Here is a 57,108-nt window from a genome sequence, read left to right on the forward strand (position 1 = left end):
GGCGTCGGGTGCGGCGGTTGCGGGTGAGTCATGCTTTTCATTCCGGGTTGATGGAGCCGATGCTCGACGACTTCCGACACGTCCTGGAACAAGTCGAGTTCGGAGCGCCGACCATTCCGCTCGTGTCCAACCTCACCGGCGCCGTCATCCCGGCGCACGAGGTGGGCACGGCCGAGTACTGGACCCGCCACGCGCGCGAAACGGTGCGGTTCATGGACGGCGTGCGGCATCTGCGCGACGCCGGTGTCACCGCCTTCCTCGAAGTGGGCCCCGACGGTGTGCTCACCGCCATGGCACAGGACTGCCTGGAACAGGGACAGGACGCAGACACGGGCGCTCGGGCCGGGGCCGCGGCGATCGACGGAGCGGGGGCCCCGGGAGCGGAGACCGAGGGCGGCCGGGACACCCGCAGCCGCGCCGCCGGCCGCGCCCCGCTGGTGGTCGCCGCCGCCCCGCGCAACCGGGCCGAACCCGCCGCCGTGCTCACCGCCGCGGCGGCGCTGTTCACCCGCGGTGTGCCCGTGGACTGGCGCCGCACGCTCGGCGACACCTCGGGCCGCCGGATCGTCGAGCTGCCCACCTACGCCTTCCAGCGCTCCCGGTACTGGCTCGACGACCCGGGCGGCCACATCAGCGCGACCGCCCTCGGCCTCGAACCCGCCGACCACCCGCTGTTCGGCGCCGCCACCACCCTCCCCGACGACGGCGGCACCGACGCTACGGGACTGCTCCTCACCGGCCGCCTCTCCCTCACCACCCACCCCTGGCTCGCGGAGCACACCGTCCACGACACCGCCCTGTTCCCCGGCACCGCGTTCGTCGAACTCGCGCTGCGCGCCGGGCGGACCGTCGGCTGCGACACCCTCGACGAACTCGTGGTCGGCGAACCGCTGGCGCTGCCCGAGACCGGTGGCGTACGCATGCAGGTGTCCCTCGGCGCGCCCGACCCGGCGGGGCGGCGGACGCTCACCGTACACACCCGCGGTGCGGACGAGGACGGGCCGTGGACCCGGCACGCGACCGCGATCCTGAGCACCGCCGGTACACCCCACGACGCCCCGGGCGTGCCCCCGAAAAACGCCACCGACGAGGACGTGACCGACGAGAACGCGTCCGGAGAGGGTGCCACCAGAGAGGACGCCGCCGCCTGGCCGCCCCCGGGTGCGGAACCTGTCGACATCGACGACCCCTACGCGGACCTGGCGGAACGCGGCTTCCGCTACGGACCCCTGTTCCAGGGGCTGCGGGCGGTGTGGCGGCGTGGCGGCGACCTCTTCGCCGAGGTCGCGCTGCCCGAGGAACGGCGCCGTGACGCCGCCGAGTTCGGACTGCACCCCGCCCTCCTCGACGCCGCACTGCACGCCGCGGCACACGGCGGTCCCACCGGGCTCCCGTTCGCCTGGAACGGGGTGCGGCTGCACACCCACGGGGCCGGGACACTGCGCGTACGGCTGACGCCCACCGGGGACAACACCGTCGCGCTCGCCGCCACCGACGACCTGGGACGGCCCGTGGTCACCGTCGAGTCACTGACCGTACGGCCCCTGGAACCAGGCCAGTTGGCGCGCACCGCGCCCCTGCCCCTGCACCGGGTGGACTGGGTCACCGCGCCCGTGACGCCTCCCGAGGGCGGGGCCCTGGCCGTCCTCGGGGACGACCCCTTCGGCCTCGGTCTGAAACCCCTCACCGACCTGGCCGCGGACCAGGACACCCTCCCGGCCGTCCTGGTCCTCCCGGTGGCCGAAGGCGACGCGCCCGACCCCGCCACCGCCGCGCACCGCGCCGTACTGCGTACGCTCGGGCTGCTCAGGGCCTGGCTCGCCGACCCCCGCTGGGAGTCCGCGCGGCTGCTCGTCCTGGTCGGCGGCGGGCTCGCCGCCGCCGCGGTGTCCGGGCTCGTACGGTCCGCGCAGAACGAGCACCCCGCCCGCATCACGCTCGTCGAGGCCGAAGGCACCCCGCCCACCGAGGAAGCGCTGCGGCTCACCCTCGCCAGCGGCGAACCCCGTGTCGCCCTGCGCGACGGCCGCCTCACCGTGCCACGGCTCGTCAGGACCGCCCCGCCCCGGCGCGACACCGACGACACCGCCACCGGGCGCCTCTCCGGCTCGGTGCTCGTCACCGGGGCCACCGGCGCGCTCGGCGGGATCGTGGCGCGGCACCTCGCGGAGCGCGGCGCCGCGCACCTGGTGCTGGCCGGCCGCCGGGGCGCGGCGGCCGAGGGCGCCACGGAACTTGAGACCGCGCTCGTGGCCCGCGGCGCCCGGGTCACCTGGGCGGCCTGCGACGCCGCCGACCGCGATCGCCTCGACGAGCTGATCCAGGGCATCGAACCGCCGCTGACCGGGGTCGTGCACGCGGCCGGGGCCCTCGCCGACGGCACCCTCGCCTCCCTGACCCCCGATCAGGTGGCCAGCGTCCTGCGGCCGAAGGTGGACGCCGCCTGGCATCTGCACGAGCTGACACGGGAGTTGGACCTCGCCTTCTTCGCGCTGTACTCGTCGGCCGCCGGGGTGTTCGGCAATCCGGGGCAGGGCAACTACGCGGCGGCCAACGCGTTCCTCGACGCGCTCGCCGAGCACCGGCGCGCCCTCGGGCTGCCCGCCGTCTCCCTCGCCTGGGGGCTGTGGGAGGGCGGCGGCATGGCGGACCGGGCCGACAGGGGGCGGCTCGCGCGCGGCGGACTGCTGCCGCTCGGCGCCGCGGACGGCATGGCCCTCTTCGACGCCGCGCTCACCGCGGACGAACCCCTGCTCGTCCCCGCCCGGTTCGCCCCGGCCGCCCTCGGGGACGCCGCCCACGTACCGCCGCTGCTGCGGTCCCTGGCACCCGCGCGAGCACGCAGGGCCGCGCCCGCGTCCGACGGGCGGCCAACACTGCGCGCCGCACTGCGGCTGCCCGCCCCGCGGCGCGACGACGCGGTGCTCGACCTCGTCAGGGCCGAGGTGGCGGCCGTGCTCGGGCACACCGGCACGGCCGGGGTGGACGCCGAACGGCCGCTGAGCGAACTCGGCCTCGACTCGCTCGCCGCGGTCGAACTCCGCAACAGGCTCGCCGAGTCGAGCGGACGCCGACTGCCGCCGACACTCGCCCTCGACCACCCCACCCCCGCCGCCATCGCCGCCCACCTCGCACAGGACACCGCACACCGGCCGGACGCCACGGAGCCCGCGGCGCAGCCGCTGACCGACCTGTACCGGCGGGTCTGCGCGGCGGGACACACCGTCGAGGCCACCCGCATGATCATCACCGCGTCGCTGGCCCGCCCGGCCTTCGCACCCGGCGCCGTCGGCCAACACGCCCTGCCGCCCGTCCCGTTGACCCCGCGCAGGAGCACCGGGGACGACGGGCCCGCACCGCTGACCGTGGTGTGCCTGCCGACCGTCAGCCCCGTGTCGGGACCGCACGAGTACGCACGGCTCGCCGGGGCGCTCGGCGACGACCTGCCCGTGCTGTCCCTGCGGCACCCCGGGTTCCGCGACCGCGAACTCGTCCCCGACACCCTCGCCACCCTCGTCGCGGCCCACGCCCACACGGTGCTCGACACGGTGGGACGGGCGCCGTTCGCGCTGCTGGGACACTCCATGGGCGGACTCGTGGCGCACGCCGTCGCCGAGGAACTACAGCGGCGCGGCGCCACCCCCGCGGGCCTCGTGATGATCGACACCTACCATCTGCGGCCCGACGGGCTCGACCGCGACTGGCTCATGGCGCTGCCCGCGCACGGCACCCGCCAGGACGAGGCGGGCGCGGGCGTGCCCACGGCACCGGCCGGTGACACCGGGCTGACCGCCATGGGCGCCTACATGCGGCTCTTCGACGGCTGGGAGCCCACCACCACCGCGGCGCCCACCCTGCTGCTGCGCGCCGACCGGCCGACGCCCGCGATGCGTGCGGCCGAGACCGGCGACGGCTGGCGCGTCGCCTGGCCGCTGCCCCACGAGGAGACCGAGGCCCCGGGCGACCACTTCGGCCTTCTCGACGCCCACGCGGCCACCACCGCGGCCGCCGTGCGCGACTGGCTGCGACGACCCCGCTGACCCCCAGTGGTCGGATCGTGGACGGCCGATGGAGTGCTCTCCTGTTCCACAGGACCACCCCGTGCCTAGCATCGACCACCGTTGGTGTCCAAGGCCCGCCGGGGCACACGGCCGGGCGCGAACGGGAGACACGCGGCACATGACGATGGTCGAACGGAACCTGCAACTGGCGTCCTTCAGAGACCTGCTGGACCGCTGCCACCGGGGCGACGGCGGCGCGGCACTGCTCACGGGCCCCGTCGCGTGCGGCAGGACGGAACTGCTGCACGCCTGTACGAGGACGGCCACCGAGGAGGGCGCCCGCCACCTCGGCGCCACCGGCTCACCCGACGAACGGGCGCTGCCGCTCGGCGCGGTCAGCCAACTCCTGCGCACCACGGCCCTGCCGCCCGCCGCCCGCAGGCACGCGGCCGACCTCCTCGACCGGGCGACCAGGGCCGCCGAGGCCGGTGCGGACCGCCCGGAGACCACCCGGCTGCTGTTCGAACTCTGCCTGGTCCTCACCGACCTGGCGCAGGACGGGCCGCTGCTGGTCACCGTCGACGACGCGCAGTACCTGGACGACCTGTCGGCGCGCTGGCTCGGCTTCCTCGTACGGCGGCTCGTCTCGACGCCCATCCTGCTTCTCGTCACCGTCGCCGACGACCATCTCCGCCCGGAACACACCGAGTTGGTACGCGGTCCCGGCAGCCGCAGGATCACCGTCCCCGCGCTCACCCCCGCGGGAACCGCCGCCCTCCTGCCCGGCGCCGACCCCACGGCGGCGGCCGGACTGCACGCCGCGAGCGGCGGCAACCCGCTGCTCGCCCGCGCACTCCTCGACAGCCACGGCGGCGTCACCACACGGCACGACACCTACCGGCGCGCCCTCGCCCAGTGCCTGCGGCGCTGCCACCCACGCCTCGTACGGGCGGTACGCGCGGCGGCCGTCCTCGGCGCACACGCCACCGGCTCCGGAACGGCCAGGCTCGCCGGGCTGAGCGGCGCCGAAACCGACGAGGCCCTGCACGCCGCCCAGAGCGCGGGGCTCACCCTCGGCCCCCGGCTGCGGCTGCCCGCGGGACGCGCCGCCGTACTCGCCGACCTCACCCCCGGGGAACGGCACACCCTGCACTACGAGGCCGCAAGACTGCTCCATGAGCGGGGCGCCGCGGCCACCGAGACCGCCGACCAGCTCCTCACCGCGGGAGCGCCCCAGGAGCCCTGGGCCGTGCAGGTGCTCCTCGAAGCCGCCGACGCCGCACTCGCAGGAGGCGACGTGCACGCCGCCGTCCTCCGCCTCGAACTCGCCCACACCGTGGAGACCGACGAACACCACCGCGCCACCGTCCTCGCCCGGCTCGCCGCTGCTGAGTGGCTGATCAGCCCCGCGGCCACCGACCGGCACCTCACCCCGCTCGTCACCGCGAGCCGCACAGGACACCTCGGCCCTCGCCACCGCATCATGCTGCTGCGCCAACTGCTCTGGCTCGACCGCCACGACGAGGCCGCCGACGTACTCGCGCACATCCGCGCCGCCGACCAGGAACCGGGCACGGTCGCCACCACCGCCGTCCACGCCACCGAACTCTGGCTCGCCTGCACCCACCCCACCCTCGCCCGCCGCGGCAGGCCCGCCGTACGGGCCGGGGACGTCGTGGTCGCCCTGCGCGCCGACCCCTGGCTGCCGCCCGCGTCCATCCTCGCCTCGATCCTGCTGCGGGCCCGCGACGCCGAGGCGGCGGGGCGCGCCGAGCAGATGCTGCGCGACGTACGGCTCGGCACCGGCACCCCCTGGGCCGCCGAGTCCCCGCTGCTCGCGCTCGTCTACGCGGACCGCACCGACAGCGCGGCCGCCTGGTGCGACCGGCTGCTCACCGACGTCGGCGGACTCGGCTTCCCCGCCTGGCAGGCCGTCTTCTCCGGGATACGCGCGGAGATAGCGATACGCAGGGGCGCCTTCCCCGCCGCCCTCGACGCCGCCCGCAGCGCCCTGGCCCACATCTCCGCGAAGGGCTGGGGCGTCGCCGTCGGAATGCCGCTGAGCGCGCTCGTCCTCGCCGCGACCCGCACCGGCGACCTCGACACCGCGGCCGCCCACCTCGACCACCCGGTCCCCGAAGGGATGGCGCTCAGCCGCTACCAGGTGCCCTATCTGCACGCGCGCGGCCAGTACTACCTGGCCGCGGGCAACCGGCACGCCGCCCTCGCCGACTTCCTGGCCTGCGGGGAGCTGACCCGCGCCTGGGGCATCGACGTCCCAGGACTCGTGCCCTGGCGGATCAGCGCCGCCGAGGCATGGCTGAGCCTCGGCAACCGCGACGAGGCCAGGAACCTCCTCAGCGACCAGCTCGCCCGCCTCGGCCCCGCCAACCGCAGGGCCCGCGCCATGGCCCTGCGCGCGCTCGCCGCCTGCGCCCCGCCGGAACGCCGCCCCCGGCTCCTCACCAGCGCCGTCGAGGCCGCGGAGGACAGCGGCGACCGGTACGAACTGGCGCGCGCCCTCGGCGACCTCGGGCTCGCGCTGCGCCACGTGAAGGAGGGCGCGCGCTCCCGGATGACGCTGCGCAGGGCCTGGCAGGTGGCGCGGGCCTGCCGCATCGACCTGCCGGGCGCGGCCCCGCTCGACGCAGGTGGGCCTGCCGGTGCCACCCTGCCCGGCGTGCTGGCCAGGGTCGGGCTGCTCAGCGAGGCGGAGCACCGGGTCGCCGCGCTCGCCGCCGTCGGCTACACCAACCGTGAGATCGCCGCACGGCTCTTCGTCACCGCGAGCACCGTGGAGCAGCACCTCACCCGGGTCTACCGCAAGCTCCAGGTCAAGCGCCGCAGCGACCTGCCCGCCGACCTCCACTCCGACTTCGGCCGCGCAGGCTGAGCCGCCACGGCCACGCCAAGAGCCGAGCCGCCGCGGACACAGGAAGAAGGGGGCCGGTGCGGGCACCGGCCCCCTCATCTCCCTTTCCACGGGCGCGTGTTCGGCCTCAGCCGAGCAGCACCACCGGGTCCGAGGCCGACCAGAACTCCGCGATACGGCCGTCGCCGTCGATCCGCAGGATGTCGTGGGAGACCCGGCTGAACCGCGCCCCCGCGGGGCCGAAGGGGGTGTCCTTGCCGAGGACGCCGTGGGTGCGCCAGCGTCCCGCGACCAGGCCGTCAGCGGCGATCGGGCCCGCCTCCATCGTGAACTGCGCTTGTGTGAACACGGTGTTGAGCGCGGCGACCCAGGCGCGTACCGAGGGGCCGTCGTTGACGGCGCTCAGATCGCGGTCGGTCGCGACGTGCACGGTGAAGCCGTCGGCGACGATCTCCTCGGCGAGTTCCAGGCGGCCCGCCCACAAGTCGGTCCAGGCGCGCCACAGTTCGATACCGGTCTTCTCGTCACTCACCAGGTCACCTTCAACTCGACGGGCCCGCGCGAGAGTCCACCGCGCTTCCACTCGACGTCCGCGGCGGGCACCGCGAGCGCGAGCCCGGGGAAGCGCCGTACCAGAGTGCCGACGGCCACTTGCAGCATCGTCCGCGCGATCTGCGCGCCGATGCACAGGTGGACGCCGTACCCGAAGGCCACGTGCTGGTTCTGCGCGCGGTGGAAGTCGAGTGCGCCGGGGTCCGCGAAGACCGACTCGTCGCGGTTGGCCGAGCCCAGGTGCACCAGGACGCTCTCGCCCTCCCGGATCAGCACCCCGCCCAACTCGACGTCCTCCAGGGCGATACGGGGGAACCCCGCCACCGTGCCGAGCGGCACGAAGCGCAACAGCTCCTCCACCGCGCCCGGTACCAGATCCGGGTCGTCGCGCAGCGCCGCCATATGCTCCGGGTGGGTCAGCAACACATAGAGGGAGCAGGCCAGTTGGTGGGCGCTCGTGCCCTCGCCGCCCGCGATCAGCGAGAACCCGAACGCGATGATCTCCTCGGGGCTGAGCTGGTACTCGTCGGCGTGGGCGCGCACCAGGGTGCCGAAGACGTCGTCGGTGGGGTTGGCGTCGCGGTGCGCGATCAGCTCGGCGAAGTACTCCCGGATACGGGTCGACGCCGCGTCGATCTCCGCAGGCGACCTGCTCTGCGTCGCCATCGCCGTCTCCAGGTTGGTGCGCAGGAACGCGCAGTCCTCGACGGTGATGCCGAGCAGCCCCGACACGACGGTGGCGGGCAGCGGCGTCGCCAGGCCGTCGACCAGGTCGGCCCCCGGCCCCTCGGCGGCGATCGCGTCCAGCAGCCCGTCGACGGTCTCCTGGATGTGCGGCCTCGACTGCTGGGCGCTGCGGCGGGTGAACGCCCGTATGGCCAGCGACTTCAGCCGGGTGTGGTCCGGGGGGTCCATGCCCATCAGCGAGTTGTCCTCGTTGCGGGCCGGCATCACCCGGGGGTAGTCGCGGTTCCTGGTCGCGGCCCTGCTGAAGCGCTGGTCGGACAGGACGGTGCGGACCTCGGCGTGCCGGGTCACCAGCCAGCCGTCACCGCCGTAGGGCAGCCGCACCCGGCTGACCGGTTCGAGCCTGCGCAGTTCGGCGAGCTGGGGGTCGAGGTCCAGCGCGTGCGCCTGACTGAAGGGGAAGGTTCTCGGCTCCTGCTGGGTGGTCATGTGCCTCTCCATGGTGTGCCGTTGCTTTCGGCCTGGCGGGGTGGACGGGGCGGTGGTCGCGGGCGTGCCCCGCTCGGGGGCCGGTCAGTTCGTACGGGCCGGGTGGCCGGCCGGGGCGGTGAGGCGCTCGCGCAGGTCGGCGACGAGCGCGGGCACGTCAGCCGGGCCCTCCGCCGTGCCGAAGACGTAGAAGTCGGGCCGGGCGAGCAGCGCCGTCGCCCCGTGCTCGGCCAGGTACGGCAGGTACACCCCCGCGGTGTCCAGCACACCGGGTCCGCCGCCCGCGTCCGGCGGGCGCAGCCAGACGGTACGGGCGCGGAGCGACGCGAGGAAGCGCAGGTCGGCGGCGGACAGCAGTTCCTCGGGCGGGGTGTCGGAGAGGAGGACGAAGCCGGTTCCCACCACCTCGTCGAACATGCCCCGCGTCCCCTCGTGCTCCACCACCGCCTGCGGTACGAGGCTTCCCGCGAGGCCCGCCGGCCGCCCGTCGGGGCCGGTGCGCAGCACCCCGTCGGCCAGCGGGAGCGCCAGCACCTGCGGGCCCTGGCTGTCCGGGTCGGCCGCGAGCGCCACCATGAACGCGTCGCGCTCGGCCACCTTGACCGGGTCAAGCTCGCACACGAGCTGCCCGAGGCCCACCGCAAGCTCGGTCATCAGCTTCACGTGCGGGCGGCGCTCCACCGCGTACGTGTCGAGCAGCGCGTCGTCGACGAGGCCGCGCAGCAACAGGTCGAGTTTCCAGGCCAGGTTGGAGGCGTCACGCACCCCCGCGCACATGCCCTGGCCCGCGAACGGCGGCATCAGGTGCGCCGCGTCGCCCGCGAGCAGCAGCCGGCCGGAGCGCCAGCCGTCGACCCACTGCGCGCCGAAGGTGTAGACGGCGTGCCGGTACAGGGTGGCGTTCCCCGGGGTGACGTCGTGCGGGGCGAGCAGCGCCCACGCCGTGTCCTCGCGGGCAAGCTCCCGCGCCGACTCGCCGGGCAGCCGCATGAACTCCCAGCGCCGGTGCCCGGGACCCGCCGCCACCAGCGTCGTGGGCCGACCCGGGTCGCAGATCTGCATGTTGTTGGGGCTGAACTCGCGCCTGTCGTGCAACTCGACGTCGCACAGCAGCCAGTCGTAGCGGAAGCCCAGGTCGGTCACCGTGGAGCCGAGACACGACCGCACGAAGCTGTTCGCGCCGTCACAGCCGACGACGTAACGGGCCGTGAGGGCGCCCTCGCCGCTACCGACGACGTCGCCGTCGCCGCTGCCGTCACCGCCATGGCCGTCGCTGTCGCCGCCGGTCGTCCGCAGCCGGGCCTCCACATGGCCGGGGCGCTCCACAAGGCCGACCACCTCGTGGCCCATGACCCGGCGCATCGTGGGCAGTTCGGCCGCGCGCCCGTCGAGGGCCGCCTCCAGCGCGGGCTGGTGGAACGCCGTGGTCTTGGGCCAGCCGGACGGACCCGGCTCGTCCGGCAGGTCGATCCGCATCAGCGTCCGGCCCTCGGCGTTACGGAACTCGTAGTCGATCGACGCCTCCCCGAACTCGGCCATCCGGTGGCCGATCCCGGCCGCCGCGAGCACCCTGGCCACCTCGCCGTCGAACCCGACGGCCCGGGGGAACGGGTAGCGCCGCGGGTGGCGCTCCACCGCGGTCACCCGCCAGCCCCGCTGCGCCAGCAGGATCGACAGCACCTGGCCCACCGGCCCGTACCCGACGACCAGGACGTCCGCGTCGTACTCCGCCGCGGCGGCGCCGTGCCCCGTCACCGGAACGCCGCGACGTGCGTCCCGGCCCACCGGCGGAAGCCGCGGGCCGGGGTGCCGGTGATCTCCTCGACGGCGGGCGTCACCTGGGCGAGCGACGGGTCGGTGTTCTTCTGCATCTCGACCATGGCGTCGGCGAACGGCTCCGGATAGCCCGCCCGCCGCAGCGCGCCGCGCGCCACGTCCTCGGGCAGCTCCTCGAACGCGACCGGCTCGCCCAGCGCGTCGCCGAGCACCGCTGCCTGCTCCCGCGCGGTCAGCACCCCGGGGCCCGACAGCACGGGCGCGGCGCCCAGATACGCGTCGGAGACGAGGGCGCGGGCGGCGACGGCGGCGATGTCGGCGGGGTCGATCGGCGCGCTGCGGAAGTCACCGCCGAACGCCCGCACCACCCGGTCGGAGCGCACGCCCCCGGCCCACTGGAGCGCGTTGGAGGCGAAGGCGCCGGGCCGCAGGAACGTCCAGCCGCGGCCCGACTCCCTGACGGCGTCCTCCGCAAGCCTGTTGACCTGCCCCACCAGACCGCCCTCGGGGCTCGCCGCGCGGACCGACGACAGCAGCACCACATGCTCGACCTTCGACCGGGCCACGACCTCCGTCACCTTCCCGAAGTCCACACCGGGCAGGAACAGCAGCAGGAAGACCTTCCGTACACCGTCGAGCGCGGCGGCCAGCGAGTCGGGAGCGCCCAGATCGCCCGGGACCACGTCCACTCCGGGCGGGAAGAGCGCGCTTCGGGGGTCGCGGGCCAGCGCGCGGACCCGCTGCCCGCTGCCCACCAGTTCGGCGACCACCTCGCGCCCGACGTTTCCCGTGCCGCCAGTGACCAGAATCATGTGACGATCGCTCCTCGTGGAGAGGACTTCCCGGCAGTGACAGGCCAAGTATCGAAATGCTGTTCCACGGGAGCAATGGCGAATTACCGTCGAGTGGAGGGGCGGTGGAAACAAGTCAGCCGTACGTATTCGGCCCGCGGGCATGCGGTACGAGCCCGGATCGGGCCCGCTCGGGCACGGCGGCGGGCGCCCGCAACGGCGTGTGAAACGTTATCGGGAACGCGGCCGATGGGTTGCCGGAAAGGTAAACTCCCCCCAGGAAACGCCGCGTTAACGAACCGGCTCGAATGGAATGAACTCGGCCCCTTTATGCGGGGTGAAGGAAAGCGGAAGCAGTCGCTCCTGTCAAGCTCTGACGTGTTTCTGATTCTTTCCTCACACTCGATTAGAGCAAACACCGGGTCGGGTAGACTCCCGACTGTCCAGGCAGTGTCACGCGCCACGTCGGAAGAGTCCCGCCGGAGGCCGTCACATGGTCAACGGTCCATGTGACCCCGTATGTCCGGCCCGTACCGTCGCTCACGCCCCACAAGGTCGACGGCATTTCAAGCCGCCACGGAAATCACCATAAAGTCGTCACGTCACATCCACCGGAGCGCACCCAAGTCAACCCCGCCATGAAGAATGTGTTAATTGGATTCTCATCCCTGGTGTGGGGCGGCACTTCCGGGCAGCCACCCCCCAGGAGCCGTCCGTCTCCCGAGCGCCGAAGAATCATGGTTTGCGGGGCCGCCCTTCTCCCGTCCCGCAGCCGACCAGGGCGGCCCGGCGCGGCCGCGGAGCAGCAACTGGTGTGAAGTACCGCGCGTATCTGCCGACGGCGTCAGAACCCGCGGCGGCGACCGTCCGTCCCCCCACCCGACGGCCGGGCGGCCGCGAGGACTTCGGTCCGCACAGGGAAAAAGAGTCATGGAGCCGCTTCCGCGAGCCCGCACTGGGGAGAAGATGCAGTTCTCACTGCTTGGTCCGTTAGAGGTGACAGCGCAGGGAAAACCGGTGGCCCTGAAGGGGACCGTCCAGCGGGCCACCCTCGGCTACCTGCTCCTGCACAGCAACACCGTCGTCGCGACCAGCGAACTGGTGGACGCCCTCTGGCCGCGCGACGCCCCGGCCACCGCGCGCAAGATGCTCCAGAACGCCGTCTCCTACCTCCGCGGCACCCTCAGACCCCACCAGGAGACCGACCGCCCGCTGCTGCTCACTCACCCCCCGGGCTACGTCCTGCGCACCGAGACTGAGAACGTCGACCTGCTCCGCTTCCGCGATCTGGTCGACCGCGGCCGCGCCGAACTCGCCGCAGGCCGCTGGGAACGCGCCTCGGGACAACTGCGCGAAGCGCTCTCGCTGTGGCGCGGACCCGTCCTGGCCGACCTCGTCGAACGCGGCCTCGACTGGCAGCCCGCGAAGTCCGTGCACGACCTGCGGCTCGCCGCACGCGAACACCTCGGCGAGGCCGAACTCGCCTGCGGACGCCACGCCGAGGCCCTCGCCGACCTGGAGGCGCTCGCCCGCGCCAACCCGACGAGCGAACGCATATGCGAGCTGCTGATGCTCGCCCTGTACCGCTGCGGACGGCAGACCGACGCGCTCACCGTGTACCGCAGGACCAGACGCTTCCTGGTGGACAGACTCGGCCTCGAACCAGGCCCGGGGCTGCGCGAGGTGGAACGCGCCATCCTCAGCCACTCCCCGAAGCTCGGCGCCCCCTGGAGCAGGCTCTTCGAGGAACAACTCGTGGACACGGGACGGCGCCCGACGGCCGCACGGACACGGCGGGAACCGCCGCACACCCCCGCCCTGCCCGCCGCGGACGAACCCACGGGACCCGCCATGGCCCCACCGCCACCGCCCCCACCGCCCAGGAGCGCCACCCCGGCGGCGGCCAGGCCGCGGATCGAGCGGAAACAGGTCACCGCCGTGCTCGTCTCCTCAAGGACCCGGGCGAGCCTCGACGACCCGGAGGAGGCCGACCGGCTCCTGTCCGACATCGCCTCGACCATACGGGAGGCGGTCGAACGGCACGGCGGAATAGTCTCCGGCCGCTTCGGCGGCATGACGTTCGCGCTCTTCGGCGCCCACAGGACCCGCGAGGACGACGCCGACCGCGCCGTGCGCGCCGCCGAGGACATCGACGCCCGCCTCGGTCCGGAACTGGTCCTGCGGATCGCCGTGGCCACCGGGGACACCCTCGTACGCTACCGCCCGGGCTTCGGCGCCGACTCCGTCCCCGAGGCCACCGGCGGCCTGCTGGAGACCTGCGAACGCCTCCTGGAGAACGTCCCGCAGGGCGGCCTCCAGATCAGCAGGCGCACCCGCCAGACCCAGGAGGTACTGGACCACTACCGCGCCGTCCGCAAGGAGTGCTCCCTGCTGCCCTTCGTCGGACGCGACGGCGAACTCGCCCTGCTGCGCGAGCTGTTCCAGCAGACACGGCAGCGCGCAAGACCCCACGTGGTGACACTCCTCGGCGAGTCCGGCGTCGGCAAGAGCCGCCTCGTCGCCGAACTCGACCACGACCTGCGCCACACCCCCGAGCCGGCCCGCACCGCCCACGTCCGCTGCTGCTCCTACGGCTACGCCTCGGGGCTCGCCGACATGGTCCGCGCCTGCACCGGCGTCGACGGCGTCAAGTCGCCCGGCGCTGCCCTGGAGACCCTGACCGTCGCCGTACACCGCATCGCGGGCACCGGGAACACCGCCACCTGGCTGCTGTCCCACCTCGTACCGCTGCTCACCCAGCGCGGAAGGGTACGGCCCGACACCTCGCCCAGGGCCTGGTTCGCCGCCGCCCGCCACTTCCTTGAGGAGACGGCCGCCCAGCGCCCGCTGCTGCTCGTGGTCGACGACCTGCAATGGGCCGACGAACTCACCCTCGACTTCGTCGAGTACCTCGCCACCTCCACCCGCCCCGTACCGCTCTACCTGGTCGCCGTCGCCCGCCCCGAACTCCTCGAACGGCGCCCCTCGTGGACCGGAGGCGCCGAGGGCATGTCGATCATCACCCTCGGCCCGCTCGCCGCCCCCGCCGTCAGCCGCCTCATGGCCGCGGTCCTGCCGGAGACCGACCCGGCAGGGCTGCTGTCCGCGGTGATGGCACTCACCGGCGGCAACCCCCTCTTCGTCATGGAGTACGCGCGCGAGCTGCGCGGCGCCCCCGACACCGCACGCGGGGCCGGACTCACCTCCACCCCCTGGCTGCTGCGCAACGTGATGGCCTCGACCCTCGACGCGCTCCCGCAGCGCGTCAAAGGCGTGCTCCAGGACGCCGCCGTCCACGGCCACACCGTGGTGCCCTCCGCGGTCGCCGCGGCCCGCGGACGCGACCTCGGCGAGGTGACCACCGCCCTCGAATACCTGGAACGCCGCGAGTTCCTGCGCCGCGACAGCACGGGCGTCGGCGGGGAGGCCAGATTCGTCTTCCGCTACGACCTCGTACGCGACGTCGCCCGCTCCCAAGTGCCCAGGCGCATACCGGTGACCGACGGGTGAGGCACGCCGGAGTACGGGCCCCGTACCGCCGGTCCCTCAGGACGCCTGACCGGGGACCCGTGGCCCGCCCGGGTGCAGCCCCTCGACGAGCACCGTCAGCAGCCGCGTGGCCTCCTCGGCGTCACAGCCCGTCTGCGCCGCCACCAGCGACACCGCGTTGATCACGCGCAGCAGCAGCATCTCGTCGATGTCGCCGCGCACGGCACCGGCCTCCTGCGCCCGCGACAACAGCGTCGCCGCGGCGCCGCGGATCGTGCCGCGGCACCACGAGCTGATCTCGGCGCCGTCGTCCTTGAGCATCAGCGCCAACAGGCCCGTCAGGCCCTGGTAATGGCTCATGCTGGTCAGCAGCGTGCTCATCCAGCGCATCAGCGCGCCGTACGGGTCCTCGGACGCCGACACCTCCAGGGCCTGCCCGCACAGCCGCTCGATGTGGTCCCGGTAGACCTGTTCGAGCAGGGCCTCCCGGGTGGGGAAGTGGCGGTACAGCGTCGCGTTCGCGACACCGGCGCGCTTCGCGATGTCGTCGAGCGAGGCGTCGGCGCCGTACCGGCCGAACGCCTTGTCCGCCTCGACGAGGATGCGCGCGTAGTTGCGCCGGGCGTCCGCCCGCCGCGGGCGCTGCCGCGCCGTGGAGCCGCCGCTCGTGGACGTCACACGCGCCTCCCTGGTGGTGTCGCGGCGATGGCCGCTCGTATGCCGCTGCCCCCGATCATAGGCGCCCCCGGACACGGCGCTGACCTGCGCGGACAATTCCTTCTTGAGCAAAGCGGGGACGGTCCCCTATTGTTTCGGTGTCAGGCGGGGACTGTCCCCGTTTCGTGTGACGCCCCGCTGCCGGACGCCCACCGCCCCGGCGGCGCCTCCGGCAGGCCCACCACCGCCAGCGAGCCGAATTCCCACGGAGTCCCATGACCGAGAACACGGTCCCCGGCCAGAACGTCGAGAAACCGGTGCGGAGCGCCGCGGACTCCGCGACCCACCACCCTGCCGTCACCCTGGCCATCATCGGCGTCTGCTACCTGATGATCACGCTGGACTCGACGGTGGTCACCATCGCGCTGCCCGACCTCCAGAGCGACCTCGGCTTCTCGTCCACGAGCCTGTCCTGGGTCATCAACGCCTACACGATGGCCTTCGGCGGCCTGCTGCTCTTCGGCGGACGCCTCGGCGACATGATGGGCCGCCGCCGCGCCCTGATGGCCGGCACCGCCGTCTTCACCCTCGCCTCCCTGCTCGGCGGCCTCGCGGGCACGGCGACCCTGCTCGTGGCCGCGCGCGCCCTCCAGGGCGTCGGCGCCGCCCTGATCGCGCCGAGCACACTGGCGCTGATCGCCAGCAGCTTCGAGGAGGGCCCCGCGCGGCACCGCGCCCTCAGCGTCTACTCCGCCACGGCGGGCGCGGGCGGCTCGCTCGGCCTCATCCTCGGCGGCCTGCTCACCGACGTCTCCTGGCGGCTCACCCTGTTCGTCAACGTCCCCCTCGGCGTCCTCGCCGTGCTGGCCGCGCCGCGGTTCCTGCGCGAGCCCGAGCGCCACAGGGCCCGCCTCGACATCGTCGGCACGGTCACCGCGACCGCGGGCATGGTCGGCCTGGTCTACGCCTTCATCCGGGTGCCCACCGCGGGCTGGGGCGACAGCCTGACGATCGGCTCGTTCCTCGCCGCGGGCGTGCTGCTCGCCGGCTTCCTGTGGACCGAGACCAGGGCCGGGGCGCCGATCATGCCGCTGTGGCTCTTCACCGACCGCAGCAGGTCGGGCGCGTACCTGAACATCCTGCTGCTCACCGGCTTCATGCTGGGCACCTTCTTCTTCCTCACCCAGTTCGTGCAGGACGTGCTCGGCTTCGGCTCGCTCGAAGCGGGCCTCGCGTTCCTGCCGATGACGCTCGGCACCTTCGCCACCGCGTCCCAGGCGCCGAAGCTGCTGCGCAAGTTCGGCGCCAAGCGGCTGATGGCGGCGGGCGCGGTGCTCGTCGGCTGCGCCTCCCTCTGGTTCACCCGCCTTGGCGGCGACAGCGGCTACGCCTCGGGGGTCCTCGGGCCGCTGATCCTCACCGGCATCGGCATCGGGCTCAGCTACATGCCGATGAGCGCCACCGTGCTGGCCGCCGTCCCCCCGAAGGACTCGGGCTCCGCCTCCGGAGTGCTCCAGACGATGATGCAGCTCGGCGCGGCCCTCGGACTCGCCATCCTGGTCACCGTCTTCGGCACCGCGAGCGGCAACGCCCACGGCCCCGCCGGCGCCTCGCCCGAGACGCAGGCGCGGCACGCCTTCACCGAGGGCATCCAGAGCGCCTTCGCGGCGGGCGGCCTCTTCGTGGTGTGCTCGCTGCTGGTCATCCTGTTCCTGATCAGGAGCAGGCCCAAGACCCCCGAGAACGCCGGGTGAGACCGCACGGCCGCCCCCGCCTCCCCGCTGTCACGCCTGGTTACTATGCCTACCTCATACCGGAGGCCGGTTTCCCCGGGCCGCGACGCGTTGGAGCAGACCTTGGAACGTGCGGGACGCGAGGGACGTACGCAGCGTACGGGCCGTGAGGGGTGTGCGGGCCGTATGTGCCGGGCGTGGGAGCGGCGAGGGGGCTCCGGGGGATGCTGAGGGAGGTCACCGCCACCCGCTATGTCGAGCCGCTCCGTGAGGGCGGCTCGCTGCCCGGCCTCGTCGAGGCCGACGACCTCGGGCTCTACGTCACCAAGTTCACCGGCGCGGGACAGGGCCGCAAGACACTCGTGGCCGAGGTGATCTGCGCCGCGCTCGCCCGGGGCCTCGGGCTGCGGGTGCCGCGGCTGGTCACCGTGGACGTCGACCCCGTACTCGGCCTCGGGGAGCCGGACGAGGAGGTGCAGGACCTGCTGCGGCGCAGCGGCGGCACCAACCTCGGCGTGGCCCACCTCTCGGGCGCCCTCGGCTTCGACCCGCTCGCGTACACCGTGGACCAGGCGGAGGCGGGCCGCGTGGTCTGGTTCGACGCCGTCACCGGCAACGTGGACCGCTCCTGGCGCAACCCCAACATGCTGGTCTGGCAGGGGCGGCTGTGGCTCATCGACCACGGCGCCACCATGATCTGGCACCACAACTGGCGCGGCGCCGAAGCCGCTGCCGCCCGCCCCCACGACGCCTCCGACCACGCACTCGCCGCGTTCGCGCCCGCCGTCGCCGAGGCCGCGGCCGAACTGGCGCCCCTGGTCACCCCCGACCTGCTCGCGCGGGCCGCCGCCGAGGTGCCCGACGCCTGGCTCGCCGGGGAACCCGGCTTCGCAAACCCCGACGAGGTACGGACCGCGTACACCCGCGCACTCCTGGCCCGCGCGGGCACCCCCGTCGACCGGCTCGTCACCGGCCTGCCGGAGGCCGAGCCGCCGGGCCCCGCGGGCTGGGCGGCGACCGGACGGGAGGCCGGGGCATGAGCGCGCGAGGGACACGCGACGTGTTCGAGTACGCGCTGCTGCGGGTGGTCCCGAGGATCGAGCGCGGCGAACGGATCAACGCGGGCGTCGTCCTGTACTGCCGGGCCCACGACTACGTGGCCGCCCGCACCCACCTCGACGCGGCACGGCTGACCGCCCTCGACCCGGACGCCGACGTCACCGGCGTGCGGGCCGCGCTCGCCGCCGCGGAACGGGTCTGCGCGGGCGGCGCCGCGGCCGGGCAGGCGGGCCGGGACGACCCCGGCCGCCGCTTCCGCTGGCTGATCGCCCCCCGCTCCACCGTCGTCCAGCCGGGCCCCGTGCACACCGGACTCACCGCGGACCCCGCGGCCGACCTGGAACGGCTGCTCGAACTGCTGGTGCGGTGAGGTACGGCACATTCCGGAGCCCCGCGCGGAGCGAAAAGGACCGGGACCGGCGGCGGGCCGTTGACACCGGGTGCCCGGACTTCTAGCGTCACGTCTGCCGAAGGTACTAAGCGGTCGCTCACTGTCCGGGCGGGCCGCTCGGCACAGTCAGAGGCCGGTGTCACGGCGTGTCGAGGCAAGGAGAAACGCAATGCCCACCACTGATCAGCGGGTCGCGATCGTCACGGGGGCCGCGCGCGGCATCGGCGCCGCGACCGCCGTACGGCTGGCCGCCCAGGGCCGCGCCGTCGCGGTGCTCGACCTCGACGAGGACGCCTGCGCCGACACTGTGGGACGGATCAGGGAGGCGGGCGGCACGGCCACCGCCGTGGGCTGCGACGTCTCCGACGAGGCCGCGGCCCAGGCCGCCGTCGCCCGCGTCGCGGACGAACTCGGCGCGCCCGTCATCCTCGTGAACAACGCGGGCGTGCTCCGCGACAACCTGCTGTTCAAGATGAGCACCACCGACTGGGACACCGTCCTCGGGGTGCACCTGCGCGGCGCCTTCCTGATGTCCCGCGCCACACAGAAGCACATGGTCGACGCGGGCTGGGGCCGCATCGTCAACCTCTCTTCCTCCTCCGCCCTCGGCAACCGCGGCCAGGTCAACTACTCCGCCGCCAAGGCCGGGATGCAGGGCTTCACCAAGACCCTCGCGGTGGAACTCGGCAAGTTCGGCGTCACCGCCAACGCGGTCGCGCCCGGGTTCATCGCCACCGACATGACCAAGGCCACCGCCGACCGGGTCGGCATGGGCTTCGAGGAGTTCAAGACGGCCGCCGCGGGACAGATCCCGGTGCGCCGCGTCGGCGAGCCCGAGGACGTGGCGGGCGCCATCGCCTTCTTCACCGACGACGCCTCCGGATTCGTCTCCGGGCAGGTGCTGTACGTGGCGGGCGGGCCCCTCGACTGACCCGCGGGCGTCGGCCACGCGCCGGCACCCGCGGCGGGCCCGACCGGCCCGGGACAAGGCGGCCCGAGGGGGCCCGGACGACAAGGCAGGCGAATGACAGTGCAGGACAGCGGCCGGGTGGCGCTGATCAGCGGGGCGAGCAGGGGCATCGGCTTCGGTGTGGCGGAGGCGCTGGTGGCGCGCGGCGACCGGGTCTGCATCACCGGCCGCGGCGAGGAGGCCCTGCGCGAGGCCGTGGCCAGGCTCGGCGAGGACCGCGCCATCGCGGTGGCGGGCAAGGCCCACGACGCGCGGCACCGGGAGGCGGCGGTGGAGCGCACCATGGAGGCGTTCGGCCGCGTCGACTATTTGGTGAACAACGCCGGGACCAACCCCGTCTTCGGCGGGCTCGCCGACCTCGACCTCGACGTGGTCCGCAAGGTGTACGAGACCAACGTGCTCTCCGCGCTCGGCTTCGCCCAGCTCACCTGGGCCGCCTGGCAGCGCGACCACGGCGGCGCCATCGTGAACATCGCCTCCATCGCGGGCGTGCACGCCTCGCCGGGCATCGGCGCCTACGGCATGAGCAAGGCCGCCATGGTCAACCTCACCCTGCAACTGGCCCATGAGTTCGCGCCTGTGGCCCGGGTCAACGCCATCGCGCCCGCCGTCGTGAAGACCCGCTTCGCACAGAGCCTCTTCGAGGGGCGCGAGGAGGAGGCCGCCGCCGCGTACCCGCTGGGCCGGCTCGGCACCCCCGTCGACATCGGCGGCGCCGCCGCCTTCCTCACCTCGGAGCAGGCCGACTGGATCACCGGCCAGACCCTGCTGATCGACGGCGGCCTGGTGCTCAACGCCGGGGTGAGCTGAGCGCCGCCCCGTGCGGGGCGCGTTGTCAGTGCCGCCCGGTAGGTTCTTCGGTGTTGCGGCGGTCGCGCTCCACGGCGGCCGTCAGAAGAGCGTATTCCGGAGGATGTTGACGTGACCGACACCGCCATGCTGCCCGAGTCCTGGCGCGGCGTCCTGGGCGAGGAGCTTCAGAAGCCGTACTTCGCCCGGCTCACCGAGTTCGTCGAGGAGGAGCGCGCGAAGGGTCCCGTCTACCCGCCCCGCGACGAGGTCTTCGCCGCCCTTGAGGCGACCCCGTACGACCGTGTGAAGGTGCTGGTGCTCGGCCAGGACCCGTACCACGGCGAGGGACAGGGCCACGGGCTGTGCTTCTCGGTGCGCCCCGGCGTGAAGACCCCGCCGTCGCTGCGCAACATCTACAAGGAGCTGCACGCGGAGCTGGGCCACCCCGTCCCCGACAACGGCTATCTGATGCCCTGGGCCCGGCAGGGCGTCCTCCTGCTCAACGCGGTCCTCACGGTCCGCGCGGGCGAGGCCAACTCCCACAAGGGCCAGGGCTGGGAGAAGTTCACCGACGCCGTGATCAGCGCCGTGGACCGCCGCCCCGACCCGGCGGTGTTCGTGCTCTGGGGCAACTACGCGCAGAAGAAGCTCCCGCTCATCGACACCGGCCGCCATGTCGTGGTGAAGGGCGCGCACCCCTCGCCGCTGTCCGCGAAGAAGTTCTTCGGCTCGCGGCCCTTCACCCAGATCGACAAGGCGGTCGCCGACCAGGGCCACACCCCCGTCGACTGGCGCATCCCCGACCTCGGCTGACCCCCGCCGCCCGGCTGCCCGGGGGAGCGCGCCTCACCGGCATTGTCGGTGCGGGCGGCTAGCGTCGACCGTCGGGCGGGCGGGCCGCCCGGGCCGCGCCCGCGCGCGGCCGTGCGGGACACAGGACGAAGGGAGGACGCGATGACGGAGCGGCAGGACGAGGCGACGGACGACCCCATGATGGCCAGGATCGGCCAGGTGATCATGCTGCACCACGGTGGGGACCGCGAGGAGGCGAGGGACCGCTTCCTCGCCCTCTGGTCCGAGATCGGCGAGCACGGCGACCCGCTGCACCGCTGCACCCTGGCGCACTTCATGGCCGACGCCCAGGACGACCCCGGCGACGAACTCGCCTGGGACCTGCGCGCCCTGTCCGCGGCCGAGGAGCTGACCGACGACAGGCTCGCGGCCCACCACGCCTCGCTCGCGGTCCGCGCCTTCTACCCTTCCCTGCACCTCAATCTGGCGGCGGACTACGAGAAGCTGGGCCGCCACGAGGCCGCGCGCAGCCATCTGCACCGGGTGCGCGCCACGATCGGCGCGCTCGCCGACGACAGCTACGGCGACGGCATCAGGGCCGCCGCCGACCGCATGGGGGAGCGCCTGGGGGACCCGCGGCCGGGCGAATGAGCCGGGCGGCGGGCGGCCGGGGTCAGTTCCCGCCGTGGCCGTACGTCTCGTCGCAGATGCGGGACTCGGAGCTGCCGTGCCGCCAGCCCCCGTACTTCCGCGCCAGCGCGCACAGATCCTGCGCCGACGAGGGAGCGCCGCTCCCGGGCGTCGCCGACGGCGTGCTCCTGGGCCGCTTAGTCGTGGGGCCCGGGTCGGGCCTGCCGGTACCCGGCGGGGCCTGCCGGGAGGGGGAGCCGGTGGGGGTCTCGCCCGCGCCCATGCGCTGAAGCGCCTCCTGCGCGGGCCCGCGCTGCATCCGCGGCGCGCTGCTGGCGTCCGGCGCGGAGGCGGCCTGACGGGACGCGTGCGGGGCAGACGGGGCCGGGTGCCGGGATGCGCTTCCCGAGCAGCCGGAGACGGCGGCCAGGGCCGACACGGCCGTCACGAGTACGGCGGCCACGGTGGAGGGAGTTCGCTGCACCCGCCTACTCTGCCGCCTCCCGCCCGGTGTGAGAATCAGATCGGCCCGATGTCACCCACAGGAGTGAAATTCCCGGGTGGGAGTGCATCGGGGGGCGGGACGGATGTCGCCGTTGTCGTGGTTCAGGCGTCCCGGGACGGCTCCCCTGCGGCCGTGACGACCGCCGCCAGGTCCGCGCCCGCCCGCAGCAGTGCCACGGTACGCAGCGCGATCTGGTCGAGCCGCCGGTCGAGGATGCGCCGTGCCTCCCCGCGGCCCTCAAGACCGGACAGCGCGTCCACGACGCCGCGGACCGCGGGGATGCCGTATCCGGCGCCGCGCAGCGCCGCCACCACCCGGGCCGCCCTGATCGCCGCGAGGCCGTAGCGGCGCGCCCGCAGCGACGTCACGCGCTCGGGCGCGAGCAGCCCTTCCTGCTCCCAGAACCTCAGGGTCGAGGGCCGCACGCCGAGCGCCTGGGCGAGCTGCGTGATCGTCATGGCGTCGCCCCCGTGCTCGAACTCGCGCGCCCCCGCCTCGGCCTCGACCGCCCGCAGCGCCTCCCGCGCCCGCAGCGCCTCCTCCCGCTCCCGCGCCAGCAGGACGTGCGCCGCGTTGACCGCCGCTGCCGCCGCCGCGAGCGGTCCGCCGCGCAACTCCGCGAGGGTGTGCCGGGCCGCGACGGGCCCGACGGCGCCCGCGAGCCCCCGGTAGGCTCGCAGGGCGTGCACATGGACGGGCGTGTAGGCGCGGTAACCGTTGCCCGACCGGGCGGCCGGAGGGATGACGCCCAGCCGCTCCAGGTCCCGTACCTGCTGGAGCGAGTACCCGGACTCCCGGGCCACGTCCGCCGTCCTCAGCGGCGCCCGCCGCGCACCGCCCGTGTCCTCGTCCACCGGCCAACCCCACAGCAGCACTTGAAGGTCATGCTCGAACCATGAGCGAAGCCAAGAGTGCCAGAAGCAGTGTGGTCATGGAGCAGATCGTCGCGGCCGTGCGGGGTTTCGACGGCGCGTTCGTGCGCGTGTCGGAGCCGGGCGGCGACGCCCCCGAGGCGGCATGGGGCGACGCGTTCTTCTACTACGCCCCCGACGGCCGCCCGCCCGCCAACGCCCAGCCCTACGGGACCGTCGTCACCGGGGACCTGCCGGGCGACACCGCCTCCGCCCTCGCCCCCGCCGGCCGCTGGCGCGTCAACGTCCAGGTGGACCCGGCGACGTTCCGCGCCCTCACCGGCGAGGAGCCGCGCGCCCTCGCCCGCCCCCGCGACCACACCGCGGCCGACCTCGTCCTGCCCCACCCGGTGTACGGGCCGCTCGGCTGGATCGCCGTCGTCAACCCCGACCGGACGGCCGGGACGGTGCTGCGGCTGCTGCGCGTCGCCCACGACGCCGCACGCGCCCGCCACGCGCGCAGGCACGGAACAGCCGGAGGGTGACCGGGGGCGTACGGCCTCGGCGCGTCACCGGGCGCCGGGGTCCGCCCCCGGCGCCGCCCCGAACAGCCCGGCGAGCAGTTCCCCGAAGCCGGTCCGCAGCTCGTCCCTGGACGGCACCTCCGCGTGGTAACTGCCCGCCACGCACGAGAACATCAGGCCGTCGCAGTAGGCCGTGAGCGCCAGCACATGGCGCCCGGGGGCCGGGGAGCCCGCCGCCGTCAGCATGGCCCGCAGCAGCTCCCTGAAGCCGCGCCCCGCCGCGTCGAAGTAGCCGCGCAGCTCCGGCCTCCGGGTGGCTTCGAGGGCCAACTCATAGCGGGCCACCAGCAGTTCGCGATGGCCCGACAGATAGCGGTGCAGCGCGAGCGCCAGCGCGTCCCCGAGCGCGGCGCGGCCCCCCGCCGCCGACGCCATCTCCCCGGGCGCCAGCACCCCCGCCTCCCGCTCGGCCAGCCGCCGCACCGCCGCCTCAAGCAGTGCCAGCCGGGTGCGCGCGTGGTTGGACGTCGACCCCTGCGGCAGCCCGGCCGCCTCGTCGACCGCCCGGTGTGTCAGGCCCCGCATGCCCCGCTCGGCGAGCAGCCGCAGCGCCGCGTCCGCCACCGCGACCGCCCGGGGGGACGGCGCGTGCGAGGAGGCAGGGGCGTCAGAAGAGCTGGGCATGCCCTCAACCTACCGGAGCCACTACGTGTGTAGTACGGTCGCCAGAGGTACTACACCTGTAGTGGAAGCGGCGAGGAGGAGCCATGGTGGACGGTCCCGAGGGCCAGGACGGCGCGGAGCGCAGGGCCGTGGTGATCGGCGGCGGTATCGGCGGTCTCACCGCCGCGCTCGCCCTCACCCGGCGCGGCTGGCGGGTCACCGTGCTGGAGCGCGCCGACTCCACCGCCCCGGTCGGCGCCGCCATCTCGCTGGCGCCGAACGCGCTGCGGGCCCTCGACACCCTGGGCCTCGGCGACGAGATCCGCGACCTGGCCGCCTGGCAGGGCGAGGGCGGCCTGCGCACGCCCCGCGGCACCTGGCTCGCCCGCAGCGACGCACGCGCCGTCGCCGAGCGCTTCGGCGACCCCCTGGTGCTGCTGCACCGCGCCACCCTGGCCGGGACGCTCGCCGCGCGGCTGCCCGAGGGCACCGTGCGCACCGCCACCGCGGCCACCCTCGCCGACCCCGGGGGCCCGGGACCCGCCAGGGTCGCCACCGCGGACGGCGACATCGAGGCGGGCCTCGTCGTCGCGGCCGACGGCGTCCACTCCCGGGCCCGCGCCGCCCTCTTCCCCGGCCACCCCGGCGCCGTGTACGCGGGCTTCACGAGCTGGCGCATGATGGTCCCGCCCCCGTTCCCCACGGTCGCCCCCCACGAGACCTGGGGCCCGGGAAGGCTGTGGGGCAGCCAGCCCCTCAAGGACGGCACCGTCTACGCCTACGCCGCCGCCACCCTGCCCGAGGCCGCGCCCGCGCCCGACGGCGAGAGCGCCGAACTGCTGCGCCGCTTCGGCGACTGGCACGCGCCGGTGCCAGCCCTTATCGAGGCGGGCCGCGCGGGCCCCGTCCTGCGCCACGACGTCCACCACATCGCCACCCCGCTGCCCGCCTACCACCGCGGCCGCACCGCACTCGTCGGGGACGCCGCGCACGCCATGCCGCCCACCCTCGGCCAGGGCGGCAACCAGGCCATCGAGGACGCCGTCGTGCTCGCCCACCACGCCCCGCCGGGCGCCTCCGCCCTCGCCGCCTACACCGCCGCGCGCCGGCCACGTACCACCGCCATGGCCCGCAAGGCCGTCGCCGCAGGGCGGCTCGCGCTCCTCAGGCCGCGGCCCGCCGTCGCGCTTCGCAACGGGGCGCTGTGGCTGCTGTCGCGCACCGGGCCCGCCTTCTTCCTCCGCGGCTTCGACGGCATCGCCGACTGGCGCCCGCCACAGGCCCCGTATGCTTCCCCGGCACGGAACCCCACCAGCACCCCGTGAGGAGATTCAGGTGAAGGTCGGCTGCGTCGGACTCGGCGACATCGCCGTCAAGGCATACCTGCCGGTGCTCACCGCGCTGCCCGACGTGGAACTGCACCTCACCACCCGCACCCCCGCCACCCTGGCGACGGTCGCCGACCGGCACCACGTCCCGCCCGCCAGGCGCCACCCCGACCTGGAGTCCCTGATCGCGGCGGGCATCGACGCCGCCTTCGTGCACGCCTCCACCGCCGCCCACCCCGAGCTGGTGGCGCGGCTGCTCGAAGCGGGCGTGCCCACGTACACGGACAAGCCCCTCGCCTACGAACTGGCCGACTCCACACGGCTCGTGGAGCTGGCGGAGCGCACCGGCAGCGGCCTTGCCGTCGGCTTCAACCGCCGCCACGCCCCCGCCTACGCGCAGTGCGCCCAGCAGCCGCGCGACCTGATCCTGATGCAGAAGAACCGCGTCGGGCTGCCGCAGACGCCGCGCCTGCTGGTCCTCGACGACTTCATCCACGTCGTCGACACCCTCCGCTTCCTGGCGCCCGGCGCCATCGACCAGGTGACGGTACGGGCCCGCACCGAGGGCGGCCTCGTCCACCACGTGGTGCTTCAGCTCGGCGGCGACGGGTTCACCGCGGTCGGGGTGATGAACCGGCTCAGCGGCTCCACCGAGGAGGTGCTCGAAGTCGCGGGCCGCGACTCCAAGCGGCAGGTGCTCAACCTCGCCGACGTCGTCGACCACAAGGGGCAGCCGACCACCCGCCGCCGCGGCGACTGGGTCCCCGTCGCCCGGCAGCGCGGCATAGAGCAGGCCGTCCTCGCCTTCCTCGGCGCGGTGTCCGCGGGCACCGCACCCAGCGCGCGCGACGCCCTCGCCACCCATGAACTCTGCGAGCGGATCGTCCTCGCCATCGGCGAGAACACGGCCTGACCACCCCGTACGTCGCACACCACTGCTGCCGAAGCGGGAAGGTGTGGGCGCGACGCCACCGCAAATGCCGCTGTCCTGACACCTCGTCGTCCTACCCTGGGGCCCTCCGGCAGAGAAATGAGTGGTTGCCCATGATCCAGACCGTGGTGTTCGACGTGGCCGAGACCCTGGTCAAGGAGGACCGCCACTGGGCGGGGTGGGCGGACTGGCTCGGTGTGCCGCGCTACACGCTCGACGCCCTGGTGGGGGTGGTGGTCTCCCGCGGCGGCGAGGGCGAGGACGCCCTGCGGCTGCTCCATCCGGGCATGGACGTGGCCTCGGCCCGGCATGCGCGCGAGAGCGCGGGGCGGGGCGAGTACCTCGACGAGAGCGATCTGTACGCGGATGTGCGCCCCGCCCTCGGCGCCCTGCGCGACATGGGCAAACGAGTGATCGTGGCGGGCAACCAGAGCGCGCGGGCCGGGGCGTTGCTGCGCGGTCTCGACCTGCCGGCGGACGCCGTGACCACCTCGGGCGAGCTGGGGGTGGCCAAGCCCGACCCGGCGTTCTTCGAGCGGGTCCTCGACCTGGCCGGGTCGGCGCCGCACGAGACGGTGTACGTGGGCGACCTCCCGGCCGTGGACGTGTTCCCCGCGAAGGCGGCGGGAATGCGCGCGGCCCACCTCAGGCGCGGGCCCTGGGGGTATCTGTGGGCGGACGACCCCGAGGTGGTGGCAGCCGCCGACTGGCGCGCCGACTCCCTGACGCGCCTGGTGAACGCCCTGGCCGAGGACGACAGGATGAACGGCGCGAACGAGCCTGCCCACGCCGGGGGGAGGGGCGAGGAGGGGTGACGAGAGGTGGGCGCCGGGGTGCGACGACGGAGGATACCCCGGCCGGGCGGCACACCGACCGCACCTCCGACACCCCGGACCCGCGCCCCGCACCGGGATACCAGGAACACCGCCGCGCCCACGGGTACACACCCCGTACCGGCACACCCACCCCGCACACCGCCCTCCCCGGTCGCACCCACCTCGGGCGGGCACACGGTGGTACGGCGCTATGCGCATAGATGGGGGACTACACCCGGTCCGACGCCTCGCATGGGGCCGCTCACCTGGTCATTCGCCGGGAGGGAACGGGCGTTGACGGTGCGGTGGGTGGCGGCCGGTCGGGGCCGGGGGCCCGCGGTACCGCTACCGCGGGCCCCCGGGTGTGCTCCTCGCTCTCACGGGAGGGCCGTTGGATCAGGCCGCCTCGACGATCTCGCGTCGCACGGCCTCGGCCCACTCGGTGACCAGGGTCTCGTACTCCCGTCGCTGATCCGTCGACAGCGTGCCACCGGCACGCAGCCACAGCGCACGGATCTGCTCGTTGACCTCAGCGGCAGATCGTGCGGAAGGACGGGTCTCACGGATGGGGGACATGCCGTACAGCTTAGGGGGTGAATATGACTGTCCGCTCCTCTGCGTCAGCGATTCATTGCCGGGCGTAGCCGGGAATACCGCCCCTGACCTGCCGAATTGACCCCGAAGGCGGCTTTGGGAAACCTCTGTGTGATGTTGGCCGCATCGATGTTTCCGTGGGTAAGAACGGTGGAATACAACGTGGATCTGTTCCCGGCGGCATGTTCTGCGGCCGAGGTGCCCTCGGGCGGTGGATTCGCCCACCGGGGGCGGGTGGGGCCAGGGAGTGTCCCGGGGCTCAGTCGGCGGGGCGGATGAGCTGGACCTGGCGCTCCGTCTCGGCGAAGCCCAGCGAACGGTAGACCCGGATGGCGTGGTAGCCCGGGTCGGCGGCGATGACGAGGGTGCTCACACCGGGCCGCGCCGCCATCGCGGCGCCCGCGCGGTGCACCACCGCCGCGGCGAGGCCCCGCCGTCTGAAGTCCGGGTGGGTTTCCACGTTCTGGTAGCGGGCGAGCCCCGAGCCGTCGGTGAACACCCCCGCGCCCGAGCGCATCCTGCCCCCGGTGAACGCCCCGTACCACTCGCCGTGCCCGCACTCGGCCAGCCGCCGGTACGACGCGTACCGGGCGCGCAGGAAGGGGAGCCGGGAGCCGACGGTGTCGGGTTCCTCACAGGAGCAGTGCAGTTCGAGCGCCTGGGCCCAGTCGGCGTCCCCCGCCAGCGGGCGGACCACGGTGTCCCGCGCCGGGTGCGGGGGTGTGCCCGGCCGCCGCGCGGTGAGGACCGCGATCTCCTCCGCCTCGACGCCGAGCGCCGCGCGCACCGTGGGGTCGCCCGCGTCCCCCTCGGTCCCGTCCACACCGAGCGCCAGATGTGCGGCGCCGGGGAACTCCGCCGCGAAGGCGGCCTCCAGGCGGTCGGCGTCGCCCGGCACCGGCGGCGCGGCGAGCAGCAGGAAGTTGCCCCACCAGAAACCGGGGTTGGCCGGGGTGCGCACCACCAGGTGCCCGCCGCGGTCCTCGACGGCCGAACCGTCCAGGGCACGCAGCATCAGATCCGTACGGAAACCGAGCGAGACCACCTTCACCGTGCCGATCCTAGACGGGCCCGCGAACCTTCCTGCGACGCTCACCGCGGCCACCGCCGGACCGTTGCGGACATGTTTCCATGGGCCGTACAAGAGACCTGACGTCCCGTCATGTCCCGTACTATGAAAGCCGGGCGACCGCAGGCGCGGCTGTCGTCGTCACCGTTACCGCGCCCGTCGTGCCCGACGGTCGGCCGGGTGTGCCAAGCCCCCGCCGGGGCCACGCGCGTCCGGCCGGCCGGCGGCACCCGGGGCTCAACGCCCCCGCAGCCGGTGCCGCTTGCGCCAGGCCACCAGCACCCCCGCCACTGCCGGGAGCACGATGAGGGCCGCCGCGACCAGGAAGACCGGCGAGGTGGGTGTACCTGCGCGGGCCCCCGCCACCACATACGCCGCCGTGTTGGGCACCGAGCCGACCGCCGTCGCCAGCAGGAAGGGGAACCAGCGCATCCTGGACACCGCGGCGCAGTAGTTCGCCGCGGCGAACGGCACCCCGGGAAACAGCCGCATCGCCATCATCGAACGGAAGCCGTGCCTGCTGAGCTGCCCGTCGGCGGCCAGCAGCAGCCTGCCGCGCAGCAGCGGGCGCAGCGCCTCCTGCCCCAGCATCCTGCCGAGCCCGAACGCGACCCCCGCGCCCAGCACCGTCCCACCCACCGCCGCGGCGAGCCCGGGACCCGAGCCGAACAGCGCGCCCGCCGCCAGGTTCAGCAGCGGACGCGGCGCGAACGCCACCGTGCACGCCCCGTACGCGGCCGCGAACACCGCCACCGCGGGGGCACCACTCAGCCGGGGCGGCCAGCCGGACTCCAGCACCCGCTGCGGCTCGAAGAGCAGCACACACGCGCCGAGGCCCGCGAGCAGCGCCACCAGCAGCGCGAGCCGCGCCCACGGCGACACCAGCACCCGCAGCACCCGCCCGGCGAAGCCCGACACCCGCGCGGTCGGGCGGGGCGGGGCGTTGACGGCGGAGTCTGGCACCCCCGGAGCGTAACCGAACCGCCCCCCGGCCGCCGCGCCGCTCCCCGCACGGCCGCGGCCCCGGAAAACCGGTCGACGCCGCGCGGGGAGTCGGCGATGATCCCGTCATGTTCCGGTTCGCCTTCCTCCTCGCAGCATCCGCAGCCGCGGATGCCCGGAAGGCTGCCGTCCAGGTCCTCCTGGCAGCCGACGACGGCGCCCGAAGCTGACCCTTCCCGGACAATCACCGGCGGACCCCGCAGGGGGAGGGTCGGCACCACGAGGGGTCCCCGCTCCCGGCCGCGCCGGGACCGCACACCACCCGCGAGGACACCGCCATGCCGAAGACGGCATACGTACGCACCAAGCCCCACCTCAACATCGGCACCATGGGCCACGTCGACCACGGGAAGACGACCCTCACCGCCGCCATCACCAAGGTGCTCGCCGACCGCGGCAGCGCCACCTTCACCCCGTTCGCGCGCATCGACCGGGCCCCCGAGGAGACCGCCCGCGGCATCACCATCAACATCACCCACGTCGAGTACGAGACCGACACCAGGCACTACGCCCACGTCGACATGCCGGGCCACGCCGACTACATCAAGAACATGGTCACCGGCGCCGCCCAACTCGACGGGGCCATCCTCGTGGTGTCCGCGCTCGACGGGATCATGCCGCAGACCGCGGAGCACGTACTGCTCGCCCGCCAGGTAGGCGTCGACCACATCGTCGTCGCGCTGAACAAGGCGGACGCCGTCGACACCGGCGACGCGGACCTGGCCGACCTCGTCGAGCTCGACGTGCGCGAACTGCTCACCGCGCACGGCTACGGCGGCGACACCGCCCCCGTGGTACGGGTCTCCGGGCTGCGGGCGCTGGAGGGCGACCCGCGCTGGGTGGCCGCCGTCGAGGCGCTGCTCGACGCGGTGGACACCCATGTCCCGCTGCCCGAGCGGTACGTCGACGCGCCGTTCCTGCTGCCGGTGGAGAACGTGCTCACCATCACGGGCCGCGGCACGGTCGTCACCGGCGCCGTGGAGCGCGGCACCGTGCGCGTCGGGGACCGGGTGCGGGTGCTCGGCGCGGACACCGAGACCGTCGTCACCGGTCTTGAGACCTTCGGCAAGCCCATGGAGCAGGCGCAGGCGGGGGACAACGTGGCGCTGCTGCTGCGCGGCGTCGCCAGGGACACGGTGCGACGCGGCCACGTCGTCGCGGAGCCCGGCAGCGTCACACCGCGCCGCGAGTTCACCGCCCGGGTGTACCTGCTGGCGCCGGGCGAGGGCGGCAGGACCACACCGGTCGCCACCGGCTACCGTCCGCAGTTCTACATCCGCACCGCGGACGTCGTCGGCGACGTCGACCTCGGCGAGCGTGCCGTGGCACGGCCGGGGGACACCGTCACCATGTCCGTACGGCTCGGCCGCGACGTGCCGCTCGAAGCCGGGCTCGGCTTCGCCATCCGCGAGGGCGGGCGCACCGTCGGCGCGGGGACCGTGACCGAGGTCGCGTGAGCCCGCCGTCCGCCTCCCCACCGGCAGGGGGGCGGACGGCGGCACCCGCGGGCGCGGGCACAATGGCACGGTGGAAGAGCCAGTACCCGTGACCCGCGCCGTGGACCAGGGCACCGCCAAGCTGATGCCCGACGTGGACCGCGAGCGCGCCTACCTCCTCACCGTCGACGGGGCGCCGCAGTCGTACGTCGACCTGGACGACCCGGAGCACCTCGCCTTCGAGTACGTCCGCAGGATGGGCCACGTCCTCGACCTGGCCGCGCCGCCGGGGCGGCCACTCGACGTCGTCCACCTCGGCGGCGGCGCGCTCACCCTGCCCCGCTACACCGCCGCCACCCGGCCAGGATCGCGCCAGCGGGTGGTGGAGCGCGACCGGGCGCTGCTCGCGCTCGTCGCCGAGGTGCTGCCGCTGCCGCCGGGCAGCGGGGTCGAGACCACCGCCGCGGACGCCAGGCAGTGGCTGGCGACCGCCCCCGCGGGCAGTGCGGACGCCGTCGTCGCCGACGTGTTCGGCGGCTCCCGGGTCCCCGCGCCGCTGACGTCCCTGGAGTTCGTACGCGCCGCGGCACGCACCCTGCGGCCCGGCGGTGTCCTGCTCGCGAACCTCGCCGACAGCGCGCCCTTCACCTTCCTCGGCCGCCAACTCGCGACCTACGGGGCCGTGTTCGAGGAGCTGGCGCTGCTGGCCGAGCCCGCGGTGCTGCGCGGGCGGCGCTTCGGCAACGCCGTGCTCGTGGCGTCCGACCGGGAGCTGAACCTGGCCGCGCTGGCCCGCCGGGCAGCGGGGGACCCCTTCCCCGCGCGGGTCGAGACAGGGGAGGCGCTGCGCCGCCTCGCGCGCGGCGCGGCGCCCGTCGGGGACGCCGACGCCACCGCGTCGCCCGTGCCGCCCGGCGGCACGTTCACCGTCGGCTGACGGAGCCCTATCGTCGGCTGACCGAGCCCTCGGGGGCCGCGGTGAGCGAGCGCGCGTCGTCCGGTACGGCGGGAGCGGCGCCCTCGGGGCCCGCCGCGGCCCCGGCGCCCTCGTCGGTCCCGCCGTCCTGGGAGTCCGCGGAGTCCTCCGGCTCCACGGCATTGTCGGGGCCCTCGGGGAGCGCCGGGCCGCTCCCGGCGTCGACGGCCGCCTTCGGGGCGTCCTGCCCGGCGGCCTCCCGGGTGCCCGCGACGGCCTCCGCGGGACCGGCGGTGACGAGACCGGTGAGGTCGGCGAGGTCGTCCCGCGCCACCGTGGTCACCCTGATGTCCCGGCTCCTGCGCGCCAGGTTCCGTACGTCGGGCACGAACAGCACCGCCAGCGTCATCAACACGATCAGCACCGCGCACCCCCACAGCGAGGGCGTGCGCCCGAACACGCTCTCCGCCGGGCCCGCGAGCGCCGTCGCCAGCGGGATCATCCCGATCGAGCCCACCCAGTCGTACGCGGAGACCCGGGAGAACTTCTCCTCGGGGATCTCCTGGTGCAGCGCGGTCAGCCAGGCCACCCCGAACACCTCGATCGACACCCCGCTGACGAACATCACGCCCACCAGCGCCTCTATCGGCAGCGGCAGCGCGAGCGCGGCCGACGGCATCGCCAGCGGGAACACACACAGGGAGCCCGCGAGCAGCATGCGGCGCGGCTTCCACCGCGTCATCAGCAGCGCGCCGCCGACCGTGCCCGCGCCGAACGCGCCCAGCGCGAGCCCCCAGGGCCCGGCGCCGCCGAGGCTGTCGCGTGCCACCAGTGGCCCGAACACCGACTCCACGGCGCCCACCACCGCGCACACCACGGAGAACTGCGCGACGATCGCCCACAGCCAGGTACGGGAGACGAACTCCCGCCAGCCGTCCTTGAGATCGGCGAGCATGCCGCCGCCCCCGCCCGAGGGGGCGATGCGGTCGATGTCGAGGAGGGAGCGCAGCGCGCCCGCGACCGCGAAGGCCGCCGCGTCCGCCACGAGCACCCAGCCGGGGCCGATCGCGGCGACCATCGCGCCGCCGAGCGCGGCGCCGCCGATTCCGGCGCCGTTCATCGCCATGCGGTAGATCGCGAAGGCCCGGCCCGCCTGCTCGCCCTCCACGGAGGAGAGCAGCATGCCCACGGCCGCCGGGTTGAAGAACGCCTGCCCGGTGCCGCCCAGCGCGCTGAGCAGCATCATCTGCCAGAGCTGTGCCTGCCCGGCGAGCACCAGGGCGGCGAAGGCGGCCTGCGAGAGGCAGTTGACCGCGTTCGCGGTGACCATCACCCGGTGCCGCGGCAGCCGGTCGGCGACCGCGCCGCCGATGAGCAGAAAGAGCACGAGCGGCAGCGTGCGGGCCGCGGCGACCAGACCCACGTCGCCACCGTCACCGCCCGCGTCCAGCACGGCGAACGCGGAGGCGATCAGGGCCCCCTGGCTGCCGAGGTTGGTGACGAAGGTGGCGGTGGTCAGCAGTGTGTAGTTTCTGCTGGCCCAGGAGGGACGCTGGAGACGCCGGATGGCTGGAGTGGCAGCGGGCACTGTGGGACTATCCCCAATGCGGGGCTCCGATGAAAAGCGACTTTCGGCCAGGTGTCCGATTGTCCGTGCGCGGGAGAGCGCCGGAGCCGCCCCCCGGCAGGTCACGCCCCCGGGGCTCCTGGGAACCATGGGAGAAGAAACGGCCGAACCCTGTCGGCCGCCCCGCCCCCTCGTGCCCGTCACCGCCCGTTCCGCCGGGGTACGGCGCCCGTTCACGCTTCCGTACGCTCCCGGCCCGCCCCGTGCCACGGGTCATGACCCTGCCACGGGCCATGACCGTGCCGGCCGGGGCTACTCCTCCGGTTTGCCGTTCAGCCGCACCGTCTTGAGGATCTTCTGGATGGTCTCGTCCGGGATCTCGTCCTTGACGCCCTTCGCGCCGTAGAACGTCCACGACACGAACTCGCCGCCGCCGTTCTTGAACGCGAAGGTGGTGGCCTTCCCGTCCGACGAGCACTTGTCCGTCTTCTTGACGCCGTCGGAGTACGTGGTGGCGACGCTGCCCTTGACGCCCGACGTGGTGGTGAAGGGCTTCGCCTTCCCGATCGTCAGCAGCTTCTTGCTGGCTTCCTTCTGGTCCGTGTAGCCGCCGAACACCCACCACGCGGAGTCGTTCTGCGCCACGTCATCGGTGTTCTTGGCGCCGTTCTGGCCCTTGGTGCCCGCCGCGCCCAGCGCGGTGTCGTCCGTCTGACCGTCGTGGTCGGAGTCGGACGTGCACCACTTCTCCTTGGCGTACGCCGGTGCGGACATGCCGATGAGGGCGGAGCCGTCGCCCTTCTGGTCGTCCTCGAAGCCGATGAAGACGCCCGGGTCCTTGACCGCCCAGTCCGCCGGGACGTCGAAGGCGGTGCCCCACTTCGGGTTCACCACGACCTTCCAGCCGGGGATGGTCGGCTTCACGCTGCTGCCGCCGCGCGGGTTGTCGTCACCGCCGCCCGACGCGCTGGGGTCGGGCTTCGACGTGGCACCGCTCGCCGAGGGGGAGGCGGAGGGGTCGGAGGACGCCGCCGTCTTGTCGTCGTCGTCCGGGATCACCAGGAAGCCGGTGACGGCCGCCGTGACCACCACGGCCCCCGCCGCCACCAGCGCCGTGATCTTGGTGCGCTTCGCCTCGTCCCGCCCCGGGCCACCGGGCTGCTGCGGCGGCTGGCCGCCGCCCATCGCCATGGTCGGCGCCTGCCAGGGCTGCTGCTGGCCCGGCTGCTGCCCCGCGCCCTGCTGCTGCGCGTACGGGTTGGGCTGCTGCTGGGAGGGCTGCTGGCCGTACGAACCCGGCTGCTGCTGGTACCCAGGCTGCTGGTACGGGTTCGGTTGCTGGTACCCCGGCTGCTGATAGGGGTTCTGACTCTGGTCCTGCGGGTTCTGCTCGCCCCCGGGCGGCTGCTCTCCTGGCCACATGGCGAGCCAGCTTACTGGCGGCTCGGACACGGTTTCGTCACCGGGCCTCGTCAGCTCCGTACCGGATATGTGGCGGAACCGTGCCCTCCGGGGCGCCCCGGGTCGCCATGCGCACCGGGTGGCACCCGGCGCCCGGGCCCCACGACCGGGCTTTTCGGGCACCGTTGACGACGTACGCCCGGCATGGCAACCCCCGGGCCGCGCCCGGCGTCCACCCCGTCGAAGCGGGTACCCTTTCCGGGGGCGCCCGGGGGCATACGGCGCGGTCGTGTGTGGGCGCGCCCACGGTGAGATGGAGGGGACCGACGTTGGACGTCCAGGGCTGGCTGGAGACCGTGCCCGCGGTCAGTGTCTACATCCTGGTGGCGGCGGTCATCGGCGTGGAGAGCCTGGGCATTCCGCTGCCCGGTGAGATCGTGCTCGTCGCCGCGGCCCTGCTGGCCTCGCAGAACGGCGACATCGACCCCGTCGTGCTCGGCATCTGCGCGAGCGCGGGCGCGGTGGTCGGCGACTCCATCGGATTCGCCATCGGACGCAAGGGCGGCAGACCCCTCCTGGCCTGGCTCGGCACCAAGTTCCCCAAGCACTTCAGCGAGTCCAACATCGGCGTGGCCGAGCGCTCCTTCAAGAAGTGGGGCATGTGGGCCGTCTTCTTCGGCCGCTTCATCGCCCTGCTGCGGATCTTCGCGGGACCCCTGGCGGGCGTGCTGAAGATGCCGTACTGGAAGTTCCTCGTCGCCAACATGCTCGGCGGCGTCGTCTGGGCGGGCGGCACCACCGCCATCATCTACTCCGTGGGCAAGGTCGCCGAGGCGTGGCTGAGCCGGTTCTCCTGGCTCGGCCTCGTCCTCGCCGTGCTGATCGGCGCGGGCTCGATGCTCTTCGTGCGGCGCAGGGCGAAGAGGGCGGAGGCCGAGCGGGAGGCCGAGGCCGAGGAGCCCAAGGAGAGCGTCACGGCGGGGGAGTGAGCGAGGGGGCCACGGCCCCCTTCCGCCCGTCGGAGCCACCCCGCGCCCCGGCCATACCCCGCAGCACCCGGCAGGACACCGCCGCGTACGGTGAGGGCGTGTCGAAGAGGAGAGCGCGTGGCCCCGTGACCGGGGGAGTGGCACCGTGACCTGGGGCTGGGCACGTGGGGTGGCGCAGCGGGCGGTCCACGGGTGCTGGCGCTTGACCAGGCGGGCCGGCGCGGTGACCGCGCGGCACCCCGGGCGGCTGCGGTTCGGGGCGCTCGGCCCCGGGAGCCGCCTCGCGTTCCCCCAGGGCGACATCTTCAACGAGCACTGGATACACCTCGGCGCCGACTGCCGGATCGGGGAGCGCGTCCACCTCACCGCGGGCCTCTCGTCCCCCGCCGACCTCGGGCCCGACCCGGTCGTCCGCATCGGCGACGGCGTCGTCATCGGCCGCGGCAGCCATGTGATCGCCGTGGCGCCCGTCACCATCGGCGCCAAATGCTGGTTCGCCCCCAACGTCTACGTCACCTCGGTCAACCACGCGTACGACGACCCGTTCTCCCCGATCGGCGAGCAGTGGCCGCGCGCCGCCCCCGTGGAGATTGGCCCCGGCTCCTGGATCGGCGTCAACGCGGTGATCCTGCCCGGCGCCCGCATCGGCGCGAACGTCGTCGTCGCCGCGGGGGCCGTGGTCCGCGGCGAGGTGCCCGACCGCAGCGTGGTGGCCGGCACCCCCGCGAAGGTCGTACGGCGCTGGCTGCCCGGCACCGGCTGGCAGCCCCCGCTGCCCACCCCCGCGCCCGCGCCGATCCCGCGCGACATGACCCCGGAGCAGTTGGTGGCGCTCGCCCGCCTCGCGCCCGCCCCCGAGCAGGCAGCGGACGCCCCGCCCGGTGCCTGACCCGCGGCGCTCACCCCGTCGCCAGCAGCACCGTCCCCAGCAGCGCCAGCCCCGCGCCCGCCGCCTGCACCCGCGCCAGCCGCTCCCGCAGCACACCGCGCGCCGCGAGCGCCGTCACCACCGGGTACAGCGAGGCGAGCACCGCCGCCACCGTCACCGGACCGTGCTGCGCCGCCAGCGCGTACGTGCCGTTCGCCGCGACATCGGCGAGGCCCACGAACGCCAGCGCGGGCAGCGCCCGTACCAGCACCCGGGCGCCGTCCCCGGCGGGCAGTAGTGGGGCGCCGCGGCGGGAGCGCAGCAGCAGGGCCGTGCCGCCCCCGGCGACGTTGGAGACCCGCTGCACGAACAGCGCGAGGAAGAGCCCCGTGACGGTGCCCGACGCCTGGGAGATCAGCGTCATCACCGCGCCGAACCCCACCGCGGCCACCAGCGTCAGCAGCACCGCCTGCCGCTGCACCGGCGCCCCGCGCAACTGCGGCCCGCCCGCCAGCACCACTCCCGCCACCGCCACCGCGATCCCCGCGACCTGGACGAGCCCCGGGCGCTCCCCGAGCACCAGGCCCACCCCCAGCGGCACCACCACGCCCAGCGAGCCGAGCGGCGACACCACGCCCATGGGGCCGAGGGCGAGCGCCCGGTAGAAGGAGAGCATCGCGACCGGGCCGACGAAGCCCGCCGCCACCGCGAACCACAGCCGGGCGTCCGCCTCCCGCCAGGCGCCCGTGGCCAGCACGATCCCGCCGAGCACCGGAAGCGTCAGCAGTTGGGAGGTCACGACCACGGTCAGCGCCGGGGTCCTGCGTGTCAGCAGCCCGCCGCCGAAGTCGGCGAACCCCCACAGCAGGCTTGTCGCCAGGGCGAACAGGACGGTCACAGTCGACACGGGGACCTCGCAGTAAAGTGCGGTTGACCAGGGCGCACCACACGGTAGTGCAGTACATTGAACTTATCATCCAAAATATTGGACGGGGATGTGTCGGACCTCGATCAGCTCACCCAGTCACTCGCCCGCAACCTCAAGCACTGGCGAGGCGAGCGCGGTTTCACCCTCGACGCCCTGGCCTCCCGCGCGGGCGTCAGCCGGGGCATGATCATCCAGATCGAGCAGGCCAGGACCAACCCCAGCGTGGGCACCACCGTGAAGCTCGCCGACGCCCTCGGTGTGAGCATCACCACCCTCCTCGACCAGGACCAGAGCGCGAAGGTGCGGGTGGTGGGCCCGGCCGGCACGGTGCGCATGTGGTCGACCGACGCGGGCAGTTCGAGCACGCTGCTCGTCGGCACCGAGAGGCGCGGCCCGCTGGAGATGTGGGAGTGGTGGCTGATGCCGGGCGAGGGCAGCGAGTCCGACCCCCACCCGCCGGGCACCGTGGAGATGCTGAACGTCCGCGAGGGCACCCTGACCCTGGTCGCCAATGGCGCGGAGCACCCGGTACCGGCAGGCTCGTCCGCCGTCTTCGAGGCCCATGTGGCGCACGGCTACCGCAACGACGGCACGGAGCCCGTCCGTATGACCATGTGCGTGTCGGTGCCGCCGGTGCCGTGACCGGGGGCCGCTGTTAACGTGCCGCCATGCAGGCACCCTTCGGAAACTTCGACGACGCGGCCCCCGCCACCGACCGCCTCGACGACTTGGCGGCCCCCGTCGCCAACGCCGTGCGCGGCTGGCGGGGCGAGGTCGGGGCCGCCCGGTTCATCCTGGTGGACTCCGACCCCCGGTGGGCCGACACCGCCGCGTTCATCGAGCACTACGGGGCCGACCTCGTCGGCGTCTCCGCGAACTGCGTGGTCGTGGCAGGCAAGCGCGGTGGCGCCGCCACGCTCGCCGCCTGCGTGGTCCCGTCCACCACCAAGGTCGACGTCAACGGCGCCGTACGGCGGCAACTCGGCGCCCGCAAGGCGTCCTTCGCGCCGATGGACACCGCCACCGGCGAGACCGGCATGGAGTACGGCGGCATCACCCCCGTCGGACTGCCCGCCGACTGGCCCGTGCTGATCGACTCGTCCGTGGTGGCGCTGCCGTACGTCCTGCTCGGCAGCGGACGGCGGCGCGGCAAGCTCATCGTCCCCGGCGAGGCCCTGGCCGAACTGCCGGGCGCCGTCGTCATGGAGGGCCTTGGCATCTAGGCCGTGTCGTTTGGATCTTCGCGGGGGTGCGACGCCAGCTACGGCACTCCCCCAGCCTTCGGCCGGGAGGTACCCCCACGCCGCGTTGTCGGAACGTCCACGTACGCCCAGTACGAGGACGATCCTCCGCCTTGCGATGCTCCCCCACAGCCCGAAGGGCGTGGGAGGTACCCCCAGCATCTGACGCCGCACCCTGGTCCACGAAGATCCAAACGACACGACCTAGACCCGGTCCGGCAACTCCCGCCGGGGCCGCGGTGCCCGGACGCGTCCCGCGCGGGCGGTGCGCCGCGCGGGACCGCCCCGCCGCTACGACGCCACCGGCTGGAGCCCCGCGTACACACCGCCGCGGCGCATCAACTCGGTGTGCGTGCCCGCCTCGGCGATCCGGCCGCGCTCCAGCACCACGATCCGGTCCGCGTTCCTGACCGTGGACAGGCGGTGCGCCACCACGAACACCGTGCGCCCCGCCACGAGACGCGCCAGCGCCTGCCGCACCAGCGCGATCGTCTCGCCGGGCCGCGCCGACAGCGTGAAGTCCTTGACCGCCGCGCCCGACTCCCCGTACGAGAAGCCGACCGCGCGGAAGTCGACACGGCCCACGACCCGTTCCACCCGCTCCTTGCCCGCGTTGCTCTCCAGGTCCGGCGCCTGGAGCACCTCACCGGCGGAACGCACCGACTCCAGGCCCCTGGTGAGGACCGGGGCGAGGCTCAGCAGGGTGGTCACCGAGCCCGTGAGCGTCGTGAAGAACGCGCTGAGCATCACCACGTCGCCCGCGGTCAGCGGCAGCCAGCCGTAGTACGCGACCAGCGCGGAGCCGGAGAGGCACACCGCGCCGAGGCTGTTGAGGAGTATCCAGGCGAGCGAGCCGAACTTGCCGTTGAGCCGGTCGAGCCGCAGGCCCGCGGCGAGCACCTGCTGGAGCGAGCCGTCCACCCGGCCGAGCGCCGCGCTCTCCAGGCCGTGCGCCCGGGTGATCGGGATCAGGCTCGTCATCTCGCCCACCCGGGACGACAACAGCTCCACCTCGCGGCGGAACGACTCGTTGTGCGTCCGCAGCCTGCCGCGCAGCCGCGTCACCAGGGCGGCGGCGGCCGGCACCACCACCAGGAACACCGGCACCCGCAGCCCGATCACCACCAGGCCACCGGCGAGCGTGATCACCGCCGCGAGCCCCATGTCCGCGGCCTGCTTCACCATCTGCTCCACCGACTCCACGTCCCTGACCACCTTGGCCTGGAGCACGCTCGAACTGACCCGGGAGTGGTAGCCGATCGAGAGCTGCTGCATCCGCCGGCAGAGCGCGGAGCGCAGCACCGTACTGGTGCGCCTGATGCTGCGGGCGAGACAGGTCACGTAGACCTGGTTCAGGGGGTAGTTCAGGAGCAGGATCAGCAGCAGCCCGCCGGCGTTCAGCCACAGCAGGCGCACGTCCCCGTGGCTCACCACGACGTCGAGGACGTTCGCCGTGATCAGCGGGAGCAGCCACACGGGGCTGTGCTTGACGAGGAACGCCCCGGCCGCGACGGCGAGTCGGCCGCGGTCGGGGCGGAAGAGGTAGGCGAGGGTGCGGACCGGGTGCTCGCCCCGGTAGCGGTGGTCGAGCGAGTCGGGGGCGTCGCCGGGGCCGGGCGGTGGCGCGGGCGGCGAGGCGGGGGAGAGGGGGTGGTCCTGGGACGCATGCGCACGACGCGATTGCTCCATATGTCAATCCCACCGGTTCGGCCTCCGCGGCCGCAACTCCGTTTGGCGCCACGCGCGACCGCGCAGAATGCCCGCGGCGGCCGTTTCCGCGACGGCCGCTCCGGACGACCGTACGGCGCCGCGCGGCGGTGGGGACGAGGACGAAGGAGCGCACATGGCCGTCATGTCGCACGTCGAGATCGGAGTGAGCGATCTCACCAGGGCAGCCGAGTTCTACGGAGGGCTCCTCGGCTTCGCCGAGGACGGCGCCCGCAGCGGCGGCGACACCCTGGTCATGGCGGCGGGCGCGGCCACGGTCAGACTCGTCGAGGTGGGCCACGACGCCACCCCGAGCGGCTGGAGCCCGGACGACCTCCAACGGGGCTTTCGCCACTTCGGCATGAAGGTGGACGCCGTCGACGCGCGCCTCGCCGTGCTGGAGGACGCCGGGGTGCCCGTCAGGCTCAGGCCGCTCGACGCGGCGGGCGGCGTCAGGATCGCCTTCTTCGCCGACCCGGACGGCACCCACCTGGAGTTCGTCGCGGGACAGCTCCGGTACGACCCGGTGTGGTCGCCCGCCCTCGTCGCCGAGGAGGAGGCCGGCCTGCACAACGGGTGGGACGGCACCCCGCGCTTCGACCACGTCGCCGTCACCGTCGACGACCTCGACCGCGCGCTCGGCTACTACCGTGACACCCTCGGCATACCCGTCCTCGGCCAGCTCGACCACCGGGCCACCGACGAGCGCGGCTTCGTCATCACCTACCTGCGCGCGGGCGAGACCGTCATCGAGGTGTTCAGCTTCCGCGCCGACACCGCGCCGGGACCCTGGCGGCCCGCGCCCGACCTGCTCGGCATCCGCTCCGTCGGGCTCACCGTCCCCGACCCGGCCGCCGCCCGCGCCGCCCTGACCGCGGCGGGCGGCACCGCACTCACCCGGCCCGGCGCGCGCCCCGTCGAGCTGGTCGCGGACGGCGACCAGTTGGTGGCCGAGCTGGTACGCGCCTGACCGCACGCGCGCCCCCGGGGCCGCGGGCCCGCCCCGTTCACTACGGTGGACGCGGACCGACAGGCCCCGGGCGGGCGACAGCGAGGAGGGCGCACGATGGCGGCAGCACGGCGGGAGGGCCCGTCGGCGGACGGGCCCGGGACCGACGCCGACGTGGACGCCAACGTCAGGGCGCTCCTGCTGCTGATGCCCCGGCTCGTCGGCAGGGCCAAGCGGATGCCCGTGCCCGAGGAGCTGCGGTCCTTCGCGCTCGCGCCCCGCCATCTGTCGATGCTGGCGTACCTGGTCTTCGACGGCCCGATGACCGTCAACGAACTCGCGGGCCGCCTGGAGGTCGCGCCCACGACGGTGAGCCTCATGGTGGGCGAGCTGAGCCGCAAGGGCATCCTGGAGCGCCGCGAGGACGAGGCGGACCGCAGGCGCCGCATCGTCAGCGTCACCGAGCGCCGCAGCGCCGCCGTGAGCGCCTGGCTCTCCCGCGGCGCCCTCGCCTGGCGCCGCGCCCTCGCCCCGCTCACCCCCGCGGAGCGCCGGCTCGTCGTCACCACCCTGCGCACCTACGAGCGGACCGTCGAGGAACTGGGCGAGTGAGACCCGGCCGCCGGGCCACGCCGCACGGTCAGCGCAGCGTCGGGATCTCGATGGCGGGGCAGCGGTCCATCACCATGTCGAGCCCCACCGCACGGGTGCGCTCGTACGCCGCCTCGTCGACCACGCCGAGCTGGAACCACACCGCCTTCGCGCCGATCTCCCGCGCCTCGTCGGCCACCGCGCCCGCCCACGCGGAGTGCACGAACACGTCCACCACGTCCACGGGGAACGGGATGTCGGCCAGCTTCGCGTAACCCCGCTCGCCGTGCACCGTCTCCGCCTTGGGGTGGACGGGCACCACGCGCTTGCCGAAGTCCCGCAGCACCCGCGCCACCCCGTACGCGGCCCGCGAGCGGTTCGTGGACAGGCCCACCACCGCCCAGGTGTCCCCGCCCTCCAGCAGAATCCTGCGGACCGTCGCCTCGTCTCCGTACACCGCACAGCCTCCCTCGCGCCACTGCCGCTCCACCCGCTCCAACGAGGCCGGGCGCCCGGGGATTCCCGCGCCGCCTACGCTGGCCCCATGCAGGAGGAGTACCGCACCGTGGTCCGCGAGGGAGTCCACGAGACCGAGGTGGGCCGCTCGCGCTTCGTGTGCACGCTCGCGCCCGCCCAGGACGAGGAGGCGGCGCGCGGCCTCGTCGCGCGCGTACGGGCCGCCCGCCCCGACGCGCACCACCACTGCTTCGCCTACGTCATCGGGGCCGACGCCGCCGTCCAGCGCGCGGGCGACGACGGCGAGCCCGGCGGCACCGCGGGCGCGCCCATGCTCCAGATGCTGCTGCGCCGCGACATGCGCTACACCGCGGCCGTCGTCAGCCGCTACTTCGGCGGCGTCAAGCTCGGCGCAGGCGGCCTCATCAGGGCCTACGGGGGCGCGGTCGGCGAGGCCCTCGACACCCTGGGCACGCGCGTGCGCAGGCGCTACCGGCTCGTCACGGTCACCGTCGGCCACACGCGCGCGGGGCGCCTCCACAGCGACCTGCGCGCGGCGGGCCGCACCGTCCGCGACGTGCGCTACGCCCGTGACGTCACCCTGGAGATCGCCCTGCCGGACGCCGAACTCCCCGCCTTCACCGCCTGGCTCGCCGACGCCACCGCGGGCGAGGCGGTGTGCGAGCCGGGCGGCGAGACCTACGGGGACGCCTGACCTGACCGGCACCGGCGCCGCGGCCCCACGCCGCGCCACGCCGGGGGAGCGGGGGTCGCCAAGTCGCCAAAGGGACACGGGGAACGGGGGAGACCGGTGGGCGGGGAGCGTTGTCAGACCTCCCCGCTAGTGTCGGGGATCATGAGGCTGCTGCATACGTCGGACTGGCATCTCGGCCGGAGCTTCCACCGGGTGAGCATGCTCGACGCCCAGGCCGCGTTCATCACGCATCTCGTCGCCACCGCGCGCGAGAGCGGGGCGGACGCGGTCCTCGTCGCGGGCGACGTCTACGACCGCGCGGTGCCGCCGCTCGCCGCCGTCGAGCTGTTCGACGACGCCCTGCACCGCCTCGCGGACCTCGGCATCCCGGTCGTGATGATCTCCGGAAACCACGACTCGGCCCGCCGCCTCGGCGTCGCCTCCGGGCTCATCGGCCGCGCCGGAGTCCATCTGCGCACCGACCCCGCCCGCTGCGCCACCCCCGTCGTCCTCACCTCGCGCACCGGCGAGGAGGTCGCCTTCTACGGCCTGCCCTATCTGGAACCCGCCTTGGTCAGGGACGAGTTCGGGGTGACAGCCGCCAGCCACGCCGCCGTCCTCGGCGCCGCGATGGACCGGGTGCGCGCCGACCTCGCCGCCCGCGCCCCCGGCACCGGCTCCGTCGTCCTCGCGCACGCCTTCGTCACCGGCGGCCTGCCGAGCGACAGCGAGCGCGACATCACCGTCGGCGGCGTGGCCGCCGTGCCCGCGGGCGTCTTCGACGGCGTCGACTACGCGGCCCTCGGCCACCTCCACGGCGCCCAGACCATCACCGGGCGGGTCCGCTACTCCGGCTCCCCGCTCGCCTACTCGTTCTCCGAGGCGGGCCACCGCAAGAGCATGTGTCTTGTCGACCTCGCGCCGGGCGGCCCCGTCACCGCCGAGCGGATCGACTGCCCCGTGCCGAGGCCCCTCGCCAGAATCCGCGGCAGGCTCGACGACCTCCTCGCCGACGAGCGCCTGACCCGGCACGAGGACGCCTGGGTGGAGGCCACCCTCACCGACCCCGTGCGCCCCAAGGACCCCATGGCGCGCCTCGCGCGCCGCTTCCCGCACACGCTCAACCTCCTCTTCGAGCCCGACCGGCCGCCGGGCGAGACCCGCGTGTCGTACGCGCACCGCCTCGCGGGCCGCGACGACCGGCAGATCGCCGGGGACTTCCTCGCCCATGTGCGCGGCGCGGGCCCCGACGCCGCGGAGAGCGCCGAGCTGCGGGCCGCCTTCGAGGCGGTGCGCGCGGACGGCGCCACCAGGGAGGCCGCCCCGTGAGCCGCACCGGCAGCCCCATGACACCCCCTCACCCGGCGCCGCGGGAGGCCCCATGAGACTCCACCGGCTCCGCGTCACCGCCTTCGGGCCCTTCGGCCGCAGCGAGGAGATCGACTTCGAGGCCCTGTCCGCCGCCGGGCTCTTCCTGCTGCACGGGCCCACCGGCGCGGGCAAGACCTCCGTGCTCGACGCCGTCTGCTACGCCCTCTACGGCTCCGTGCCCGGCGCCCGGCAGAGCGGCCAGGGCGGCGCGCTGCGCTCCGACCACGCGCCCGCCACCACCGCCACCGAGGTCAGCCTCGAACTGACCGTGGCCGGGCGGCGCCTCGAACTGACCAGGCGTCCCCCCTGGCAGCGGCCCAAGCGGCGCGGCAGCGGCACCACCACGGAGAAGGCCCAGTCCGCGCTGCGCGCCCACGACCCCGCCACCGGCGCCTGGCGCGACGTCAGCCGCTCGCACCAGGAGATCGGTGAGGAGATCGGGCAGCTCCTCGGCATGAGCAGGGAGCAGTTCTGCCAGGTGGTGCTGCTGCCGCAGGGCGACTTCGCGCGTTTCCTGCGCGCCGACGCCGAGGCGCGCGGCAAGCTGCTCGGACGGCTCTTCGACACCGGCAGGTTCGCCGCTGTCGAGGCGCACCTCGCCGAGCGCCGCCGCGCCGGGGAGGCCGCCGTGCGCGAGGCCGACGCCGCCCTGCTCGCCGAGGCGCACCGGATGCAGCAGGCCGCGGGCCCCGCAGCCGAACTGCCGCCGCCCGACCGGTCACCGGGCGATCCTGGCCTCGCCGACGCCGTGCTCGGCTGGGCCGCCGTCGCCCGCTCCACCGCGCGCGAGCAGCGCACCGCCGCCCGCCTCGCCCTCGACACCGGCACCGCCCGCGACACCGCGGCGCACGACGCGCTCGACACCGCCCGGGGCCTCGACCGGCTCCAGCGCCGCCACGCCGAGGCCACCGCGCGCGCCGCCCGCCTCGCCGCCACCGCCGACGAGCACGCGGCCGACCTGCGCCGCATGGAGCGCTCACGCAAGGCCGAGAGCGTCACCCCCGCGCTCGACCTGCGCGCCGCCGCCCACCGCGAGCACCAGCACGCGGGCCACACCGAGACCGCCGCACGGGCCGCCCTCCCCGCCGCCCACGCGGAGGCCGACGCCGCGTCGCTCGCTTCGGCCGCCCGCGCCGTCGCCGAGGAACTCGGCGCCCTCACCGCCGCCCGCCGCGCGGAGCGCCGCCTCGCCGACGTACGCACCGAACTCGCCGCGCTCGACCGGCAGGAGCGCGCCGACGACGACCTGCTCGACGAGACCGCCGACTGGCTCGCGGGCAGGGACGCCGCCCGCACCGCCCTCCAGGCCCGTATCGACGCCGCACAGGAGGGCGTCGCACGCGCGGAACACCTCGCCGCCCGCCTCGACACCGCCCGCGCCCGCCTCGACGCCGCCCGCCGCCGCGACGACCTCGCCGAGCGCGCGGAGACCGCCCGCACCGCCGCGCTCACCGCCCGCGAGACGGCCGCCGCCGCCTACGAGCACCTTCTCGGCCTCAAGGAGCGCCGGCTGCGCGGCATCGCGGCCGAACTCGCCGAACAGCTCACCGACGGGCACCCCTGCGCGGTCTGCGGCGCCACCGCGCACCCCGCCCCCGCCGCCCGCACCCCGGGACACGTCGACGCCGCGGCAGAGCAGCGCGCACTCGCCGCCCACCGCGCCGCCGACGCCGAGGCCCAGGAGTGCGAACGGCGCCTCGGGGCGCTGCGCGAGGAGCTGGCCGCCGCCACCGCGGAGGCGTCCGACACGCCCGCCGACCGGCTCGCCTCCGACGTCGCAGGGCTCACCGATGAGCACCGCGCCGCGCACATCGCGGCGAGCGACCTGCACGCCGCACAGGAGGCACGCGACCAGGCCGAGCGCGAGCACGACCGCAGGACCGCCGCCCGCCAGGAGGCCCAGCGCCGCGCCGCGTCGCGGGCCGCGCTCCGCGACGCCCTCACGGCCGAGCGGACCGGCCTCCACAGCGAGGTGGAGCGCGCCCGCGGCGGCGCCGACAGCATCGACCGCCACGCCCGCCTCCTGGAGCGCCGCGCCGAACTCCTCACCGCCGCAGCCGACGCCACCCGCGCCGCCCGGGACGCCGCGGCCCGCCTCAAGGACGCCGACGCCCGGCTCGCGGACGCCGCCTACCGCGCCGGGTTCGACACCCCGGGCGCCGCCGCCGACGCCCTGCTCACGCCCGAGCGGCACGCCGCGCTCCAGCGCCGCGTCGACGCCAGGTCAGAGGAGGACGCGGCCGTACGCGCGGTCCTCACCGAGCCCGACACCCAGGACGCCGCGGCCCGCCCGCGCGCCGCGCCCGAACGCGCCCAGGCCGCCGCCGACCGGGCCGCCGCCGCCCTGCGCTCCGCCGCCTCCGCGCACGACGCGGCGCTGGGCCGCTGCGCCGACCTCGACCGCCTCTCCGCGGCCGCCGCCCACGCCGCGCGCGCCCTCGCGCCGGTACGCGCCCGGCACGACCGCGTCGCCCGGCTCGCCGCGCTCACCGCGGGCACCTCGGCGGAGAACGAACGCCGGATGCGCCTGGAGTCGTACGTCCTCGCGGCCCGGCTCGAACAGGTCGCGGACGCCGCATCCGCCCGGCTGCGGCACATGTCCTCGGGCCGCTACACCCTCGTCCACTCCGACGACCGGGCGGGGCGCGGCCGTTCAGGACTCGGCCTGCACGTCGTCGACGCCTGGACGGGCAGTGAGCGCGACACCGCCACCCTCTCCGGCGGCGAGACCTTCTTCGCGTCCCTCGCGCTCGCCCTCGGCCTCGCCGACGTCGTCACCGACGAGGCGGGCGGCGTCCGCCTCGACACCCTCTTCATCGACGAGGGCTTCGGCAGCCTCGACGACCAGACGCTCGACGAGGTGCTCGACGTCCTCGACACCCTCCGCGCACGCGACCGCGCCGTCGGCATCGTCAGCCACGTCGCCGACCTGCGCCGCCGCGTCCACACCCGGCTCGAAGTGGTCAAGGGCCGCGACGGCTCCTCGGTGCGCCACCACGGCGTGCGCGGCTGACGCGGCGCGCCGGGTCAGGAGCCGAGGTAGCGCAGCACCGCGAGCACCCTGCGGTGGCCCTCCTCGGTGCGGGGCAGCCCGAGCTTTGTGAAGATGCCCGCCGTGTGCTTCTCGACCGCGCGCAGGGAGACCCCGAGGGCCGCCGCGATCGCGGTGTTGGTCCTGCCCTCGGCCATCAGGGCGAGGACGTCGCGCTCGCGGGCGGTCAGCGCGCCGAGGCCGCCGCGTGCCGGGCGCGCGGCCAGCAGGTGCGAGACCACCTCCGGGTCGAGCGCCGTACCGCCCGCGGCCACCCGGCGCAGCGCGTCGACGAAGTCGGCCACGTCCACGACGCGCTCCTTGAGGAGATAGCCGAAGCCCGCAAGGCCCGTCGCGGCCAGCCGGTCGGCGTAGCGCGTCTCCACGTACTGGGAGAAGAGGAGCACCCCGAGCCCGGGGTGGCGCTCCCGCAGCGTGAGGGCCGCCCGCAGCCCGTCGTCACGCAGGTCGGGCGGCATCCGGACGTCCGCGACGACCGCCTCGGGCCGGTGCTCCTCGGCCGCGGCGAGCAGCGCGGGCGCGTCGGCGACGGCGGCCACCACGTCGAACCCCCGCTCGCGCAGCAGCCCGACAAGGCCCTCGCGTACGACGGCGGCGTCCTCGGCGATGACGATGCGCATGGTCGGCCTCCTGGCTATCCGAGGGGGAGTCGTGCCGTGACGGTGGTGGGGCCGCCGTCGGGGCTGTCGATCAGCAGTCGGCCGTCCACCGTACTCACCCGCTGGGCGAGGCCGCCGAGCCCCGACCCGCCGCCCCTGCCCGCGCGCGCCCCGCCGTGTCCGTCGTCGCGCACCTCCAGGTGCAGCACGCCGTCCCGTTCGTACGCGGCGACCTCGACCCGGGAGGCCCCGGCGTGCCGCGTGGCGTTGGTGATCAGCTCGGCCGCGCAGAAGTAGGCGATGGACTCGATGGCCTCGGGGGGACGCCTCGGCAGGTCGAAGCGGGTGGTCACGGGCAGCCCCGCGCGGGTCGCCAGGGTTCCCACGGCCACGTCGAGGCCGTCGTTGAGCGCCGGAGGGTGGATGCCGCGCACCAGGTCGCGCAGTTCCGCGATGGCGGTACGCGAGTCGGCCAGCGCGTCGGCCACGAGTGCGCGGCCCTGCACCAGTTGCGGCGCGTCGCCCGGCGCGTCGGCCAGCCGGTCCTCCGCCCTGGCCAGCGCCATCGCGACGGCGACGAGCCGGGACTGGGCGCCGTCGTGCAGATCGCGCTCGATACGGCGCAGCGTCGCCGCGGAGTCCTGCACCGCCAGCGCCCGAGTCTCCTCCAGCACGTGCACCCGCTCGTCCAGGCGCCCGGGACCCAGCAGCGCCCGCGCCATCGGACGGACCACCAGGGCGAGCAGCCCCCGCGTCGACCAGGCGGCGAACACGAGGACCGCGAGCCCCGCCGCGGCGGTCGCCAGCGCGGCGGGCCAGGTGTCGAGCCGGGCGTCGCCCGCGAAGCCGACCCCGCGCCTGCCGTCCTCCTCGACCGCGCGCCACCACAGCGGATACGTCAGCGCGGCGAGACCGTAGAGCCGCATCGCGGTGGACACCGCGAAGAGGAGGGCGCCGAGCGGCACAGCGGCGACGGTGAACGCCGCCGCCCGCCACCCGTCCCCGTCGGTGGCCACGGCCCGCAGCCCCCGCACGAACCCGCGCCCCGCGCGGGGCCGCGGCCGCGGCGCCGGGATGTGCTCGCCGAGCAGGCCGCGCAGCAGCGTGCGGTGCAGCGCCCCGGTCGCCCGCGCCGCCGCGAGCACCCCGACGAGCAGGGCGAGCCCGACCTGGGTGACGGAGGCGACCAGCGAGAGGGCGAGCAGGGCCAGCAGCACCACACCGCAGACGATGCCGGGCACCGGTGCGAGCAGCGCGTAGGCCGCCTCGCGGGGCGTGCCGAGGAACATGGCGGGGCCGGGGCGGCGCCCGGCGGTCTTGGGGGGCATGGGAGGGGTGTGCTTCCTTCGCGTCGTGTCGTCCCATGGTGCCCGGCGGCCGTCGCGCGGCGGCGCAGGCGCCGGGGCGTTCACACGCTGCGCCGCGCGAGACCGGCGAGCGGGCGCACCCGCAGCAGGTGGCCGAGCGGCGCGCAGGACGCGGTCCACACCAGCGCCGCGCAGCCCGACAGGGACACCGCCCAGACCCAGCCGGGCAGTCCGGACAGCGGGGTGCCCGTCTTGGGGCCGAGCGGCACCATCACCGCACAGGCCGCGAACACCCCGGCGCCCGCCCCCGCGAGCGCGGTGATCGCCCCCTCGGCGAGCACCACCGCCACGATCCGCCGGCGGCCCGCGCCGACCACCCGCAGCAGGGAGAACTCCCGCAGCCGTTCGAGCGTCAGCATCACCAGCGTGTTGGCGGCCACCAGACCGGCGAAGCCCGCGTACAGCAGGGTGCCGAAGACGTCCATCCAGGCGGGGTCGCCCGACCCGGTCAGCGACACCAGCTTCGCCACCGCGAACGCGGTCACCAGCGCGATCGGGGTGATCGCCGAGGAGAGGCGGCGCGAGCGCGCCCTGCTGCCCGCGACGGCCAGTTCGCCCGCGACCCCGCAGCACCCCCGCAGCAGCGGCGCCGCGACCGCCGTCGCCAGCCTCCCGATCCAGGGCCCCGCGAGCCCGATGGCGACCATGTACGCCAGCAGCACCAGCGGGATCTCGGACCCCGCGTCCTCCGCCGAGCCCGCCCCCGCGGCGGCCGTGAGCGCCACCGCGCCCCCGAGGAACACCAGCGAGGCCAGCCCCCGTACCGCACCGGGCCGTTCCCCGCCCTGCACCTGACTGCGGGTCAGCACCGCCGCCGGTCTGGTACGGGACGCCCGCCAGGCCCCCGCGAGCCCCCCGAGCTGCGAGGAGACCAGCAGTACCCCGAAGGCCGCGAGCAGTGGCCAGAGCCCGATGTGCAGCACCACCCCTTCGGGCACGAGGCCCTGCCGGTCCATGCCCCTGAACCACGCCTCGGCCAGGAGCGCCCCGAGGCCGTAGCCGACCGGCAGCGCGAGCAGCGCCGCGGCCAGCGCCTCGGCCGCCACCATGCGGCGGATCTGCCGCGGCTCGGCGCCGACCGCCCGCAGCAGCGCGCTCTCCCGGTGGCGCTGCGCGACGGCAAGGGACACCGCCTGCGCGATGACGAAGACCGACAGATAGACGCTGACGAGGCTGAAGCCGACGCCCATCTCGGACAGTCCGGTGTCCCCGTCCACCGGCGGGGCGCCCGCGGCCGACACCGCGACGGACACACAGGCCGTGACGACCGCCCCGGAGAACACCAGCGCGGCGAAGGTCCCGGCGAACGCCGAGGGGCGGGCCCTGACCGAGGCCGCGGCGAGCGAGGCGGTGGCGCTCACGCCGCCACCCGTGCGGTGTCCCGCGCGAGCCGCCCGTCCGCGAGCCGCAGCACCCGGTCGGCGCGGGCGGCCACCGCGGGATCGTGCGTCACCACCACGACCGTCGCCCCGTACGAGCCGACGGCGTCGCGCAGCAGCCCCAGCACCTCCGCCGCGGTCTCCTGGTCCAGGGCGCCCGTGGGCTCGTCGGCGAAGACCACGTCGGGCTCGGTGATGAGGGCGCGGGCGATCGCCACCCGCTGCTGCTGGCCGCCGGAGAGTTCGCCGGGACGGGCGTCGGCGCGCCCGTCGAGGCCGACGAGGGCCAGCATGCGGCGCGCCCTCGCCGGGTCGCGGCGCCTGCCGTCGAGGCGCAGCGGCAGCAGCACGTTCTCCTGCGCGGTGAGGGTGGGAAGCAGGTTGAACGACTGGAACACGAAGCCGATGCGGGCGCGCCGCAGCCGGGTCAGCTCGCGCTCCCGCATCGCGCTGACCTCACGCCCGGCGAGGCGCACCGTGCCCGACGTCGGCCGGTCGAGCCCGGCCGCGCACAGCAAAAAGGTCGACTTCCCGGAGCCCGAGGGCCCCGTCACGGCCGTCAGGGCGTGGGGGTAGAGACGGGTGTGGACGTCGCGCAGCGCGTGCACGGCGCGACGTCCGCGCCCGTGGGTCCTGCTGACGTGCTCCATTTCGAGGACGGCGTCCATGGCGGCGATGGCCTCTTCCCTGTCGGGTTCACGCGGTCCCCCCGACCGTACGAAGCCGCAGGTGGGAGCGGCGATGGGGGAGACACCCGAGTCAGGGGTTCGGAACTCCCGAACCCCGCCGCCCGGGGCGGTGGGCCCGCGTGGACCCGGCCGTCCCGCCCCGGGCGTCGCGGCCCCGCGAAGACCGGCAGGACAGGGCCTACAGCCGGGACAGCTCGTCCACCAGATCGTCGAGGCCGAGCGAGCCCTGCGAGAGCGCCGCCATGTGCCACCGCTTCGCGTCGAAGCCGGAGCCGTGGCGGCGGCGTGCGTTCTCGCGGCCGAGCAGCCATGCGCGCTCGCCCAGCTTGTAGCCGATGGCCTGCCCCGGCATGGACAGGTACCGGGTCAGCTCGCTCTCCACGAAGTCCGCGGGGCGGCTGCTGTGCGCGCCGAAGAACTCCTGCGCGAGACCGGGCGTCCAGCGCTCCCCTGGGTGGAACGGCGAGTCCCCGGGGATCTCCAGCTCCAGATGCATGCCGATGTCGACGATGACGCGGTTCGCCCGCATCATCTGGGCGTCGAGGTAGCCGAGCCTGCGCTCCGCGTCGGTGAGGAAGCCCAGCTCGTCCATCAGCCGCTCCGCGTAGAGCGCCCAGCCCTCGCAGTTGGCGCTGACCTCGCCCACGGTGGCCTGGTAGCGGGAGAGGTCGGCGGCGACGTGCGCCCACTGCGCGAGCTGGAGGTGGTGCCCCGGCACGCCCTCGTGGTACCACGTCGACACCAGGTCGTAGACCGGGAAGGTGGTCCTGCCCATGGTGGGCAGCCAGGTGCGACCCGGGCGGGAGAAGTCCTCGGACGGCGCCGTGTAGTACGGCGCGGCCGCGCTGCCGGGCGGCGCGATACGGGACTCCACGCGCCGTACCCGCTCGGCGAGTTCGAAGTGGGTGCCGTCGAGCGCCGCGATCGCCTCGTCCATCAGGTCCTGGAGCCAGCCCCGTACCTCGTCGACGCCCTCGACACGGGTGCCATGGGTGTCGAGGTGGGCCAGCGCCTCCCAGGGCGAGGCGTCGGGCAGCACCTTCGCGGCCTCGGTGCCCATCTCGGCGCGCAGCCGGTGGTACTCGGACCAGCCGTAGGCGTACGCCTCGTCGAGGTCCACGTCGGCGCCGTTGAAGAACTGCGACCAGCGGGCGTACCGCTCGCGGCCCACCGTGTCGGGGGAGCCCTCGACGGCGGGCGCGTACACGTCGCGCACCCAGTCGCGCAGCGCCGCCACCGCGGCGGTGGCCTCCCCCGCGGCCGCGTCCAGGTCACCGCGGAGCGCCTCAGGCGCGGGCGCGGTGAACTCCTGGAACCAACTGCGGCCGCTGCCCGTCGGGTCCAGCCACTCGCCGAGCTGCCCGACGAAGGTCGTGGTCGGCCGCGGGGCTCCGTGCAGCTTGCGTTCGAGGCCGAGGGCCAGCGACGCGCGGTACCCGTCGAAGGCCGCGGGGACGGCCCGCAGCCGCTCGGCGACGGCCGCCCAGTCCTCGTCGGTCTCCGTGGGCGTCAGGGTGAAGACCTCCCTGACGTCGTGCGCGGGCGACATGATGTTGGACACCGCGCGCAGGTGCTCGTCCGCGTCGTGCACCGCGAGCTGGGACGTCAGCCGCTCCCGCAGGAGCCGCCCGCAGCGCCGCTCGATGTCGCTGTCGCCGCCCGGGGCGCGCTCCGCCTCCGTCAGCAGGCCGAGGGTGCGCCGGGCGAGCGCGGCCCTGGCCTGCTGCCCGTCGGGCGAGTAGTCGGGCAGTCTCGACGAGGCTTCCCGCTCGCCGATGTAGGTGCCCATGATCGGATCGATGGCGCAGTACTCGTCGACGTACGCGTCGGCGACCTGACGGGGAAGCGTGATCTTGGTCTCTGGCATGGGGCCATCCTCATACGAGGCGGGGCGCCGCGTCACCACTATTCGGCGACCCCGTGCCGACGGCACCGCGCGGCGCGGGGAGCCAGTCGGCCCCCGCCGCCGCGCGTGCCGGGCTCAGCCCGCCGGAGGCGTCGCCGGTCCTTCGCCCTGCGTCCCGCCCCCGGGGGCGACGGAGGCGCCGTCGAGCCGTGCGGTCACCACGAGGGTGCCCTCCTCCACCTGGTAGTCGAGCGGCAGGCCGAGCCCCCGCATCGCCGACACCATCGCGGTGTTCGACACATGGGTGACCGCGTACACCCCCTCCGCGCCCTCGTCGGCCGCCGTCGCGACCAGCCGGCGCAGCAACTCGCCGCCGATGCCGCGCCCTTGCCAGTCGTCCTCGACGAGCAGCGCCGCCTCCGTCTCGTCGCCGTCCCACAGCAGGTGCCCGAGCGCCACGATCCGCCCCGAGGGCGTCTGCGCGGCCAGGGTGCGCCCGAAGCGGGGGCTGAGGAGGTGGTCGAGATAGCGGTCGGCGTCCTGGACGGGCCCGTGGTAGCGCTGCCGCAGGGTGCGCTCCGAGCACCGGGCGTGCAGCGCCCGCGCCGCCTCCAGGTCGCCCTGGCCCGCGCGTCGCAGCGTCACCGCCGAGCCCTTCGGCAGCGCCACCACGTCGTGCCCGTGCGGCAGCCGGGGACCGAGCCGCGCGTCCAGCTCCACCAGCGCCCTGGCCCTGGCGAACTCGGCCGGGGTGAACGGCAGATGGGGCCGCTCCACGGTGATCGTGCCGCCGTCGGGCGCCCGCAGCCGCAGCACCGTGCCGTCGAGCCGCCCCTCGGGCGGCACCTCCACGGCGTCGGGCGCGGGCAGCGAGCGCACGGTGCAGCGGCCCAGCAGCCCGCGCAGCGCGAGCGGCAGCTCCGCCGGGTCGAGCGCGGTGCGGGTGGCCAGGGCGATGACCCTGGTCGGCGCGTCCACCAGGTCGTGCGCGTCGACCCGCTCCGTCCAACTGTCGCGGCCGCCGGCCGCCGCGACCGTACGGCTGATCTCCGAGGCCGTCACGGCGCCGGGGGCGCGCAGCAGGAACTCGTCGACCGTGCCGGACGGCAGCGGGTGCGTCTGGAGGCTGAGGATGTCCACGCCGAGTCCGGCGAGCGCCCCACTCAGCGCGGCCAGCGAACCGGGCTCGTCGCGCACCGTGGTCCGCAGCCGCCACAGCGTGCCCGTGCCCTCGGCGCCGCCGTGCCCGCGTGGCCTCCCCGGCGCGTCACCGGGCGCGCCGGGGCCCGGTGGGGACGGCGGATGGCCGTGGCGCCGTGCCCACCATGTGTGGAAGCCCGCCGTGGCCGCCAGCGCGGCGGCGGAGCCCACGAGCACCGCGGGGCCGTCGGGGCCGTGGCCCACCAGGTTGGCCACCGCGTCGGCCACCGCGACCGCGGCGAAGAGTGCGGCCAGCTCGACCAGGTCCCGGCGCCAGTGGTGCGCGGGACGGCCGTGCCGGTTTCGGCTCACCTCGTACATGTCCGATCTCATGCCACTCACAGTGGACCAGGGGTGTTGCCTGGTCACAAACGGTGTGTGACTGATGGGTAAAGCGGCATTCCGGTTGGTTTGTGAGGTCTGTTCTGGTGCTCGCGAGCGCCGGAACGGTCCTAAAGGCGGCATTTGCCCCACCCTCCCCCCAGAGGTGTTGTGGCGGCCCGGCCCGGGCCTATAGGAATGGTCCCATGACTGCCCTTGGTGTCGTGTTCCGACCCCAATTCCCGCCCGAACGACTTCTCTCCGCCGCCCGCGCCGCCGAGTCCGCGGGCCTTGAGGAGCTGTGGCTGTGGGAGGACTGCTTCCTGGAGAGCGGCATCGCGAGCGCCGCGGCCGCGCTCGCCGCGACGGGCACCGTCCGTGTCGGAGTCGGCCTGCTCCCGGTGCCGTTGCGGAACGTGGCGCTCGCGAGCATGGAGGCCGCCACCCTGTACCGGCTGTTCCCCGAGCGGGTCGTGCTGGCCGTCGGGCACGGCGTCCAGGACTGGATGGGGCAGGTCGGGGCGCGCGCCGCCTCCCCGCTGACGCTGCTGCGCGAGCACCTGGACGCGATGCGCGCCCTGCTGCGCGGCGAGCGCGTCACCATGAGCGGCCGGTACGTGTCCCTGGACGGCGTCGCCCTCGACTGGCCGCCGCCCGCCGCGCCGCCCCTGTTCACCGGCGCCACGGGGCCGCGCACCCTGCGCCTCGCGGGGGAGGCCGCCGACGGCACGGTGCTCACCGCGGGCACCACGCCCGACGGGGTGCGGCGCGCCCGCCGCCTCGTCGACGAGGGCCGCGCCGCGGCCGGCCGCACCGACCGGCATCTGATCACCGTCTACCTGCACACGGCCACGGGCCACGGCGCGGCAGAACGGCTCGCCCCGGAGCTGGAGCGCGAGGGCGACACGGCGCCGGGCGCGTCCGCCGCGGGCGACGCCGCCACCGTCGCGGCGGCCGTACGGATGCTGGCCGCCGCCGGAGCGGACAGCGTGATTCTCCAGACCACGCCCGACGAACCCGACCTGGAGGGGTTCATCCGCTTCACCGCACAGGAGGTCGCGCCGCTCGTGCCCTGAGCCCGCCCCCGGCGCCAACCCCGCGTACCGGCGCCCCGCCCGCCGCTACTGCCCGACCCGCCCGGGGCGCAGCACCTTCGTGAACAGCACCTCGCCGCCCTCCTGGCGCAGCCGCACCGTCAGGTCGCCGCTGTGCCCGTCGATGTCGACCTCGCCGAAGAACTGCGGGAACTCGTCGGGGGACGCGTTGGACTGCGTGGGCGCCTTGATGAACTCCTGGCGGGGCCCGAAGGTCCCGTCGAGCGCCACCCCGGGGAAGCCGCCCGCGGACAGCGGTCCCGACACGAACTCCCAGAACGGCTCGAAGTCCTTGAACGCGGCGCGGGACGGCTCGTAGTGCTGCGCCGAGGTGTAGTGCACGTCCGCCGTCAGCCACAGGGTGCCGGTGATCCGCTCGTGCTTGATGTACCGCAGCAGCTCGGCGACCTGGAGTTCGCGGCCGAGCGGGGCGCCGGGGTCGCCCTGTGAGACGGCCTCGAAGTCCTCGGGTCCGTCGACGACC

The 57,108-nt window shown here is 74.7% G+C and carries 49 protein-coding genes (1 of these 49 only partly in view); 26 read left to right on the top strand and 23 right to left on the bottom strand.

The genetic code is table 11. From position 1 onward, the window contains the following. Positions 1-8 precede the first annotated feature (8 nt). Together ACIBIW_RS07430 and ACIBIW_RS07435 are read left to right on the top strand one after the other, a co-directional pair. Positions 9-4,040: an SDR family NAD(P)-dependent oxidoreductase gene (locus ACIBIW_RS07430; protein WP_399333985.1), complete on the top strand. Its 4,032-nt coding sequence runs from the start codon at positions 9-11 to the stop codon at positions 4,038-4,040. Between the two features lie 139 nt (positions 4,041-4,179). Continuing rightward, positions 4,180-6,894, top strand: a complete 2,715-nt coding sequence (locus ACIBIW_RS07435) for an AAA family ATPase (RefSeq protein WP_399332990.1) — start codon at positions 4,180-4,182, stop codon at positions 6,892-6,894. A gap of 106 nt (positions 6,895-7,000) precedes the next feature. Here the strand turns inward: ACIBIW_RS07435 and ACIBIW_RS07440 are convergent, their stop codons facing one another. The 4 genes from ACIBIW_RS07440 to ACIBIW_RS07455 all read right to left on the bottom strand — a co-directional run bounded on the left by ACIBIW_RS07440 (position 7,001) and on the right by ACIBIW_RS07455 (position 11,189). After that, positions 7,001-7,405, bottom strand: a complete 405-nt coding sequence (locus tag ACIBIW_RS07440; RefSeq protein ID WP_399332993.1) for a hypothetical protein — start codon at positions 7,403-7,405, stop codon at positions 7,001-7,003. Then, entirely contained in the window at positions 7,402-8,601 is a 1,200-nt protein-coding gene (locus tag ACIBIW_RS07445; RefSeq protein ID WP_399332997.1) for a cytochrome P450, read from the bottom strand. The genes ACIBIW_RS07440 and ACIBIW_RS07445 overlap by 4 nt, the downstream gene beginning before the upstream one ends. An 84-nt stretch (positions 8,602-8,685) precedes the next feature. Beyond that, complete coding sequence (locus tag ACIBIW_RS07450) at positions 8,686-10,386, bottom strand: bifunctional 3-(3-hydroxy-phenyl)propionate/3-hydroxycinnamic acid hydroxylase (protein ID WP_399332999.1); 1,701 nt, start codon at positions 10,384-10,386, stop codon at positions 8,686-8,688. Beyond that, positions 10,353-11,189: an NAD(P)H-binding protein gene (locus ACIBIW_RS07455; protein WP_399333001.1), complete on the bottom strand. Its 837-nt coding sequence runs from the start codon at positions 11,187-11,189 to the stop codon at positions 10,353-10,355. Before ACIBIW_RS07455 ends, ACIBIW_RS07450 begins: the two co-directional genes overlap by 34 nt. Positions 11,190-12,185: 996 nt before the next feature. On the opposite strand from ACIBIW_RS07455, the gene ACIBIW_RS07460 reads away from it, so the two are divergent. Then, positions 12,186-14,678, top strand: coding sequence for a BTAD domain-containing putative transcriptional regulator (locus ACIBIW_RS07460; RefSeq protein ID WP_399333003.1), 2,493 nt, complete (start codon positions 12,186-12,188; stop codon positions 14,676-14,678). A gap of 36 nt (positions 14,679-14,714) precedes the next feature. Here ACIBIW_RS07460 and ACIBIW_RS07465 read toward each other — a convergent pair whose 3' ends face one another. Beyond that, a complete protein-coding gene (locus ACIBIW_RS07465; protein ID WP_399333005.1) occupies positions 14,715-15,335 on the bottom strand; it encodes a TetR/AcrR family transcriptional regulator in 621 nt (206 codons plus the stop codon). A 254-nt stretch (positions 15,336-15,589) separates the two neighbouring features. Between ACIBIW_RS07465 and ACIBIW_RS07470 the strand changes: the two genes are divergently transcribed. From ACIBIW_RS07470 to ACIBIW_RS07500, 7 genes are all read left to right on the top strand, one after another. Further along, positions 15,590-17,068 (top strand): MFS transporter, encoded by a 1,479-nt coding sequence (locus ACIBIW_RS07470; RefSeq protein ID WP_399333007.1) that lies wholly within the window; start codon positions 15,590-15,592, stop codon positions 17,066-17,068. Between the two features lie 203 nt (positions 17,069-17,271). Continuing rightward, positions 17,272-18,087: a HipA family kinase gene (locus ACIBIW_RS07475; protein ID WP_399333009.1), complete on the top strand. Its 816-nt coding sequence runs from the start codon at positions 17,272-17,274 to the stop codon at positions 18,085-18,087. Then, complete coding sequence (locus ACIBIW_RS07480; protein WP_399333011.1) at positions 18,084-18,476, top strand: DUF3037 domain-containing protein; 393 nt, start codon at positions 18,084-18,086, stop codon at positions 18,474-18,476. The genes ACIBIW_RS07475 and ACIBIW_RS07480 overlap by 4 nt, the downstream gene beginning before the upstream one ends. A 190-nt stretch (positions 18,477-18,666) precedes the next feature. Then, positions 18,667-19,428, top strand: coding sequence for a 3-oxoacyl-ACP reductase FabG (gene fabG, locus ACIBIW_RS07485; protein ID WP_399333013.1), 762 nt, complete (start codon positions 18,667-18,669; stop codon positions 19,426-19,428). 93 nt (positions 19,429-19,521) lie between these two features. Further along, a complete protein-coding gene (locus ACIBIW_RS07490) occupies positions 19,522-20,277 on the top strand; it encodes an SDR family oxidoreductase (protein ID WP_399333016.1) in 756 nt (251 codons plus the stop codon). 111 nt (positions 20,278-20,388) lie between these two features. Next, the gene (ung, locus tag ACIBIW_RS07495; protein ID WP_399333018.1) at positions 20,389-21,072 is read left to right on the top strand and encodes a uracil-DNA glycosylase; all 684 of its coding nucleotides are present in this window, start codon (positions 20,389-20,391) and stop codon (positions 21,070-21,072) included. A 141-nt stretch (positions 21,073-21,213) separates the two neighbouring features. After that, positions 21,214-21,702: a hypothetical protein gene (locus ACIBIW_RS07500; RefSeq protein ID WP_399333020.1), complete on the top strand. Its 489-nt coding sequence runs from the start codon at positions 21,214-21,216 to the stop codon at positions 21,700-21,702. 22 nt (positions 21,703-21,724) lie between these two features. Here the strand turns inward: ACIBIW_RS07500 and ACIBIW_RS07505 are convergent, their stop codons facing one another. After that, on the bottom strand, positions 21,725-22,165 hold the full coding sequence (locus tag ACIBIW_RS07505; protein ID WP_399333022.1) for a hypothetical protein: 441 nt from the start codon (positions 22,163-22,165) through the stop codon (positions 21,725-21,727). 122 nt (positions 22,166-22,287) lie between these two features. After that, positions 22,288-23,040, bottom strand: a complete 753-nt coding sequence (locus ACIBIW_RS07510; RefSeq protein WP_399333024.1) for a MerR family transcriptional regulator — start codon at positions 23,038-23,040, stop codon at positions 22,288-22,290. A 77-nt stretch (positions 23,041-23,117) separates the two neighbouring features. Between ACIBIW_RS07510 and ACIBIW_RS07515 the strand changes: the two genes are divergently transcribed. Next, entirely contained in the window at positions 23,118-23,582 is a 465-nt protein-coding gene (locus ACIBIW_RS07515; RefSeq protein ID WP_399333987.1) for a DUF6194 family protein, read from the top strand. A gap of 24 nt (positions 23,583-23,606) precedes the next feature. Here the strand turns inward: ACIBIW_RS07515 and ACIBIW_RS07520 are convergent, their stop codons facing one another. Continuing rightward, positions 23,607-24,245 (bottom strand): TetR/AcrR family transcriptional regulator, encoded by a 639-nt coding sequence (locus tag ACIBIW_RS07520; protein WP_399333026.1) that lies wholly within the window; start codon positions 24,243-24,245, stop codon positions 23,607-23,609. Positions 24,246-24,328: 83 nt separating this feature from the next. Here ACIBIW_RS07520 and ACIBIW_RS07525 point away from each other — a divergent pair, with 83 nt between their 5' ends. The 3 genes from ACIBIW_RS07525 to ACIBIW_RS07535 all read left to right on the top strand — a co-directional run bounded on the left by ACIBIW_RS07525 (position 24,329) and on the right by ACIBIW_RS07535 (position 27,298). Beyond that, positions 24,329-25,549 (top strand): FAD-dependent oxidoreductase, encoded by a 1,221-nt coding sequence (locus ACIBIW_RS07525; RefSeq protein WP_399333028.1) that lies wholly within the window; start codon positions 24,329-24,331, stop codon positions 25,547-25,549. Positions 25,550-25,559: 10 nt separating this feature from the next. Next, positions 25,560-26,465: a Gfo/Idh/MocA family protein gene (locus ACIBIW_RS07530; protein WP_399333030.1), complete on the top strand. Its 906-nt coding sequence runs from the start codon at positions 25,560-25,562 to the stop codon at positions 26,463-26,465. Between the two features lie 131 nt (positions 26,466-26,596). Continuing rightward, positions 26,597-27,298 carry an HAD family hydrolase gene (locus ACIBIW_RS07535; RefSeq protein ID WP_399333032.1) on the top strand — a complete coding sequence of 234 codons (702 nt, stop codon included), beginning with the start codon at positions 26,597-26,599 and terminating at the stop codon, positions 27,296-27,298. Positions 27,299-27,694: 396 nt separating this feature from the next. On the opposite strand, the gene ACIBIW_RS07540 is transcribed toward ACIBIW_RS07535, so the two are convergent. The 3 genes from ACIBIW_RS07540 to ACIBIW_RS07550 form a co-directional block, all read right to left on the bottom strand. Then, positions 27,695-27,874: a hypothetical protein gene (locus tag ACIBIW_RS07540; protein ID WP_399333034.1), complete on the bottom strand. Its 180-nt coding sequence runs from the start codon at positions 27,872-27,874 to the stop codon at positions 27,695-27,697. Positions 27,875-28,151: 277 nt separating this feature from the next. Next, entirely contained in the window at positions 28,152-28,988 is an 837-nt protein-coding gene (locus ACIBIW_RS07545; protein ID WP_399333036.1) for a GNAT family N-acetyltransferase, read from the bottom strand. A 210-nt stretch (positions 28,989-29,198) separates the two neighbouring features. Next, positions 29,199-29,924, bottom strand: coding sequence for a TVP38/TMEM64 family protein (locus ACIBIW_RS07550; RefSeq protein WP_399333038.1), 726 nt, complete (start codon positions 29,922-29,924; stop codon positions 29,199-29,201). Positions 29,925-30,241: 317 nt separating this feature from the next. Between ACIBIW_RS07550 and tuf the strand changes: the two genes are divergently transcribed. Next, positions 30,242-31,420 (top strand): elongation factor Tu, encoded by a 1,179-nt coding sequence (gene tuf, locus ACIBIW_RS07555; protein WP_399333040.1) that lies wholly within the window; start codon positions 30,242-30,244, stop codon positions 31,418-31,420. A 70-nt stretch (positions 31,421-31,490) separates the two neighbouring features. Further along, the gene (locus ACIBIW_RS07560) at positions 31,491-32,336 is read left to right on the top strand and encodes a spermidine synthase (protein ID WP_399333042.1); all 846 of its coding nucleotides are present in this window, start codon (positions 31,491-31,493) and stop codon (positions 32,334-32,336) included. Between the two features lie 7 nt (positions 32,337-32,343). Here ACIBIW_RS07560 and ACIBIW_RS07565 read toward each other — a convergent pair whose 3' ends face one another. Together ACIBIW_RS07565 and ACIBIW_RS07570 are read right to left on the bottom strand one after the other, a co-directional pair. Continuing rightward, positions 32,344-33,921 carry an MFS transporter gene (locus ACIBIW_RS07565; RefSeq protein WP_399333989.1) on the bottom strand — a complete coding sequence of 526 codons (1,578 nt, stop codon included), beginning with the start codon at positions 33,919-33,921 and terminating at the stop codon, positions 32,344-32,346. 273 nt (positions 33,922-34,194) lie between these two features. After that, complete coding sequence (locus ACIBIW_RS07570) at positions 34,195-35,304, bottom strand: hypothetical protein (RefSeq protein ID WP_399333044.1); 1,110 nt, start codon at positions 35,302-35,304, stop codon at positions 34,195-34,197. Positions 35,305-35,612: 308 nt separating this feature from the next. Between ACIBIW_RS07570 and ACIBIW_RS07575 the strand changes: the two genes are divergently transcribed. After that, entirely contained in the window at positions 35,613-36,272 is a 660-nt protein-coding gene (locus ACIBIW_RS07575; RefSeq protein ID WP_399333046.1) for a DedA family protein, read from the top strand. A 145-nt stretch (positions 36,273-36,417) separates the two neighbouring features. Further along, positions 36,418-37,161, top strand: a complete 744-nt coding sequence (locus ACIBIW_RS07580) for an acyltransferase (protein WP_399333048.1) — start codon at positions 36,418-36,420, stop codon at positions 37,159-37,161. 10 nt (positions 37,162-37,171) lie between these two features. On the opposite strand, the gene ACIBIW_RS07585 is transcribed toward ACIBIW_RS07580, so the two are convergent. Next, complete coding sequence (locus ACIBIW_RS07585) at positions 37,172-38,038, bottom strand: EamA family transporter (RefSeq protein ID WP_399333990.1); 867 nt, start codon at positions 38,036-38,038, stop codon at positions 37,172-37,174. A gap of 99 nt (positions 38,039-38,137) precedes the next feature. On the opposite strand from ACIBIW_RS07585, the gene ACIBIW_RS07590 reads away from it, so the two are divergent. Continuing rightward, on the top strand, positions 38,138-38,710 hold the full coding sequence (locus ACIBIW_RS07590) for a helix-turn-helix domain-containing protein (protein WP_399333050.1): 573 nt from the start codon (positions 38,138-38,140) through the stop codon (positions 38,708-38,710). 26 nt (positions 38,711-38,736) lie between these two features. Beyond that, positions 38,737-39,291 (top strand): YbaK/EbsC family protein, encoded by a 555-nt coding sequence (locus tag ACIBIW_RS07595; RefSeq protein ID WP_399333052.1) that lies wholly within the window; start codon positions 38,737-38,739, stop codon positions 39,289-39,291. 309 nt (positions 39,292-39,600) lie between these two features. Here ACIBIW_RS07595 and ACIBIW_RS07600 read toward each other — a convergent pair whose 3' ends face one another. Next, entirely contained in the window at positions 39,601-40,998 is a 1,398-nt protein-coding gene (locus tag ACIBIW_RS07600; protein ID WP_399333054.1) for an ABC transporter transmembrane domain-containing protein, read from the bottom strand. 154 nt (positions 40,999-41,152) lie between these two features. On the opposite strand from ACIBIW_RS07600, the gene ACIBIW_RS07605 reads away from it, so the two are divergent. Together ACIBIW_RS07605 and ACIBIW_RS07610 are read left to right on the top strand one after the other, a co-directional pair. Then, entirely contained in the window at positions 41,153-41,986 is an 834-nt protein-coding gene (locus ACIBIW_RS07605) for a VOC family protein (RefSeq protein ID WP_399333057.1), read from the top strand. A 96-nt stretch (positions 41,987-42,082) separates the two neighbouring features. Beyond that, a complete protein-coding gene (locus ACIBIW_RS07610; protein ID WP_399333059.1) occupies positions 42,083-42,577 on the top strand; it encodes a MarR family transcriptional regulator in 495 nt (164 codons plus the stop codon). A 28-nt stretch (positions 42,578-42,605) separates the two neighbouring features. On the opposite strand, the gene ACIBIW_RS07615 is transcribed toward ACIBIW_RS07610, so the two are convergent. Then, positions 42,606-43,013, bottom strand: a complete 408-nt coding sequence (locus ACIBIW_RS07615; RefSeq protein ID WP_399333061.1) for a CoA-binding protein — start codon at positions 43,011-43,013, stop codon at positions 42,606-42,608. An 87-nt stretch (positions 43,014-43,100) separates the two neighbouring features. Between ACIBIW_RS07615 and ACIBIW_RS07620 the strand changes: the two genes are divergently transcribed. The 3 genes from ACIBIW_RS07620 (at position 43,101) to ACIBIW_RS07630 (ending at position 48,090) form a co-directional block, all read left to right on the top strand. After that, positions 43,101-43,727: an IMPACT family protein gene (locus ACIBIW_RS07620; protein ID WP_399333063.1), complete on the top strand. Its 627-nt coding sequence runs from the start codon at positions 43,101-43,103 to the stop codon at positions 43,725-43,727. A 141-nt stretch (positions 43,728-43,868) separates the two neighbouring features. Continuing rightward, the gene (locus ACIBIW_RS07625; protein WP_399333065.1) at positions 43,869-45,035 is read left to right on the top strand and encodes an exonuclease SbcCD subunit D; all 1,167 of its coding nucleotides are present in this window, start codon (positions 43,869-43,871) and stop codon (positions 45,033-45,035) included. Positions 45,036-45,087: 52 nt separating this feature from the next. Next, positions 45,088-48,090 (top strand): AAA family ATPase, encoded by a 3,003-nt coding sequence (locus tag ACIBIW_RS07630; RefSeq protein ID WP_399333067.1) that lies wholly within the window; start codon positions 45,088-45,090, stop codon positions 48,088-48,090. 14 nt (positions 48,091-48,104) lie between these two features. Here the strand turns inward: ACIBIW_RS07630 and ACIBIW_RS07635 are convergent, their stop codons facing one another. The 6 genes from ACIBIW_RS07635 to ACIBIW_RS07660 form a co-directional block, all read right to left on the bottom strand. Beyond that, entirely contained in the window at positions 48,105-48,749 is a 645-nt protein-coding gene (locus ACIBIW_RS07635) for a response regulator (RefSeq protein WP_399333069.1), read from the bottom strand. A 14-nt stretch (positions 48,750-48,763) separates the two neighbouring features. Next, positions 48,764-50,056 (bottom strand): sensor histidine kinase, encoded by a 1,293-nt coding sequence (locus ACIBIW_RS07640; RefSeq protein WP_399333071.1) that lies wholly within the window; start codon positions 50,054-50,056, stop codon positions 48,764-48,766. A gap of 80 nt (positions 50,057-50,136) precedes the next feature. Beyond that, positions 50,137-51,456: an FtsX-like permease family protein gene (locus tag ACIBIW_RS07645; RefSeq protein WP_399333072.1), complete on the bottom strand. Its 1,320-nt coding sequence runs from the start codon at positions 51,454-51,456 to the stop codon at positions 50,137-50,139. Further along, positions 51,453-52,142 carry an ABC transporter ATP-binding protein gene (locus tag ACIBIW_RS07650; protein ID WP_399333074.1) on the bottom strand — a complete coding sequence of 230 codons (690 nt, stop codon included), beginning with the start codon at positions 52,140-52,142 and terminating at the stop codon, positions 51,453-51,455. The genes ACIBIW_RS07645 and ACIBIW_RS07650 overlap by 4 nt, the downstream gene beginning before the upstream one ends. A 199-nt stretch (positions 52,143-52,341) precedes the next feature. Further along, complete coding sequence (locus tag ACIBIW_RS07655) at positions 52,342-54,030, bottom strand: DUF885 domain-containing protein (RefSeq protein WP_399333076.1); 1,689 nt, start codon at positions 54,028-54,030, stop codon at positions 52,342-52,344. A 114-nt stretch (positions 54,031-54,144) separates the two neighbouring features. Next, the gene (locus tag ACIBIW_RS07660; RefSeq protein ID WP_399333078.1) at positions 54,145-55,542 is read right to left on the bottom strand and encodes a GNAT family N-acetyltransferase; all 1,398 of its coding nucleotides are present in this window, start codon (positions 55,540-55,542) and stop codon (positions 54,145-54,147) included. A 194-nt stretch (positions 55,543-55,736) separates the two neighbouring features. Here ACIBIW_RS07660 and ACIBIW_RS07665 point away from each other — a divergent pair, with 194 nt between their 5' ends. Continuing rightward, positions 55,737-56,606 carry an LLM class flavin-dependent oxidoreductase gene (locus ACIBIW_RS07665; RefSeq protein WP_399333080.1) on the top strand — a complete coding sequence of 290 codons (870 nt, stop codon included), beginning with the start codon at positions 55,737-55,739 and terminating at the stop codon, positions 56,604-56,606. 45 nt (positions 56,607-56,651) lie between these two features. Here ACIBIW_RS07665 and ACIBIW_RS07670 read toward each other — a convergent pair whose 3' ends face one another. Next, on the bottom strand, positions 56,652-57,108 hold the 3' portion of the coding sequence (locus ACIBIW_RS07670) for an alkaline phosphatase D family protein (RefSeq protein WP_399333082.1). 1,124 nt of this gene lie beyond the right edge of the window; only the last 457 of its 1,581 coding nucleotides appear in the window; its start codon lies off the right edge, out of view; the stop codon is at positions 56,652-56,654.

Origin of the sequence: Streptomyces sp. NPDC050560 (assembly GCF_044457285.1) — a bacterium.
Taxonomy (GTDB): domain Bacteria; phylum Actinomycetota; class Actinomycetes; order Streptomycetales; family Streptomycetaceae; genus Streptomyces.

What these genes read in the sequence shown, in the direction of transcription:
- ACIBIW_RS07470 (WP_399333007.1), top strand. Translation starts at nt 15,590, where the DNA reads ATGACCGAGAACACGGTCCCCGGCCAGAACGTCGAGAAACCGGTGCGG.
- ACIBIW_RS07525 (WP_399333028.1), top strand. Translation starts at nt 24,329, where the DNA reads ATGGTGGACGGTCCCGAGGGCCAGGACGGCGCGGAGCGCAGGGCCGTG.
- ACIBIW_RS07435 (WP_399332990.1), top strand. Translation starts at nt 4,180, where the DNA reads ATGACGATGGTCGAACGGAACCTGCAACTGGCGTCCTTCAGAGACCTG.
- ACIBIW_RS07605 (WP_399333057.1), top strand. Translation starts at nt 41,153, where the DNA reads ATGGCCGTCATGTCGCACGTCGAGATCGGAGTGAGCGATCTCACCAGG.
- ACIBIW_RS07595 (WP_399333052.1), top strand. Translation starts at nt 38,737, where the DNA reads ATGCAGGCACCCTTCGGAAACTTCGACGACGCGGCCCCCGCCACCGAC.
- ACIBIW_RS07610 (WP_399333059.1), top strand. Translation starts at nt 42,083, where the DNA reads ATGGCGGCAGCACGGCGGGAGGGCCCGTCGGCGGACGGGCCCGGGACC.
- fabG (WP_399333013.1), top strand. Translation starts at nt 18,667, where the DNA reads ATGCCCACCACTGATCAGCGGGTCGCGATCGTCACGGGGGCCGCGCGC.
- ACIBIW_RS07625 (WP_399333065.1), top strand. Translation starts at nt 43,869, where the DNA reads ATGAGGCTGCTGCATACGTCGGACTGGCATCTCGGCCGGAGCTTCCAC.
- ACIBIW_RS07455 (WP_399333001.1), bottom strand. Translation starts at nt 11,189, where the DNA reads ATGATTCTGGTCACTGGCGGCACGGGAAACGTCGGGCGCGAGGTGGTC.
- ACIBIW_RS07635 (WP_399333069.1), bottom strand. Translation starts at nt 48,749, where the DNA reads ATGCGCATCGTCATCGCCGAGGACGCCGCCGTCGTACGCGAGGGCCTT.
- ACIBIW_RS07570 (WP_399333044.1), bottom strand. Translation starts at nt 35,304, where the DNA reads ATGTGGCCAGGAGAGCAGCCGCCCGGGGGCGAGCAGAACCCGCAGGAC.
- ACIBIW_RS07520 (WP_399333026.1), bottom strand. Translation starts at nt 24,245, where the DNA reads ATGCCCAGCTCTTCTGACGCCCCTGCCTCCTCGCACGCGCCGTCCCCC.
- ACIBIW_RS07660 (WP_399333078.1), bottom strand. Translation starts at nt 55,542, where the DNA reads ATGAGATCGGACATGTACGAGGTGAGCCGAAACCGGCACGGCCGTCCC.
- ACIBIW_RS07500 (WP_399333020.1), top strand. Translation starts at nt 21,214, where the DNA reads ATGACGGAGCGGCAGGACGAGGCGACGGACGACCCCATGATGGCCAGG.
- ACIBIW_RS07620 (WP_399333063.1), top strand. Translation starts at nt 43,101, where the DNA reads ATGCAGGAGGAGTACCGCACCGTGGTCCGCGAGGGAGTCCACGAGACC.
- ACIBIW_RS07600 (WP_399333054.1), bottom strand. Translation starts at nt 40,998, where the DNA reads ATGGAGCAATCGCGTCGTGCGCATGCGTCCCAGGACCACCCCCTCTCC.
- ACIBIW_RS07480 (WP_399333011.1), top strand. Translation starts at nt 18,084, where the DNA reads ATGAGCGCGCGAGGGACACGCGACGTGTTCGAGTACGCGCTGCTGCGG.
- ACIBIW_RS07515 (WP_399333987.1), top strand. Translation starts at nt 23,118, where the DNA reads ATGGAGCAGATCGTCGCGGCCGTGCGGGGTTTCGACGGCGCGTTCGTG.
- ACIBIW_RS07630 (WP_399333067.1), top strand. Translation starts at nt 45,088, where the DNA reads ATGAGACTCCACCGGCTCCGCGTCACCGCCTTCGGGCCCTTCGGCCGC.
- ACIBIW_RS07655 (WP_399333076.1), bottom strand. Translation starts at nt 54,030, where the DNA reads ATGCCAGAGACCAAGATCACGCTTCCCCGTCAGGTCGCCGACGCGTAC.
- ACIBIW_RS07475 (WP_399333009.1), top strand. Translation starts at nt 17,272, where the DNA reads ATGCTGAGGGAGGTCACCGCCACCCGCTATGTCGAGCCGCTCCGTGAG.
- ACIBIW_RS07490 (WP_399333016.1), top strand. Translation starts at nt 19,522, where the DNA reads ATGACAGTGCAGGACAGCGGCCGGGTGGCGCTGATCAGCGGGGCGAGC.
- ACIBIW_RS07665 (WP_399333080.1), top strand. Translation starts at nt 55,737, where the DNA reads ATGACTGCCCTTGGTGTCGTGTTCCGACCCCAATTCCCGCCCGAACGA.
- ACIBIW_RS07640 (WP_399333071.1), bottom strand. Translation starts at nt 50,056, where the DNA reads ATGCCCCCCAAGACCGCCGGGCGCCGCCCCGGCCCCGCCATGTTCCTC.
- ACIBIW_RS07540 (WP_399333034.1), bottom strand. Translation starts at nt 27,874, where the DNA reads ATGTCCCCCATCCGTGAGACCCGTCCTTCCGCACGATCTGCCGCTGAG.
- ACIBIW_RS07650 (WP_399333074.1), bottom strand. Translation starts at nt 52,142, where the DNA reads ATGGACGCCGTCCTCGAAATGGAGCACGTCAGCAGGACCCACGGGCGC.
- tuf (WP_399333040.1), top strand. Translation starts at nt 30,242, where the DNA reads ATGCCGAAGACGGCATACGTACGCACCAAGCCCCACCTCAACATCGGC.
- ACIBIW_RS07535 (WP_399333032.1), top strand. Translation starts at nt 26,597, where the DNA reads ATGATCCAGACCGTGGTGTTCGACGTGGCCGAGACCCTGGTCAAGGAG.
- ACIBIW_RS07445 (WP_399332997.1), bottom strand. Translation starts at nt 8,601, where the DNA reads ATGACCACCCAGCAGGAGCCGAGAACCTTCCCCTTCAGTCAGGCGCAC.